50 protein-coding genes, 1 tRNA gene and 1 rRNA gene are annotated in these 56,496 nt (G+C 59.0%); 23 read left to right on the forward strand and 29 right to left on the reverse strand.

Annotated features, from left to right (window positions below; genetic code table 11):
- The 5 genes from NOM67_RS15590 to NOM67_RS15610 all read right to left on the reverse strand — a co-directional run.
- Positions 1-64 (reverse strand): 16S ribosomal RNA (locus NOM67_RS15590); the annotation flags it as partial.
- Positions 65-506: 442 nt separating this feature from the next.
- Positions 507-2,438: a bifunctional diguanylate cyclase/phosphodiesterase gene (locus tag NOM67_RS15595; protein ID WP_255938508.1), complete on the reverse strand. Its 1,932-nt coding sequence runs from the start codon at positions 2,436-2,438 to the stop codon at positions 507-509.
- 24 nt (positions 2,439-2,462) lie between these two features.
- Complete coding sequence (locus tag NOM67_RS15600; RefSeq protein WP_041209177.1) at positions 2,463-2,966, reverse strand: molybdopterin-binding oxidoreductase; 504 nt, start codon at positions 2,964-2,966, stop codon at positions 2,463-2,465.
- A gap of 104 nt (positions 2,967-3,070) precedes the next feature.
- A complete protein-coding gene (gene groL / locus NOM67_RS15605) occupies positions 3,071-4,705 on the reverse strand; it encodes a chaperonin GroEL (RefSeq protein ID WP_005341224.1) in 1,635 nt (544 codons plus the stop codon).
- 45 nt (positions 4,706-4,750) lie between these two features.
- The gene (locus NOM67_RS15610; RefSeq protein ID WP_005309514.1) at positions 4,751-5,044 is read right to left on the reverse strand and encodes a co-chaperone GroES; all 294 of its coding nucleotides are present in this window, start codon (positions 5,042-5,044) and stop codon (positions 4,751-4,753) included.
- Positions 5,045-5,301: 257 nt separating this feature from the next.
- On the opposite strand from NOM67_RS15610, the gene NOM67_RS15615 reads away from it, so the two are divergent.
- Positions 5,302-6,636, forward strand: a complete 1,335-nt coding sequence (locus tag NOM67_RS15615; protein ID WP_255938792.1) for an MATE family efflux transporter — start codon at positions 5,302-5,304, stop codon at positions 6,634-6,636.
- Positions 6,637-6,670: 34 nt separating this feature from the next.
- On the opposite strand, the gene NOM67_RS15620 is transcribed toward NOM67_RS15615, so the two are convergent.
- Positions 6,671-7,135: an FxsA family protein gene (locus NOM67_RS15620; protein WP_041209158.1), complete on the reverse strand. Its 465-nt coding sequence runs from the start codon at positions 7,133-7,135 to the stop codon at positions 6,671-6,673.
- Between the two features lie 443 nt (positions 7,136-7,578).
- On the opposite strand from NOM67_RS15620, the gene aspA reads away from it, so the two are divergent.
- Both aspA and NOM67_RS15630 read left to right on the forward strand, forming a co-directional pair.
- Complete coding sequence (gene aspA, locus NOM67_RS15625) at positions 7,579-9,021, forward strand: aspartate ammonia-lyase (RefSeq protein WP_033113944.1); 1,443 nt, start codon at positions 7,579-7,581, stop codon at positions 9,019-9,021.
- Between the two features lie 129 nt (positions 9,022-9,150).
- Entirely contained in the window at positions 9,151-10,470 is a 1,320-nt protein-coding gene (locus tag NOM67_RS15630; protein ID WP_041209157.1) for an anaerobic C4-dicarboxylate transporter, read from the forward strand.
- A gap of 529 nt (positions 10,471-10,999) precedes the next feature.
- On the opposite strand, the gene tsaD is transcribed toward NOM67_RS15630, so the two are convergent.
- The gene (tsaD, locus tag NOM67_RS15635) at positions 11,000-12,013 is read right to left on the reverse strand and encodes a tRNA (adenosine(37)-N6)-threonylcarbamoyltransferase complex transferase subunit TsaD (protein WP_033113942.1); all 1,014 of its coding nucleotides are present in this window, start codon (positions 12,011-12,013) and stop codon (positions 11,000-11,002) included.
- Positions 12,014-12,193: 180 nt separating this feature from the next.
- On the opposite strand from tsaD, the gene rpsU reads away from it, so the two are divergent.
- The 5 genes from rpsU (at position 12,194) to NOM67_RS15660 (ending at position 17,084) form a co-directional block, all read left to right on the forward strand.
- On the forward strand, positions 12,194-12,409 hold the full coding sequence (gene rpsU / locus NOM67_RS15640) for a 30S ribosomal protein S21 (RefSeq protein WP_005309452.1): 216 nt from the start codon (positions 12,194-12,196) through the stop codon (positions 12,407-12,409).
- A gap of 15 nt (positions 12,410-12,424) precedes the next feature.
- The gene (locus NOM67_RS15645) at positions 12,425-12,868 is read left to right on the forward strand and encodes a GatB/YqeY domain-containing protein (protein ID WP_005341238.1); all 444 of its coding nucleotides are present in this window, start codon (positions 12,425-12,427) and stop codon (positions 12,866-12,868) included.
- Between the two features lie 88 nt (positions 12,869-12,956).
- On the forward strand, positions 12,957-14,744 hold the full coding sequence (gene dnaG / locus NOM67_RS15650; protein ID WP_071913655.1) for a DNA primase: 1,788 nt from the start codon (positions 12,957-12,959) through the stop codon (positions 14,742-14,744).
- A gap of 183 nt (positions 14,745-14,927) precedes the next feature.
- The gene (rpoD, locus tag NOM67_RS15655) at positions 14,928-16,823 is read left to right on the forward strand and encodes an RNA polymerase sigma factor RpoD (RefSeq protein ID WP_263975067.1); all 1,896 of its coding nucleotides are present in this window, start codon (positions 14,928-14,930) and stop codon (positions 16,821-16,823) included.
- A gap of 184 nt (positions 16,824-17,007) precedes the next feature.
- Positions 17,008-17,084, forward strand: a tRNA-Ile gene (locus NOM67_RS15660).
- A gap of 166 nt (positions 17,085-17,250) precedes the next feature.
- Here the strand turns inward: NOM67_RS15660 and NOM67_RS15665 are convergent.
- The 4 genes from NOM67_RS15665 to purH all read right to left on the reverse strand — a co-directional run bounded on the left by NOM67_RS15665 (position 17,251) and on the right by purH (position 21,402).
- Positions 17,251-17,805 (reverse strand): cytochrome b/b6 domain-containing protein, encoded by a 555-nt coding sequence (locus tag NOM67_RS15665; RefSeq protein ID WP_156853864.1) that lies wholly within the window; start codon positions 17,803-17,805, stop codon positions 17,251-17,253.
- Positions 17,786-18,160 carry a cytochrome b562 gene (locus tag NOM67_RS15670; RefSeq protein ID WP_041209147.1) on the reverse strand — a complete coding sequence of 125 codons (375 nt, stop codon included), beginning with the start codon at positions 18,158-18,160 and terminating at the stop codon, positions 17,786-17,788. The genes NOM67_RS15665 and NOM67_RS15670 overlap by 20 nt, the downstream gene beginning before the upstream one ends.
- A 247-nt stretch (positions 18,161-18,407) precedes the next feature.
- The gene (purD, locus tag NOM67_RS15675) at positions 18,408-19,700 is read right to left on the reverse strand and encodes a phosphoribosylamine--glycine ligase (RefSeq protein WP_185227768.1); all 1,293 of its coding nucleotides are present in this window, start codon (positions 19,698-19,700) and stop codon (positions 18,408-18,410) included.
- A gap of 109 nt (positions 19,701-19,809) precedes the next feature.
- Positions 19,810-21,402 carry a bifunctional phosphoribosylaminoimidazolecarboxamide formyltransferase/IMP cyclohydrolase gene (gene purH, locus NOM67_RS15680; RefSeq protein ID WP_255938598.1) on the reverse strand — a complete coding sequence of 531 codons (1,593 nt, stop codon included), beginning with the start codon at positions 21,400-21,402 and terminating at the stop codon, positions 19,810-19,812.
- 421 nt (positions 21,403-21,823) lie between these two features.
- On the opposite strand from purH, the gene zntR reads away from it, so the two are divergent.
- Together zntR and NOM67_RS15690 are read left to right on the forward strand one after the other, a co-directional pair.
- Positions 21,824-22,276: a Zn(2+)-responsive transcriptional regulator gene (zntR, locus tag NOM67_RS15685; RefSeq protein WP_041209144.1), complete on the forward strand. Its 453-nt coding sequence runs from the start codon at positions 21,824-21,826 to the stop codon at positions 22,274-22,276.
- Positions 22,277-22,446: 170 nt separating this feature from the next.
- Positions 22,447-22,686 (forward strand): alternative ribosome-rescue factor A, encoded by a 240-nt coding sequence (locus NOM67_RS15690; protein WP_139395778.1) that lies wholly within the window; start codon positions 22,447-22,449, stop codon positions 22,684-22,686.
- Positions 22,687-22,803: 117 nt separating this feature from the next.
- On the opposite strand, the gene hemW is transcribed toward NOM67_RS15690, so the two are convergent.
- Entirely contained in the window at positions 22,804-23,949 is a 1,146-nt protein-coding gene (gene hemW, locus NOM67_RS15695) for a radical SAM family heme chaperone HemW (RefSeq protein ID WP_255938607.1), read from the reverse strand.
- A 74-nt stretch (positions 23,950-24,023) separates the two neighbouring features.
- Entirely contained in the window at positions 24,024-24,617 is a 594-nt protein-coding gene (gene rdgB / locus NOM67_RS15700; RefSeq protein ID WP_033112987.1) for an RdgB/HAM1 family non-canonical purine NTP pyrophosphatase, read from the reverse strand.
- Positions 24,618-24,852: 235 nt separating this feature from the next.
- Between rdgB and NOM67_RS15705 the strand changes: the two genes are divergently transcribed.
- From NOM67_RS15705 to NOM67_RS15715, 3 genes are all read left to right on the forward strand, one after another.
- On the forward strand, positions 24,853-26,016 hold the full coding sequence (locus tag NOM67_RS15705) for a multidrug effflux MFS transporter (protein WP_162516865.1): 1,164 nt from the start codon (positions 24,853-24,855) through the stop codon (positions 26,014-26,016).
- 135 nt (positions 26,017-26,151) lie between these two features.
- A complete protein-coding gene (locus NOM67_RS15710; protein WP_203977500.1) occupies positions 26,152-27,213 on the forward strand; it encodes an oxidoreductase in 1,062 nt (353 codons plus the stop codon).
- A gap of 308 nt (positions 27,214-27,521) precedes the next feature.
- Positions 27,522-27,770: a hypothetical protein gene (locus tag NOM67_RS15715; RefSeq protein WP_042030661.1), complete on the forward strand. Its 249-nt coding sequence runs from the start codon at positions 27,522-27,524 to the stop codon at positions 27,768-27,770.
- Positions 27,771-27,823: 53 nt separating this feature from the next.
- Here NOM67_RS15715 and rimJ read toward each other — a convergent pair whose 3' ends face one another.
- Together rimJ and NOM67_RS15725 are read right to left on the reverse strand one after the other, a co-directional pair.
- Positions 27,824-28,375 carry a ribosomal protein S5-alanine N-acetyltransferase gene (rimJ, locus tag NOM67_RS15720; RefSeq protein WP_255938608.1) on the reverse strand — a complete coding sequence of 184 codons (552 nt, stop codon included), beginning with the start codon at positions 28,373-28,375 and terminating at the stop codon, positions 27,824-27,826.
- Positions 28,375-28,929, reverse strand: coding sequence for a GNAT family N-acetyltransferase (locus NOM67_RS15725; RefSeq protein ID WP_033112982.1), 555 nt, complete (start codon positions 28,927-28,929; stop codon positions 28,375-28,377). Before NOM67_RS15725 ends, rimJ begins: the two co-directional genes overlap by 1 nt.
- A gap of 351 nt (positions 28,930-29,280) precedes the next feature.
- On the opposite strand from NOM67_RS15725, the gene NOM67_RS15730 reads away from it, so the two are divergent.
- The gene (locus NOM67_RS15730) at positions 29,281-31,053 is read left to right on the forward strand and encodes a M4 family metallopeptidase (RefSeq protein WP_255938609.1); all 1,773 of its coding nucleotides are present in this window, start codon (positions 29,281-29,283) and stop codon (positions 31,051-31,053) included.
- A 30-nt stretch (positions 31,054-31,083) separates the two neighbouring features.
- On the opposite strand, the gene NOM67_RS15735 is transcribed toward NOM67_RS15730, so the two are convergent.
- Positions 31,084-31,977 (reverse strand): LysR family transcriptional regulator, encoded by an 894-nt coding sequence (locus NOM67_RS15735; RefSeq protein ID WP_033112980.1) that lies wholly within the window; start codon positions 31,975-31,977, stop codon positions 31,084-31,086.
- 92 nt (positions 31,978-32,069) lie between these two features.
- Here NOM67_RS15735 and mdtH point away from each other — a divergent pair, with 92 nt between their 5' ends.
- The 3 genes from mdtH to NOM67_RS15750 all read left to right on the forward strand — a co-directional run bounded on the left by mdtH (position 32,070) and on the right by NOM67_RS15750 (position 34,779).
- Positions 32,070-33,266: a multidrug efflux MFS transporter MdtH gene (mdtH, locus tag NOM67_RS15740; protein WP_043851147.1), complete on the forward strand. Its 1,197-nt coding sequence runs from the start codon at positions 32,070-32,072 to the stop codon at positions 33,264-33,266.
- A gap of 128 nt (positions 33,267-33,394) precedes the next feature.
- Positions 33,395-34,321 carry a bifunctional helix-turn-helix transcriptional regulator/GNAT family N-acetyltransferase gene (locus NOM67_RS15745; RefSeq protein ID WP_255938612.1) on the forward strand — a complete coding sequence of 309 codons (927 nt, stop codon included), beginning with the start codon at positions 33,395-33,397 and terminating at the stop codon, positions 34,319-34,321.
- Positions 34,318-34,779 carry an acyltransferase gene (locus tag NOM67_RS15750; RefSeq protein WP_255938615.1) on the forward strand — a complete coding sequence of 154 codons (462 nt, stop codon included), beginning with the start codon at positions 34,318-34,320 and terminating at the stop codon, positions 34,777-34,779. Before NOM67_RS15745 ends, NOM67_RS15750 begins: the two co-directional genes overlap by 4 nt.
- Before the next feature lie 94 nt (positions 34,780-34,873).
- Here the strand turns inward: NOM67_RS15750 and prfC are convergent, their stop codons facing one another.
- The 4 genes from prfC to NOM67_RS15770 all read right to left on the reverse strand — a co-directional run bounded on the left by prfC (position 34,874) and on the right by NOM67_RS15770 (position 41,856).
- Positions 34,874-36,460 (reverse strand): peptide chain release factor 3, encoded by a 1,587-nt coding sequence (prfC, locus tag NOM67_RS15755; RefSeq protein ID WP_043851149.1) that lies wholly within the window; start codon positions 36,458-36,460, stop codon positions 34,874-34,876.
- Between the two features lie 283 nt (positions 36,461-36,743).
- Positions 36,744-38,618 (reverse strand): diguanylate cyclase, encoded by a 1,875-nt coding sequence (locus NOM67_RS15760; protein WP_255938618.1) that lies wholly within the window; start codon positions 38,616-38,618, stop codon positions 36,744-36,746.
- 159 nt (positions 38,619-38,777) lie between these two features.
- Positions 38,778-40,232, reverse strand: a complete 1,455-nt coding sequence (viaA, locus tag NOM67_RS15765; protein WP_255938621.1) for an ATPase RavA stimulator ViaA — start codon at positions 40,230-40,232, stop codon at positions 38,778-38,780.
- Between the two features lie 10 nt (positions 40,233-40,242).
- Positions 40,243-41,856, reverse strand: a complete 1,614-nt coding sequence (locus NOM67_RS15770) for an ATPase RavA domain-containing protein (RefSeq protein WP_255938624.1) — start codon at positions 41,854-41,856, stop codon at positions 40,243-40,245.
- Positions 41,857-42,091: 235 nt separating this feature from the next.
- Here NOM67_RS15770 and NOM67_RS15775 point away from each other — a divergent pair, with 235 nt between their 5' ends.
- The 3 genes from NOM67_RS15775 (at position 42,092) to NOM67_RS15785 (ending at position 45,120) form a co-directional block, all read left to right on the forward strand.
- The gene (locus NOM67_RS15775; protein ID WP_255938627.1) at positions 42,092-42,523 is read left to right on the forward strand and encodes a DNA polymerase III subunit psi; all 432 of its coding nucleotides are present in this window, start codon (positions 42,092-42,094) and stop codon (positions 42,521-42,523) included.
- 52 nt (positions 42,524-42,575) lie between these two features.
- Positions 42,576-43,025 (forward strand): ribosomal protein S18-alanine N-acetyltransferase, encoded by a 450-nt coding sequence (gene rimI / locus NOM67_RS15780; protein ID WP_071913622.1) that lies wholly within the window; start codon positions 42,576-42,578, stop codon positions 43,023-43,025.
- A 304-nt stretch (positions 43,026-43,329) separates the two neighbouring features.
- A complete protein-coding gene (locus NOM67_RS15785; protein WP_185227776.1) occupies positions 43,330-45,120 on the forward strand; it encodes a long-chain fatty acid--CoA ligase in 1,791 nt (596 codons plus the stop codon).
- A gap of 63 nt (positions 45,121-45,183) precedes the next feature.
- Here the strand turns inward: NOM67_RS15785 and gshA are convergent, their stop codons facing one another.
- The 4 genes from gshA to NOM67_RS15805 all read right to left on the reverse strand — a co-directional run bounded on the left by gshA (position 45,184) and on the right by NOM67_RS15805 (position 51,092).
- On the reverse strand, positions 45,184-46,782 hold the full coding sequence (gene gshA, locus NOM67_RS15790) for a glutamate--cysteine ligase (protein ID WP_255938630.1): 1,599 nt from the start codon (positions 46,780-46,782) through the stop codon (positions 45,184-45,186).
- Positions 46,783-46,843: 61 nt separating this feature from the next.
- Positions 46,844-49,657, reverse strand: a complete 2,814-nt coding sequence (locus NOM67_RS15795) for a pitrilysin family protein (RefSeq protein WP_255938631.1) — start codon at positions 49,655-49,657, stop codon at positions 46,844-46,846.
- A 26-nt stretch (positions 49,658-49,683) separates the two neighbouring features.
- Positions 49,684-50,121, reverse strand: coding sequence for a YqaA family protein (locus tag NOM67_RS15800; protein WP_033112967.1), 438 nt, complete (start codon positions 50,119-50,121; stop codon positions 49,684-49,686).
- Positions 50,118-51,092 (reverse strand): NADP-dependent oxidoreductase, encoded by a 975-nt coding sequence (locus NOM67_RS15805; protein ID WP_255938632.1) that lies wholly within the window; start codon positions 51,090-51,092, stop codon positions 50,118-50,120. Before NOM67_RS15805 ends, NOM67_RS15800 begins: the two co-directional genes overlap by 4 nt.
- 56 nt (positions 51,093-51,148) lie before the next feature.
- On the opposite strand from NOM67_RS15805, the gene NOM67_RS15810 reads away from it, so the two are divergent.
- Complete coding sequence (locus NOM67_RS15810) at positions 51,149-51,316, forward strand: hypothetical protein (RefSeq protein WP_162516863.1); 168 nt, start codon at positions 51,149-51,151, stop codon at positions 51,314-51,316.
- A gap of 49 nt (positions 51,317-51,365) precedes the next feature.
- On the opposite strand, the gene NOM67_RS15815 is transcribed toward NOM67_RS15810, so the two are convergent.
- The gene (locus NOM67_RS15815; RefSeq protein ID WP_255938633.1) at positions 51,366-52,367 is read right to left on the reverse strand and encodes a Preprotein translocase subunit SecY; all 1,002 of its coding nucleotides are present in this window, start codon (positions 52,365-52,367) and stop codon (positions 51,366-51,368) included.
- 257 nt (positions 52,368-52,624) lie between these two features.
- Here NOM67_RS15815 and NOM67_RS15820 point away from each other — a divergent pair, with 257 nt between their 5' ends.
- Positions 52,625-52,921, forward strand: a complete 297-nt coding sequence (locus NOM67_RS15820) for a hypothetical protein (RefSeq protein WP_255938634.1) — start codon at positions 52,625-52,627, stop codon at positions 52,919-52,921.
- Positions 52,922-52,961: 40 nt separating this feature from the next.
- Here NOM67_RS15820 and NOM67_RS15825 read toward each other — a convergent pair whose 3' ends face one another.
- The 4 genes from NOM67_RS15825 to rpsF all read right to left on the reverse strand — a co-directional run bounded on the left by NOM67_RS15825 (position 52,962) and on the right by rpsF (position 54,950).
- On the reverse strand, positions 52,962-53,702 hold the full coding sequence (locus NOM67_RS15825) for a ferredoxin--NADP reductase (RefSeq protein WP_156853883.1): 741 nt from the start codon (positions 53,700-53,702) through the stop codon (positions 52,962-52,964).
- A gap of 101 nt (positions 53,703-53,803) precedes the next feature.
- Positions 53,804-54,250 (reverse strand): 50S ribosomal protein L9, encoded by a 447-nt coding sequence (rplI, locus tag NOM67_RS15830; protein ID WP_005340490.1) that lies wholly within the window; start codon positions 54,248-54,250, stop codon positions 53,804-53,806.
- 52 nt (positions 54,251-54,302) lie between these two features.
- Positions 54,303-54,533: a 30S ribosomal protein S18 gene (gene rpsR, locus NOM67_RS15835; protein WP_005308890.1), complete on the reverse strand. Its 231-nt coding sequence runs from the start codon at positions 54,531-54,533 to the stop codon at positions 54,303-54,305.
- 30 nt (positions 54,534-54,563) lie between these two features.
- Positions 54,564-54,950, reverse strand: coding sequence for a 30S ribosomal protein S6 (gene rpsF / locus NOM67_RS15840; protein WP_005308887.1), 387 nt, complete (start codon positions 54,948-54,950; stop codon positions 54,564-54,566).
- A gap of 237 nt (positions 54,951-55,187) precedes the next feature.
- On the opposite strand from rpsF, the gene NOM67_RS15845 reads away from it, so the two are divergent.
- A complete protein-coding gene (locus tag NOM67_RS15845; protein WP_198038004.1) occupies positions 55,188-56,411 on the forward strand; it encodes an Nramp family divalent metal transporter in 1,224 nt (407 codons plus the stop codon).
- Positions 56,412-56,496 lie beyond the last annotated feature (85 nt).

A 56,496-nucleotide genomic window follows, 5' to 3' on the forward strand; every position in this document is an offset into this window, starting at 1 on the left:
CGACTTGCATGTGTTAGGCCTGCCGCCAGCGTTCAATCTGAGCCATGATCAAACTCTTCAATTTAAGTTTGGTTGCCTGTTAAGGCGGCTCAATGAATTGCTGAATTAACTGCTGCAACTAAAAGTTGCTTTGGTCACTTCATCAGACATTGAAAATCAAAAATTGTTTTTGATGCTCGATGCTGTGAGTGCCCACACAGATTGCTTGATTCAAATTGTTAAAGAGCGACGCAGCTTTTGCTGCTGCGGGAGTGGCATTCTACTCAACCGCTTTCTCGAGTCAAGCCTTATTTGCAAAGGCTTTTCGAGGTTATCGACTTGGCTTTCTGCGTTGCCGCTTGCCGTGTCGATGGAGGCGCATTATAGGGAGTGAATTCGTTCTGGCAAGGGGGGATTACGTATTTTTTTGAGAAATGCAAACAAGCGTTCAGATAACAAACATAGTGCGCATCTTTTGAACCAAATCACATCTTCGAGAGACCTTTAACTGGCACATATTCAATCTATTAGCTGATGCATGCGATGTCGGATGGTTGCCGAGCCAGCCAAAGTTCTTCCATTTCCAGCAGGGTTTGATAAATTTTTTCTGCCTGTTCCGGTCGGCTGAAGAGATATCCCTGGCCATAGAGGTGGATATCGGTCAGGGAGCGCAAGACATCCAGCTGAGCTTGTGTCTCTATCCCTTCGCACACCAAAATCTTGCCAAGCATGGAACCCATCCGGCAGATGTTGGCGACCAGCTCCGATGCTTCAAGCGAAGTTTCTATCCCCTGGATGAAAGAGCGGTCGATCTTCACTTTGCTTACCGGCAACTTCTGCAAATAGCTGAGCGATGAGTAGCCAGTGCCAAAATCATCCAACGCCAATAACACTCCCTGCTGATTCAAATCCTGCATCAATTGCAGCGAATTCTTCACCTCCCTCATTGTGGTGTCTTCCGTGACTTCCAGAACCAGACTTCGTGCTGGCAGATGATGTTCCATCAATGCCTTGGCAACCAGTTTCAACAAATTGCGCTGGTACATACCCGGAGAAATGTTCACGCACATTTGCAAGTCGACGAGACCAAGCTGGTGCCACTGATAGAGCTGCTCACAAGCGGTATTCAGTACCCAGCTGCCCACCCGCTCGGCAAGCTGAAACTCTTCAGCCACCATGATGACTTCATTGGGAGGGATAAACCCAAGCTCGGGATGGCGCCAACGCAGCAATGCCTCCACCGCTTCACAGCGACCTGTCTCAAGATTGACGATGGGTTGGTAATAGAGCTCCAGCGCATTATGTTCCAACGCCATGACCATATCTGAAGCAAGATGTTTACGACGAGCAGTCTCATTGAGCAGCGAATTATCATAAATGACATAGGGAACATGCGTTTTGCGGCTATGGAACAGGGCCTGCTCTACCCGACTCAACAGCTCTTGGGTTTTATCACTATCAACGGGATAAAAGGCTATGCCGATACCGACTTCAAGACGGAAAGGGTAATTATCAAAGACCATATCCTGTTTGAGTGAATGCAATAGGCGCGCGACCAGCTCCCTGATTTGCCGCAGATCACTGCTACCACGCTGGATAATTGCAAACTGATCCCCACCAAGGCGTCCACAAGACTCGCCTTCTTCGCACAGAGCCTTGACCCTCTTCGCCAATTCATTGAGCAGATAATCCCCGGTGTCGTAACCAAACTTGCTGTTGATATCCCTGAAGTCATTGATATCGATCAGCACCAGGCCAAATGGCATCTCTTGCGCTGCATAGGACTCCATCATCTCCAGCAAGGCCACCCGGTTGGGCAATCCGGTCAGAGGATCTCGCCGCACAGCTCTGAAATGACGCCGCCCTTCATATATAAGCAGCGCACTGAGCAAGAGTACCGAGATAACCAGACCAGATACCATCATCAGCAGAGCATTACGCAGTTGGGCAAAATGGCGATCGTTCTCTGAATAGATGTTGATATTTTTCTGCATGACAGACGCAAGAGAATAGGAGAGCGGTTCCTGCAGAGGTGCAAGGCGCATCATTATTTGCTGGTAATCCGGAGATCCAACTTTCAAGCTGGTGATATCAGGTTCCATATTGCGGATATTGCTTTCGATCAGCTGCACCAGACGCAGGGTCTTCTGCTTGTCCTCCATGCTCTTGCGCAATTGGCCGCTAAGCAGGATTGGGGTTCGACTCCAGAGAATGTCATAACGCAGCATCAGGGCGTCGTGGTCGATGCCACCGTAGTGGTAAACCTCGACACTATTCAGAAACCGCCCCAACTCTAGCTGCAATTGCATCAATGCCCAGGAGACATCATAGGTGTACTTCTCCATGACTCGGGTCGCATTCTGGATCTGAACCAGAGAATAGAGAGTACTTCCCGTAAACAACAGGATGAAAAAATAAAGAGTGGCGACAAGTGGCCAGGCTTTGGTCTTTTCCTTCACCCCATACTCCTGAGCAATAAACGATTAATGCTGGATATCAACCGAGCTGAGCTGCCAGATCATCATGTCGGTATATTCGGAGCGTTTCAATTCCGGATGTTGATCAAGTGGCAACATAAACCAGAGCGGCCCCTTGTCGCGCACCTTCATGACGACACCATCGTCCTCCCAGGCAAGGATGGGCTCATAGCGTTTGACCTTGTCCCAGTTGATACGGATCTGGTAGCTATTGAGCGCAGTCAGGGTAATGGAATTGCCATCATCAGCACCTACAGCTGCCAGGACATCAGCCAGTTTGGGCCCACGATACTTGTGGGGCTTATCAACCCAGGGATTACCGGTCACGATCTCGTGTTGTGGCAGTGCCTGCAACATGGCAAGGTCAAACTGCGCAACGCCATCAACGGTCTCTGCCGCTTTAACATTGCCTGTCACCTTGAGAATCACGGGCCCTGCAGGCGTCCCCAATGCCAGTACGGAAAAGCTTGCCAGGGAAAAAAGCAAAGAAATCAAACCCAGTTTTTTCATACCCATCTCCAAATAACATCCTTATCAACAACTCTCAGTTTAGCCGGATAAAAAAAAACGGCCCGCCAAAGCGAGCCGTTTCTCAAACAGAGCCGGGATGATGATTACATCATGCCCATGCCGCCCATGCCACCCATATCAGGCATGGCCGGAGCATCTTTCTTCGGCAGCTCGGTGACCATGCACTCGGTGGTGATCATCAGACCGGCGATGGAAGAAGCGAACTGCAGTGCAGAACGGGTTACCTTGGTCGGGTCCAGGATACCCATGGTCAGCATGTCGCCATACTGCTCGGTGTAAGCGTTGTAACCGAAGTTGCCTTCACCATTCTTCACCGCATTGGCAATGACGGAAGCTTCTTCACCGGCGTTGATGACGATTTGACGCAGCGGGGCTTCCATGGCGCGCAGGGCAACCTTGATACCGACGTTCTGGTCTTCGTTGTCACCGCGCAGGCCAGCCAGTTTGGCTGCAACGCGAACCAGCGCAACACCACCACCGGCAACCACGCCTTCTTCAACAGCAGCACGGGTAGCATGCAGAGCATCTTCTACGCGAGCTTTCTTCTCTTTCATCTCGACTTCGGTAGCAGCACCGACCTTGATCACGGCAACACCGCCAGCCAGCTTGGCTACGCGCTCTTGCAGCTTCTCACGGTCGTAGTCGGAGGAGGTCTCTTCGATCTGCTGACGGATCTGGGCAACACGGCCTTCGATCACGCCTGCATCACCCACGCCATCGATGATGGTGGTGTTCTCTTTGGTGATGACGATGCGCTTGGCACGACCCAGATCTTCCAGAGTCGCTTTTTCCAGCTCCATGCCAACTTCTTCGGAGATGACGGTACCGCCAGTCAGTACGGCGATATCCTGCAGCATGGCCTTGCGACGGTCACCGAAGCCCGGCGCCTTGACGGCAGCCACTTTCACGATGCCACGCATGGTGTTGACCACCAGAGTCGCCAGGGCTTCGCCCTCTACGTCTTCGGCAACGATCAGCAGCGGTTTGCCAGCTTTGGCGACACCTTCCAGCACCGGCAGCATCTCGCGGATGTTGGAGACTTTCTTGTCAACCAGCAGGATGAACGGGTCGTCCAGCTCGACAGAACCGGTTTCCTGTTTGTTGATGAAGTACGGAGAGAGGTAGCCGCGGTCGAACTGCATACCTTCAACAACAGCCAGCTCATCTTCCAGACCCTGACCATCTTCAACAGTGATGACGCCATCGCGACCCACTTTGTCCATGGCTTCGGCAATCAGCTTGCCCACTTTCTCGTCGGAGTTGGCGGAAATGGTGCCAACCTGAGCGATGGCATTGCTGTCAGCACACGGCTGGGACAGCGCCTGCAGCTCGGCAACGGCAGCCACAACGGCCTTGTCGATACCGCGCTTCAGATCCATCGGGTTCATACCGGCGGCAACGGCCTTCAGACCTTCGTTGACGATAGCCTGAGCCAGAACGGTTGCAGTGGTAGTACCGTCACCCGCAGCGTCGTTCGCTTTGGAAGCCACTTCCTTGACCATCTGGGCGCCCATGTTCTGGAACTTGTCTTCCAGCTCGATCTCGCGCGCAACGGAAACACCATCTTTGGTGATGGTCGGGGCACCGAAGGACTTGTCCAGTACCACGTTGCGGCCTTTCGGGCCCAGAGTAACCTTGACGGCATCAGCCAGGATGTTCACACCTTCCAGCATCTTGATGCGGGCTTCGTTACCAAACTTAACGTCTTTAGCAGCCATTTTTGTTCAATCCTTTCAATCAATTCGGAGAAAAGTGGGGATGGATTACTCTTCGACAATCGCCAGAATGTCGGTCTCGGACAGGATCAGCACATCCTGACCATCCAGCTTCTCGGTTTTCACGCCGTAGCCTTCGTTGAAGATAACCTTGTCGCCAACCTTGACGGCCAGCGCTTTGACATCGCCATTATCCAGGATTCGACCAGTCCCCACGGCAAGCACTTCACCACGGGTGGACTTTTGAGCCGCAGTACCAGTCAGTACGATACCACCAGCGGATTTGGCTTCAGCTTCGATGCGCTTGATGATGACGCGGTCGTGCAGTGGACGAATTTTCATCGATAACTCTCCCAAAATGAGTCTCATTGTTGCTTTGAGGAATGGCCGTTCCAGGCCAAATCGGATATGTCCCTGATGTGGGGTGAGGTTGCTAACCCTTCAAGGGCAAATACAAAAAAAATTTTTTCACGTACTATAAACAACTTCGATTGTTCGCCCCTGTTCTCTTCGCGAACTTCGCTGGCAGCGCCAGCCCAGTTATCAGCCCAGCTCTTCGAGCAAGATGTAGAGACGATCCCTTGACCCGCATCAATCCCATGCTGACAGCCCCTATCCCTGTCGTACTGCGCCAGATGACGGGCCCCATGATCCTCGGCATCGTCGCCATTCTGGCCTTCAACCTGGTCGATACCTTCTTTATTGGCATGCTGGGCACCGAAGCGCTGGCGGCCATCAGCTTTACCTTTCCGGTCACCTTCGTGGTCACCTCGCTCGCCATGGGGTTGGGAGCCGGCCTCTCGGCGGTGATCGGTCATGCATTGGGACAGGGCAAGCATGAAGAGGCGGCCCACCTCGCCACCGATAGCCTGTTTCTGGCGGTGATTCTGGTCACCCTGCTCTCGGCAGGGGGCGCCCTCACCATCAAACCGCTATTTACCCTGCTGGGCGCCAGTGCCGAACTTATCTCTCTTATCCACGACTACATGCTGATCTGGTATCTCACCGTGCCCATGCTGGTGCTGCCCATGGTGGGCAACTCCGCCATCCGCGCCACCGGCGATACCAAGACGCCCAGCCTCGTCATGACAGTTGCCGGTCTGGTCAACGGCATGCTGGATCCGCTGCTTATCTTCGGCATCGGCCCCTTCCCCGAGTGGGGGATCCGGGGTGCCGCCATCGCCACCTCCATCTCATGGCTGATGGCCATGCTGGTGAGCCTCTACATCCTGCGTCATCGGGAAGGGTTGCTGCTGTGGCGCCTCTCGCCGCGCGCCCGGCTGCTCTACCACTGGCGGGCACTGCTCCATGTCGCCATCCCCGCCTCTTTTACCAACATGCTCAATCCGTTGGCCAATGCGGTGTTGATGACGATTTTTGCCGGTCTGGGAACAGAAGTGGTGGCCGCTTACGGCGCCGCATCGCGGGTTGAGGCACTGCTGCTGATCGTGATGATGGCGCTCGCCTCCGTGCTGGCCCCCTTCATCTCGCAAAACTGTGGTGCCGGCAATCCGGCCCGGGCCAAAGCCGCGCTTCAGAGCAGCATGCGCTTTGCCCTGCTGTTCCAGCTGGCCATCTATGGCCTGACCTGGCTACTGGCGCCACTCATCGCCAACCTGTTCAGCGATCATCCACAGGTCATTCGCCTGATTGTTCTCTATCTGCATCTGGTACCGATCGGATATGGCTTTCAGGGGATGGTGATGCTGCTGGCCTCGGCGCTCAATGGCGTGCGGGCATCGAGCATCTCGTTCTTGTTCAACGGCTTGCGGCTGTTTGGCTTTTTACTGCCGGGAGCCTGGCTAGGCGCCAGATGGGGGGGAGAACAGGGGATATATCTGGGTATCTTGCTGGCCAATCTGGCGGCGGGCACCCTCGCATGGTGGTATGCCCGACACCGCTTCGAGGCGTTGTGCCATCAGGGCAAGCCCTGAGCGGTCACTCGCCTCTGGTTATTCGTCTCGTCGATTACTCTTTGCGCTCAAACTCGCCTTCGATGGTGGTGCCACCCTGCTTCGGATGATCGTCGAGAGATTGCTCAAACGGCGATTGAGTACGCTGGAAACCGCCCATCTGCATCCGGAACTGGTTGCTGCCGATCAGCTTGTCGGCCAGCTTGTTGCGCAGCCAGGGCTGCAGCAGCAGGATCCCGAAAAAGTCGGTGACAAAACCCGGGATGATCAGCAGCAGACCGGCCAGTGCCAGCATCATGCCACCCATCACTTCGCGGCCCGGCATCTCGCCCTGCTGCATCTTTTGCTGGGCACTGAACAGGGTCTTGAGCCCTTCACTGCGCACCAGAGAAGAGCCCAGAATGGCGGTCAGGATGAGCAAGCCGACGGTCGGCAGCGCTCCAATCACAGAACCGACCTCGATCATCACGGTGAGCTCCAGTACCACCAGACCCACCAACAGCAGAAACAGCTTGCCCATATAAGCTCCACAACCAGTCAAATGTGAGAAAAAGTGGTCCCGCGAACCGGGAGCTGCACACGATGTTCAGACGCGCGAGTCACCACTTCCTACCCCCAATAAATGGGGGCCAACCCGCCCATTTCAAGCCACCCAAATGACTCCCTCATCAACCAGACGCTAAAAAATCAGCAAAAAATTACAAATTTTTATAAAAATCATGCTGATAAATCATGTACAACATATGTGTACATTCATCAAAGGAATTTGAAGATGTCACCAGATTAGTGATCCAGCTCTAATAACCGATACCTCAATTGGAGTAGTATGTTGATTAGTTATTAGGGAGGTCACACTCCCAATCGCCCCACTCGGTGTGTGGTGCTTCAGGATGAGCTGTGCGCAAGGAACTCGCGACCACTCGGTGAGGATTTTTCCATTTATCTGATTTCTGAGGCATTACAATGAGCGACATCAAGAACGTCCGCATTGAAGAAGACTTGCTGGGCACTAAAGAAGTTTCCAATGATCTCTACTACGGTGTGCACACCCTGCGCGCTGTCGAGAACTTCAAGATCAGCTCTCAGAAGATTTCTGACGTTCCGGAATTCGTACGTGGCATGGTGCTGACCAAGAAGGCCGCTGCGCTGGCCAACGGCGAGCTCGGTACCATCCGTCCTGAAATTGCAGACAAGATCGTGGAAGCCTGCGACCTGATGCTGAACACCGGCAAGTGCTTCGACCAGTTCCCGGTCGACGTTTACCAGGGCGGTGCTGGTACCTCCGTCAACATGAACACCAACGAAGTGCTGGCCAACATCGCACTGGAGATCATGGGTCTGGAGAAAGGTCGTTACGACGTCATCAACCCGAACGATCACGTCAACAAGTGCCAGTCCACCAACGATGCCTACCCCACCGGTTTCCGCGTTGCTGTTGTGAACAGCACCGACGTGACCCTGCATGCCCTGGAAGCGCTGATCGCCGCTTTCGACGTCAAGGCTAACGAGTTCAAGAAGATCCTGAAGATGGGCCGTACCCAGCTGCAGGACGCCGTGCCGATGACCCTGGGTCAGGAGTTCCACGCCTTCGCCGTCACCCTGCGCGAAGAGATCAAATCCATCAAGCGTTGCCAGGAGCTGCTGCTGGAAGTGAACCTGGGCGCTACCGCCATCGGTACCGGTCTGAACACCCCGCCCGAGTACTCTGCACTGGCCATCAAGCGTCTGGCCGAGATCACCGGCCGTGCCTATGTACCGGCTGAAGATCTGATCGAAGCGACCTCCGACTGCGGCGCCTACGTCATGCTGCACGGCGCCATCAAGCGTCTGGCCATGAAGCTCTCCAAGATCTGTAACGACCTGCGTCTGCTCTCCTCCGGCCCGCGCACTGCCCTGAAAGAGATCAACCTGCCGGAAATGCAGGCGGGTTCCTCCATCATGCCGGCCAAGGTCAACCCGGTTATCCCGGAAGTGGTCAACCAGTCCTGCTTCAAGGTATTCGGTAACGACATCACCATCACCTTCGCCGCCGAAGCCGGTCAGCTGCAGCTGAACGTCATGGAGCCAGTGATTGGTCAGGCAATGTTCGAATCCCTGAGCCTGATGGAAAAAGCCTGTATCTCCCTACGCGAGAAGTGCGTGGAAGGTATCACCGCCAACCCGGAAATCTGCATGAACCACGTGCTGAACTCCATCGGTATCGTGACCTACCTGAACCCCTTCATCGGTCACCACGAAGGGGACATCGTTGGCAAGATCTGCGCCCAGACCGGCAAGAACGTACGCGAAGTCGTACTGGAGCGCGGCCTGCTGAGCGCCGAGCAGCTGGACGAGATCCTCTCCATCGAGAACCTGATGAACCCGCAATACAAGGCCAAGCGTTTCACTCGCGAAACCACCGTATAAGCGACGCATGGGCCGGGATCTTCCCGGCCCATTTAAAGTCAGTTCCCGATTGGTCTTTATCCCCAGCCCGATCGGGAATTGGCTTTTTGCCAAATAAAAACCAAAAAACTAAAAAATGGAGTTATCGCTATGATTGGAATCGAGTTACTTGTCGTGCTCGCCGCTATCTATCTGGGCGCCCGGATAGGCAGCATCGGCATCGGCTTTGCCGGTGGTCTGGGGGTTCTGGTCCTGACCTGGGGCCTCGGGGTGCAGATCCCGAGCGATCAGCTGGTCACCTACATCCCCTGGGATGTAATCATGATCATTGCGTCCGTCATTTGCGCCATCGCCTGTATGCAACTGGCTGGCGGGATGGACTATCTGGTCTCCCTGGCTGAAAAAGCGCTGCGCAAGAACCCCAAATACATCACCTTCGCCGCCCCGGTCGTCACCTATCTGATGACCATGCTGGCCGGTACCGGTCACACCGCCTTCTCCACCCTGCCGGTTATCGCAGAAGTGGCCAAAGAGCAGGGGATCCGTCCGTCCCGTCCGCTCTCCATCGCGGTTGTCGCCTCCCAGATCGCCATCACAGCCTCCCCGATCTCTGCCGCTGTGGTTGCCTTCTCCGGCATGCTCGAGCCGTTCGGTGTTGACTACCTGACCCTGCTGGCCATCTGCATCCCCTCCACCTTCCTGGCCTGTATCCTGGGTGCCTTCATCGCCAACATGATGGGCAAGCCGCTGGAGCAGGACGAAGTCTATCTGGAGCGTAAAGCCAAGGGCCAGATCAAGCTGCGCGGCACCAGCCAGCTGGAAATCAAACCCTACGCCAAGCTGTCCGTCTGGATCTTCATCGCCGCCATCGTGGCCGTGATGGCCTATGCCACCGCGATCTCCGGTAAAGTTGGCCTCATCACCAACCCGCCGATCCCCCGCGATGGCGCCATCATGGGCATCATGCTGGCCGCTGCCACCATCATGACTCTGGTGTGCAAACTGGACGCTACTCAAGTGACCAACATGCCGACCTTCAAGTCCGGTATGTCCGCCTGTATCTGCGTACTGGGTGTGGCCTGGCTGGGTAACGTCTTCGTAAAAGGCAACATGGACACCATCCAGCTGATCGCTGGCGACCTGCTGAACCAGTACTCCTGGCTGCTGGCCGTGGTACTGTTCTTCGCCGCCATGCTGCTCTACTCACAGGGTGCAACCACCAAGGCCCTGATGCCTGCCGCTCTGGCTCTGGGTGTCAGCCCGCTGACCGCCATCGCCTCTTTCGCGGCCGTGAGCGCCCTGTTCGTACTGCCGACCTACCCGACCCTGCTGGCCGCGGTAGAGATGGACGACACCGGCTCAACCCGCATCGGCAAAGCCGTGTTCAACCACCCCTTCTTTATCCCCGGCACCGCCACCATCGCGATTGCCGTGGCGCTGGGCTTCTTCTTCGGCGGCATCATGCTGTAATCGCATCGCCTGTCGATCGCCAATCAAAAATCCCCGCCAGCTGGCGGGGATTTTTTTGCGCCTCTCTCAGACACTGGCTGCTGATAGAGAACCCGTGGCGCAGGATTCCGCATCAACCCCTATCAAACGCAGCAGATGGCCATGCATGGCTTCGCCTAGCACAGTAACATCCTTTTCCTCAGCTCTTTATCAGGCGCGTTCTGGCGGCACTCTGTGGGCGCAGGCATCTATCAGGATCGGACGATGGCGAGCTGGCGGTAATAAAGGACGAAAACAGAGCCACAGGCAGGAGCTGGCAAAGGCATAAGGAAAAATGAGGTCATTTAGCCAAATATAGCGCGGCATGGATGCCAACAGTGGGCTTGAGGGGGTGACCGCAGACGCAGCGGAGGGATCTTCCGATCCACAAGGAGCAATCAGGCAGGCCGTGGCGCAGCAATAAAAATGCCCCGGACAGGCTCCCGTCTTCACAGAGAGCATGCCCGGGGCATGTTACATCACTGGCCCGGCAGAAGCCGGATCCTCAGGATCAGACCGGATCCAGGGTATCCAGCGGCCAGCGCGGCACGGCCTTGACCGCAAGCGGCTCGAACACGCCCGCCTTCAAGCGCTGCATGCCGGCATAGGCGATCATGGCGCCGTTATCGGTGCAATATTCGGTGCGCGGATAGAACACTTCGCCCTTGAGGCTCTCCATCAGCTCGGCCAGCTGGGCGCGCAGGTGGCGGTTGGCACTGACTCCACCCGCCACCACCAGACGCTTGAGACCGGTCTCTTTCAAGGCACGACGGCACTTGATGGCCAGGGTATCGACCACCGCGTCTTCAAACGCACGGGCAATATCGGCACGGGTCTGCTCATCATCACCGTTGGCAGCAATGGTATTGGCGGCAAAGGTCTTGAGGCCGGAGAAGCTCATGTCGAGCCCGGGGCGATCAGTCATGGGACGGGGGAAGTGGAAGCGTCCGGTGGTGCCCTTCTCGGCCAAACGGGAGAGCAGCGGGCCACCCGGATAGTCCAGCCCCATCAGCTTGGCGGTCTTGTCGAACGCCTCGCCGGCGGCATCGTCGATGGATTCGCCCAGCAGCTGGTAGCTGCCGATGCCATCAACCCGCACCAGCATGGAGTGGCCGCCGGAGACCAGCAGCGCCACGAAGGGAAACTCGGGGGCCTTCTCTTCCAGCATGGGCGCCAGCAGGTGACCTTCCATATGGTGGACGGCGATGGCCGGCTTGTTCCACGCCATCGCCAGCGAACGGCCAATGGTGGCCCCCACCAGAATGGCGCCAACCAGACCCGGACCCGCGGTATAGGCGATGCCATCGATGTCATCCTTGCCCAGCCCCGCCTCCCGCAATGCGGCCTGGATCAACGGGATCGTCTTGCGAACGTGATCCCGGCTGGCGAGCTCGGGGACAACGCCACCGTAGTCCGCATGCAGCTTGACCTGGCTATATAACTGGTGGGAAAGGATCCCTTTTTGATCGTCGAAGATCGCGATCCCGGTTTCGTCACAGGATGTCTCTATGCCCAATACACGCATTGCTAAAAATTTTCACTGCTAAAATGAGACGGCTATGGTAACCTTCGCGGGTTTTTTAAACCAGAGCGATCTCTGCGGGTTTACTTTCATTCCCTGTCCAGAGTATAATTTCGCACCATTTTAAGTCATGCTGATCGATTGAAGGTCAGCTAACAATTTTATCACTGAGGTGAAAGGCACATGCCAGTAATCAAAGTCCGTGAAAATGAGCCGTTTGACGTTGCTCTGCGTCGCTTCAAGCGTTCTTGCGAAAAAGCCGGTATCCTGTCCGAAGTTCGTAGCCGTGAGTTCTACGAGAAGCCGACTACCATTCGTAAGCGCGCCAAAGCGTCTGCCGTTAAGCGTCACGCCAAGAAGCTGTCTCGCGAAAACGCACGTCGTATCCGCCTGTACTAATCAAGGGATCATGCCGTGTCTCTGAAGGATCAACTCAAGGATCAGCAAAAGCTCGCCATGCTTGCCAAAGACAAGCCGCGGTTGGGCGCTATCCGGTTGTTGATGGCAGAAATCAAGCAGCGTGAAGTCGATACCCGTGTCGAGCTCAATGATGAGGATATCCTCGCTGTCGTGACCAAGATGGTCAAACAGCGCCGCGATTCCATCAGCCAATTTGAAGCTGCCGGTCGCCAGGATCTCGCCGACAAAGAGTCCGCCGAGATCGTTGTGCTGCAGGAGTTCCTGCCTCAACAACTGACCGCAGACGAAATTGCCGCCCTGATCGAGCAAGCCATCGCCGAGAGCGGTGCTGCCGTCATGGCTGACATGGGTAAAGTCATGGCTGTCTTGAAGCCAAAAATTCAGGGTCGTGCCGATGTCGGCGCCGTCAGTGCTCAGGTGAAAACCCGCTTGGCGTAACAGGCAAACTCTTGTTTGGTCGAAGAAGCCGTGCTTCCTTGTGAATGCGCGGCTTTTTTATTTTCTATCGCAGTGAAACAGGACGGTTATGGCAGGCAGGATCCCCCAATCCTTTATCGACGATCTGCTCGCACGCACAGACATAGTCGAGCTGATCGACTCGCGAGTGCGGCTGAAAAAAGCCGGTAAGAACTACCAGGCTTGCTGCCCTTTTCATAACGAAAAAAGCCCCTCTTTTACCGTCAGCCAAGAGAAGCAGTTCTATCACTGTTTCGGCTGTGGCGCCCACGGCAACGCCATCGGCTTTGTCATGGAGTATGACGGCCTCGAATTCCCCGACGCCATCGAAGAACTCGCCAGCCAGCAGGGCATGCAGGTGCCCCGCGAGCAGAGCAGCGGCGGATCTGGCCATAGCCAGCCAGCCGTCAGCAAGGATCTGTTCGAGCTGATGAACCAGATCGCCCGCTTCTACGAGAGCAATCTCAAGAGTGCTCCCCATGCGGTGGAGTACCTCAAGGGACGCGGGCTGACCGGTGAAGTGGTCAAACGCTTCAACATCGGTTATGCCCCAAGCGATTGGGATCAGGTGCGTCGCCGCTTTGGCGCCAGCCGGGATCACGAACAGCTGCTTATCTCGGGTGGCATGCTGATCACTCGTGAGAGTGGTGGGGGCAGCTACGATCGTTTCCGCGATCGCATCATGTTCCCGATCCGTGACAAGCGCGGCCGGGTCATCGGCTTCGGCGGGCGGGTACTGGGTGACGGCACCCCCAAATACCTCAACTCGCCGGAAACCCCGATTTTCCATAAAGGGCGGGAGCTGTTCGGCCTCTATGAGGTCAAGCAGGCACACAAGGATCCGCGCCGGATCCTGGTGGTTGAGGGCTACATGGATGTGGTGGCGCTCGGACAGTACGACATCGACTATGCGGTGGCGGCACTGGGTACCGCGACCACCAGTGATCACATCCATACCCTGTTTCGTACCACCGCCGAGGTGGTCTGCTGCTACGACGGCGACAACGCCGGTCGTGAAGCCGCGTGGCGGGCGCTGGATAACGCCCTCCCCCATCTGCAGGATGGCCGCGAACTCAAATTCGTGTTCCTGCCTGATGGTGAGGATCCCGACTCGCTGGTACGCCAGATCGGCAAGGAGGGCTTTGAAGCCCTGCTCGATGAAGCCCAGCCGTTCGCCGACTTCATGTTCGAGCGTCTCGGTCGCGACGCGGCGCTCTCCGGTGAAGCGGGCAAGTTTGAAGTGGCCAACAAGGCCGCAGAACTTATCCGCCGTGTACCGGAAGGGTTCACCCGTGAGGGGCTGATCACCCGCCTCTCCAGCATGATGCGCTGGGGCGAAAACAAGCAGCGAATTGCCGAGCTCTTTGCCCGCAACAGCCAACCCAAGGCCGAGGTCAACAAGCCCAAGGCAGCCAAACTGACCCCGCTGCGCCGGGCACTGGCCCTGATGGTTCAATACCCGGCCGTGACGGCAGAGCTACCGGCAATGCCGGAGCTGGCGGGTTTGCGCTTGCAAGGGATTACCTTCCTGCTGCAGCTGCATCAGCAGATCCTGGCACAGCCCGGTATCACTACCGGCATCCTGCTGGAGCACTGGCGCGGCACCAAAGAGGGGGAAATCCTCGCCCAGCTGGCGATGCACGACCTGTTCGAGGAGATCAAACTCGATCAGGAGCCGGATATTCTTGGAGAGTTGCAGGATACCTTCGTCGGTTTCATCAACCTGTTTCTGAAACAACGGATCGAAGAATTGCAGGCCAAAGTGGCTCAGGAAGGACTAAGCTCCGAAGAAACCCAAGAGTTGATGATGCTGATCAGAGAGGTGCAAATTGAGAAAAGAAATGAGAGTGGGGCTTGATATTTGAGTGATTAGTCCCAATATGGATAGCGTTGCCCGAATCGACGGGATGAAAAGCAAAAATTTTATAACCGCCTGGCCCCGACAATACTGCGGGCAGGGGTTTCTCATGACCGACGCCGCAACCAGACATAGCATGTCTGGCGGTTTTCTATTAGAATTGGCTATTTGCGCAGCAGCGCACTGTACGCGCAACCTAGCAGCACCAACCGGATGAGTTCTATGGAGCAAACCCCGCAGTCTCAGCTTAAACTCCTCGTTGCCAAAGGTAAAGAACAGGGCTACCTGACCTATGCCGAGGTGAACGATCACCTCCCGCAAGATATTGTCGATTCAGACCAGATCGAAGACATCATTCAGATGATCAACGATATGGGCATTCAAGTGGTTGAAAACGCTCCGGATGCCGATGACTTGATCATGGCTGAAGGGGGTACCGCCGATGAGGACGCTGCCGAAGCAGCGGCCCAGGCTCTGGCATCTGTTGAATCCGAGATTGGTCGCACGACCGATCCCGTCCGCATGTACATGCGGGAAATGGGTACTGTCGAACTGCTGACCCGCGAAGGCGAAATCGACATCGCCAAGCGGATCGAAGACGGTATCAACCAGGTACAAAGCTCCGTAGCCGAGTACCCGGAAGCCATCACTTACCTGCTCGAACAGTACGACAAGTACGAAGCCGAGCAGCTGCGTCTCTCCGACATCATCTCCGGTTTTATCGATCCGAACGATACCGAAGATATGGCGCCGACCGCCACGCACATCGGTTCCGAACTCAGCGAGGATGACCTGGCTGACGAAGACGAAGATGAAGACGAAGATGAAGACGAAGACGGCGACAACTCTGACGATGACGGTGACGGTGGTCCGGATCCGGAAGTCGCTCGCGAGAAGTTCGCCGAACTGCGCGCCCAGTATGAAGTGACCCGCCTCTCCATTCAGAAGAATGGTCGCGCGCACGATGATACCCAGGCCGCCATCGCCCAGCTGGCCGATGTGTTCCGTCAATTCCGCCTGATGCCCAAGCAGTTCGATCGCCTGGTCAACAACATGCGCGAAATGATGGAGCGCGTCCGCGTGCAGGAACGCATCATCATGAAACTCTGCGTTGAGCAGGCCAAGATGCCGAAGAAAACCTTCGTCGCGGCCTTCACCAACAACGAGTGCGAAACTGCCTGGTTTGAATACCAGAAACAGGCTGGCAAAGCCTGGTCTCCCCGTCTGATGGAGATGGATGAAGAGGTGCAGCGCGCCATCGGCAAACTGCAGCAGATCGAAGAAGAGACCGGTCTGTCGATTGCCCAGATCAAGGATATCAACCGTCGCATGAGCATCGGTGAGGCCAAGGCCCGCCGTGCGAAGAAAGAGATGGTTGAAGCCAACTTGCGTCTGGTTATCTCCATCGCCAAGAAGTACACCAACCGCGGTCTGCAGTTCCTGGATCTGATCCAGGAAGGCAACATCGGTCTGATGAAGGCGGTAGACAAGTTTGAATACCGTCGTGGCTACAAGTTCTCGACCTATGCAACCTGGTGGATCCGTCAGGCCATTACCCGCTCCATCGCGGATCAGGCCCGTACCATCCGTATCCCGGTACACATGATCGAGACCATCAACAAGCTCAACCGTATCTCCCGTCAAATGCTGCAGGAGATGGGTCGTGAACCGAACCCGGAAGAGCTGGCCATGCGCATGGGTATGCCGGAAGACAAGATCCGCAAGGTACTGAAAATCGCCAAAGAGCCTATCTCCATGGAGACGCCCATCGGTGATGATGAAGATTCCCACTTGGGCGACTTCATCGAAGATACCACCCTGGCTCTGCCGGCCGATGCCGCAACCAGCGAAAGCCTGCGCAACGCTACCCGCGAAGTACTGGCCGGTCTGACTGCTCGCGAAGCCAAGGTGCTGCGGATGCGTTTCGGTATCGACATGAATACTGACCACACCCTCGAGGAAGTGGGCAAGCAGTTCGACGTTACCCGTGAGCGTATTCGTCAGATTGAAGCCAAGGCACTGCGCAAATTGCGCCACCCGAGCCGCTCGGAAGTGCTGCGCAGCTTCCTGGACGAATAATCCGGGTAGTGCCAACCAGCTTGCCAAAGCCCCGCCATGCGGGGCTTTGTTTTGTCTGGAATTTACCCTTGCTACCCGCTTTGCGTCCTCTATCAAGCTGGACAATTAGTCGCCAAGTGGTTGATATGCCTATAGACTGCCCTTTCCTCTTCCCCTATAATCCACGCCGCTAAACGCACAATTTGGCCCCTTAGCTCAGTTGGTCAGAGCAGTCGACTCATAATCGATTGGTCGTGGGTTCAAGTCCCCCAGGGGCCACCAAATTGAAAAAAGGCCGCTCATCATGAGCGGCCTTTTTGCATCTGCGGATAGGGCAATGTCCAGTGATGAGATCGATAAGGTCATAAGAAAAGACCCGCCATTGGCGGGTCTGGGCAGGGTCCGGATCAGGCACCTCGAGCGAGGGCAAGGAGCCTAATGCTGAGCCTCAGGTCTGCTCGTCGCGACACTGGTTCGAGGCGTGACGGGGAAGCGAGGGCAGCATTCGGATCACCAGACTGCTGCGCTGACGCCACGAGGTGAACCCTATGGCCAGCAGATGCAGTGCGATCATGCCCTGCAGTGCCCAGGTGCACCAGACGTGCCAGTCATCAGCCCCCAGATCAAAACCCATCTCGGTATTCTGGAACCAGCCGGTACCGGCAGTTGCCAGCACCAGCAACCAGAGCGCCCATACCGCCAACTTGCCGCTGCCATGATGGCCTGGCGCCGGTGGCAACCGTTCACGCATCTCGTGCATCTGCTGGCGAAAATCCTCACCTTTGGGGATGAGGGCGCCCAAGCGGGCGTAGCCACGGGCAAAGGTGAGCCCCCAGAGCAAACGCACGGAGACCAGCGCGATAGCCGTATAACCGAGCCACTCGTGCCAATCCTCTCCCGCCTCATTGAGCCAGAGATTGCCGATACAGATGGCCGCCACACCCCAATGGGTCAGGCGAACCACTGCATCCCAGCGAAAGGGATCACCCTTTTTGCTTGGCATACTTGTGATACTCCTTCTTCAGGTCGTTGACCTTGGCCAGGTGCTCGCGCGCCTTGGCTTCGTCACCGGCCTTGAGTGCAGCCAGGCTGGCATCCAGCTCGGTCTGTACCTCATTCATGCCCTCGAGGAACTTCTCCTTCTTGGCGGCAGGCATGTTCTTCTGCTTGGCGATGTCGAGCTGAGCCTTCATCTCGTTGATGTGCTTCTCCATGGTAGCCGCATCATCAGCCTTGACCGCCTGCTTGTAGTTGAAGCCAATCTTCTTCATCGGCTGTTCCAGATCGCCAGCCATGGCAGGTAACGCGATCAGACCGAACATCAGGGGCAGCAGCAGGGGGCGAACAGTTTTCAACATGGGATTTCCTTATATAACAACATGCTCAAATTATTAGGGTCACCTATGAATCCAAACAGGAATTCATCACCAGCATAATGCCATGACTCATGGTGAAGCGTTTGTGAAAAATGATGTTTTTTGTGGCAAATGGTGACAAGAGTGCCTCGCTTGTTAACCACGGCAACATGAATGCATCGACAATAAGGCACTTTCCGGCATAAAAAACCCCGCCATTGGCGGGGCTTGTTACTGCGGGTATCGGCCATCAACCAGCCTGCTGTTCACGTTCGATGGCGCGCCAGCCGATGTCATTGCGATAGAAGACACCGTCCCACTGGATCCGGGCAGCCAGCTGATAGGCACGCTGCTGCGCTTCGGCCACTGTGTGGCCCAGCGCGGTGGCGCACAGCACCCGGCCACCGGCGGTCACTACGGTATCGCCATCAAGGCGGGTTCCCGCGTGGAATACCTTCTCGCCGCTCGCCTCTTCCACCGGCAGACCGCTGATGGCCTTGCCCTGCTGGTAGTCGCCGGGATAACCGCCAGCTGCCAGCACCACACCAATGGCCACGCGGGGGTCATAATTCGCTTCTACCTGATCCAGCTTGCCGGCACAGGCGGCCAGACAGAGTTCCACCAGATCGGAGCGCATCCGCAGCATGATGGGCTGGGTCTCGGGATCGCCGAAACGGCAGTTGAATTCGATCACCTTGGGATTGCCCTGACCGTCGATCATCAGGCCGGCGTAGAGGAAACCGGTGTAGACGTTGCCCTCGGCCGCCATGCCGCGCACGGTCGGCATAATCACCTGCTCCATCACCTTGCGGTGCACTTCATCAGTCACCACAGGCGCCGGCGAATAGGCGCCCATACCGCCGGTATTGAGGCCGGTATCGCCATCCCCTACCCGCTTGTGATCCTGACTGGTCGCCATCGGCAGCACATGCTCGCCATCGACCATGACGATGAAGCTCGCCTCTTCCCCTTCCAGGAACTCCTCGATCACTACCCGGGCACCGGCGTCGCCAAAGGCATTGCCGGAGAGCATGTCGCGCACGGCCTCTTCGGCCTCGGTCAGGGTCATCGCCACGATAACCCCCTTGCCAGCGGCCAGACCATCGGCCTTGATGACGATGGGCGCGCCCTTCTCGCGCAGATAGGCCAGCGCTGGCTCCACCTCGGTGAAGTTCTGGTACTCGGCAGTCGGGATGGCATGACGGGCCAGAAAATCCTTGGCGAAGGCCTTGGAGCCCTCCAGCTGGGCAGAAGCCGCGGTCGGACCGAAGATGGCCAGTCCCTCGGCACGGAAGGCATCGACCACCCCTTTCACCAGCGGCGCTTCCGGGCCAACGATGGTCAGACCGATGCGCTGCTCCTTGGCAAACGCCAGCAGAGCCGGGATATCGGTCGCAGCGATGGCCACGTTCTCGATGCTCCCTTCGTGCGCGGTGCCGGCATTGCCGGGGGCGACGAAGACCCGGGTCACCAGAGGGGATTGCTTGGCCTTCCAGGCCAGGGCGTGTTCGCGGCCACCATTGCCAATGATCAGTACTTTCATCGTATCGCTCGCTTCTATGTGGGTCACAGGCTTCCGCCAGAGGGAAGCCGGTCGCAATAGTCAGTGGAAAAGAGACAACAAAAGGGCCGCCCGTGGCGGCCCTGATCCATCAGTGACGGAAGTGGCGCATGTTGGTGAATACCATGCACATGCCGTGCTCGTCGGCGGCGTCGATCACCTCTTGATCGCGCATCGAGCCACCCGGCTGGATCACGCAGGAGATACCGGCAGCGGCGGCCGCATCGATGCCGTCGCGGAACGGGAAGAAGGCATCGGATGCCATGACGGAGCCCGCCACGGTCAGCCCTTCATCTGCCGCCTTGATACCGGCAATCTTGGCCGAATAGACGCGGCTCATCTGGCCGGCGCCAACACCGATGGTCTGGCCATCTTTGGCGTAGACGATGGCATTGGATTTGACGAACTTGGCCACTTTCCAGCAGAACAGCAGATCCTGCAGCTCGGCCTCGGTTGGCTGACGCTTGCTGACTACGGTCAGGTCGCCCAGCGTCACCATGCCGAGATCCCGCTCCTGCACCAGCAGGCCGCCGTTGACGCGCTTGAGGTCAAACCCTTGCGCCGGGGCCGTCCACTGACCGCATTCAAGCAGACGCACGTTCTGCTTGGCAGCGACCGCTTCGCGGGCCTCCTGACTGACAGTCGGGGCGATGATCACCTCGACGAACTGACGCTCGACGATGGCTTTGGCAGTGGCGCCATCCAGTTCGCGGTTGAAGGCGATGATACCGCCAAAGGCAGAAGTGGGGTCGGTCTGGTAGGCGCGATCGTAGGCACTCAGCAGGTCGTCACCAATGGCAACGCCGCAGGGGTTGGCATGTTTGACGATGACGCAGGCCGGCTCGTCGAACTCCTTCACGCACTCCAGCGCAGCATCGGTGTCGGCGATGTTGTTGTAGGAGAGCGCCTTGCCCTGCAGCTGGACAGCGCTGGAGACGGAACCCGGCGCGGCATGCTCCTCGGCATAGAAAGCAGCAGCCTGATGGCTGTTCTCGCCGTAGCGCATGTCCTGCTTCTTGATGAACTGGCTATTGAAGGTGCGCGGGAAGCGGGACTCCTCGTCACCCTCCTTGTTGTCACCATAAGAGGGCACCATGGTACCGAAGTAGTTGGCGATCATGCCGTCGTAGGCAGCGGTGTGCTCGAAGGCGGCGATGGCCAGATCGAAACGGGTGGCCAGTTTCAGGCTGTTGCCGTTGGCATCCATCTCGCGAATAACGCGATCGTAGTCGGCAGCTTTGACCACGATCGCGACATCTTTGTGGTTTTTAGCCGCAGAGCGAACCATGGTCGGGCCGCCGATGTCGATGTTTTCGACCGCATCGGCCAAAGTGCAGCCCGCTTTGGCAACGGTAGCAGCAAAGGGATAGAGGTTGACGACAACCATGTCGATGGGGGAGATAGCGTGCTGAGCCATGATGGCGTCATCCTGATCCCGACGGCCGAGAATGCCACCATGAACCTTGGGATGCAGGGTTTTGACCCGGCCATCCATCATTTCAGGGAAACCCGTGTAGTCGGAGACCTCGGTCACCGGCAGACCCGCCTCGCCGAGCAACTTGGCAGTACCGCCAGTAGAGAGCAGGGCGACGCCGCGTTCGTTGAGTGCCTTGGCAAATTCCAGAATGCCGGTTTTGTCAGACACACTCAGCAGTGCACGGCGAATGGGTCGAGCTTGTTCCATCACACTATCGTCCTCAACATAACGGGGACCGTTCCATGGGAGGCGAGGCTCAACACAGAGAGTCCCCAAATAAATGGAAGTGGGGGGATTTCGCAAACCACTCTCGCCACAGGCCTGACAACGGCAAAAGTGCTTTAAGAAATGCCCGCTTGGTGCGGCGCTCTCTTATGGGCGCGTATTCTACACAAAAAATGTGACGGGTGGTGGATTTTTTAAATAGCAAAACCCTTGTGTGGCGCGGCGTTAAACGTTTGCCACTTGATTTTTGCCAAACGTTTGCCATTTAAGGGTTTTATGGCAAAAGAGCGGCCAAACCAACTTTTGTCTGCCCCTTTTATGCCCTTGGCTGGCAATCGTCCGGCAAAGGGGTGATAGTGGGTTCCGGTTTTGTTGAGTCGCATATCCAACGGGAGAAAAGGGCATGTACCGGATCGGTGAACTGGCCAAGGCGTGCGGGGTCAAGGCAGATACCCTGCGTTTTTACGAGAAGAACGGGCTCATCTCGCCGGGGATCCGTAACGAATCTGGCTACCGCCTCTACAGCGAACAGGACAAGCGGCGGCTGGAGTTCATCATTCGCGCCAAGTCGGTGGGATTCTCGCTGGCCGATATCGGCGAGCTGCTCGACCTCGATACCAACAAGGCCAAGGTCACCTGTCAGGAGGTAAAAGCGGTAGCTGACACCAAGCTGGCCCAGGTGGAGCAGAAGATCATCGAACTGACCCGCTTTCGCGACAACCTGCGCGAGCTCTCCAACATCTGCTGTGGCGGGCCGCGCTCGGCGGAGCACTGCGCCATTCTGGAAACACTGGAGTCGGGAGCACCCGCTCATCACGAGCATCATAACCACGATGAGCATGACCACGTTGGCTGACGGCACCAGCCCGCTCATTGCTCCAGCGGCGATTTGGTGACAAAATCGCCGCGTTTTTAACCGGTGCCAGTGCATCCGGTTGACGGGCGCTAGCCTGAACAGGCGCCCGTCGCGAAAACCGCCATCCAGACACAAGAGTCAACACAGCAAGAGCAAGAAGAGGAGCCATCATGGCCAAGATTCGGGTCGACCAACCCGCCCTCCCCCGTGAGGAGCATGCGCAAGGGGGCAACTATGCCCATCAGCGCGGCGAGATAAAGGATAACCATCTGCACGCCCTGCTCTCCGATCCCCTGTTTCGCAGCCGGGTCGAGCGCAACAAGAAGGGCAAGGGGAGTTACCAGCGCAAGGCCAAATTTGGCAAGCGGTGGGAGCCCGGCCAACATCAGATGATCCGCGTCTGCTGCTGAGCGGGTTTCTACCGACCATAAACAATCAGGGCGCCAATGGCGCCCTGATTGTTTTGACAGAAGAAGCGATTTGGCAACGCCAACTCACCGCCTCAAAAGCGTGCCTCAACAGGACGCTTACTCATCCATAAACAGTTCGAGCAGCACGTTGAGATAGCGATGACCGAGGGAGGTAAGCTGCCAGCTATCCCCCAGATCGTCGATCAGCTCCTTGCTCTGGGCAATGGTCAGCACCGTCTCCACCCGCTCCAGTGGCAAGCCGGTATAGGCCTCGAACTCCGCCTTGGGGGCCGGTTCAAACAGGCGGAAGCGGTTCATAAAGTATTCGAGCGGCAGATCGTCTGCCGTCACCTGCCACTGCTCGTCCAGATAGGAGCGGCTCTTGTCCAGATACCCTTTCGGATGCTTCACCTTGGCAGTGCGCAGGATCTGCTGATCCGCGAGATCAGTCACTTTGCCGTGGGCACCGCAACCAATCCCCAGGTAGTCGCCAAAGCGCCAGTAGTTGAGGTTGTGACTGCACTGATAGCCCTCTTTGGCGTAAGCCGAGATCTCGTACTGGCGATAACCACTGGCGGTGAGCATGGCGTGGCCCTGTTCGTAGATGTCCCACAGGGTGTCATCTTCCGGCAGTTTGGGAGGTTTGGAGGCAAACGCCGTGTTCGGCTCTATGGTGAGCTGATACCAGGAGAGGTGCGGCGGGGCGCAGTCGATAGCCTGCTGCAGATCATAAATAGCGTCATCCAGACTCTGATCCGGCAGACCGTGCATCAGATCCAGATTAAAGGTGGGCAACTTGATGGAGTGGGCCAGTGCAGCGGCTTTGCGCGCCTCTTCCGGGCCGTGGATACGCCCAAGCCGGGTCAGCTTCTCCTGCTGGAAGCTCTGCACCCCGATGGAGATGCGGTTGATGCCAGCGAGCTGGAAACCGGAAAACTTGTCCGCTTCCACCGTGCCCGGGTTGGCCTCCATGGTGATCTCGCAATCTGCAGTGAGCGGAATGCGGGCCCGTACCCCGTCCAGCAGGGTTTGCATCGCCTCGACCGTCAGCAGGCTGGGGGTACCGCCACCGATAAAAATCGAGGAGAGCGGCCGCCCTTGTGCCCACTTCAGATCCTGATCCAGATCCTCCAGCAGGGCGGCGACATATTCGAGGTGAGGCAACTCCCCTTTCTGGGCATGGGAGTTGAAGTCACAGTAAGGGCACTTCTGGACGCACCAGGGCACATGAATATAGAGAGAGAGCGGCGGCAGTTGCAGCATGGACGTTCCAATAAAACGGGGGCTCAAGGCCCCCATTGTAGATGACAATATGCGATGGGCGGTGGAGGCTTAACTCAGTGAGCCGCCAGCGCCGCTTTCAGTTTGGCCAGCGCCTGGGCACGGTGGCTCAGCTGGTTCTTCAGCTCGGCCGGCATCTGGGCCGCAGTGCAGTCGTGGTCCGGCACGAAGAAGACGGGGTCATAGCCAAAACCATGCTGACCGCGCTGCTCATCGATGATCATCCCTTCCCAGCTTGCCTGACAGATGATGGGGGTAGGATCGTCGGCGTGGCGCATATAGACCAGCACACACCAGAAACGGGCGCTCTTGAGATAATCGGGCGCACCTTTGAGCTCAGCCAGCAACTTCTCGATATTGGCCTTGTCACCGGCCCCCTGACCGGCAAAGCGGGCGGAGTAGACCCCGGGACGGCCCTGCAGCAGATCCACTTCCAGACCGGAGTCATCGGCCACGGCGGGCAGGCCGGTAATGCGGGCGGCGTGGCGCGCCTTGATGATGGCGTTTTCAACGAAGGTGGTGCCGGTCTCGTCGGCATCGGAGACAGCAAACTCGCTCTGCGGGATCACCTGGATCTTCATGTCGGCCAGCATGGCGGCCAACTCCTTCACCTTTTTCTGGTTACCTGTTGCCAGGACAAGCTTGTTCATCGAGCACCTCCGCAAAAATAATCAGCGCATTCTATGCGGCGCAAGCGTTTAGTAAAAGCGCCAATTACAGCAGCAGCCATGGCTTGAGCGGGAGTTAACCCCCTTTCAATAGAGCGCTTTTTGATACATGTTTCCACAGAGGAATAACCAAAGTGATTAAATACCATTTCTATTCATTACTTTGAGCCAGTAGACTCGCGCACCAATTCAATTCCGGCTAATAGAGAGGTGACAGATGCCATTGATTCTTTTACTTGTACTGCTGGTGCTGTTCAGCCCGTTGGCCATCGACATCTACCTGCCCGCCATTCCGCAGATGGCCGAACAGCTCGGGGCGAAAGTGACCCTGATGCAGGGCACCATCACCTGGTTCCTGTTCAGCATGGGGCTGGGACAACTGCTGGTCGGGCCGCTGGCCGACCGCTATGGCCGCAAACCGGTAGCTCTGGGCGGCGTACTGCTCTACGGTCTGAGTGCGCTGGGCGCAGGGTTCGCCGCCAGCCTCGGTGAACTGATGCTGGCTCGGGTGCTACAGGGCTTTGGCGCCTGCGCCACCTCGGTCGCCGCCTTCTCGGTGGTGCGTGACAGCTATGGCCCGAAAAAGAGCGGCCAGATGATCTCCTATCTCAATGGCGCCATCTGCTTTATCCCGGCCCTCGCCCCCCTGCTCGGTGGCTGGCTCACCGCCAAGGCGGGCTGGTCGGCCAACTTCTGGTTTATGGCCGGTTATGCGCTCATCGTCGGCAGCTGGCTGCTGTGGCGGATGCCGGAGACCCGCCCTGAGGAGACCCGCAGCGAAGGGGCCCTCATCAGCTGGTCGCGCTACAGCCCGGTACTACGCTCCCCCAGCTTCCTGTTCAACGCGGCGCTGTGCATGCTGGCGATGGCGGTGATCCTCGCCTATGTCACCGCTGCGCCGGTACAGCTGATGGTGAAGCTGGGACTGGATATGAGCGGCTTTAGCTACTGGTTTACCGCCAACGCCGCGCTCAACATTCTGGCCTGTTTCATGGCCCCGCGCTTTATCGCCAAGGTGGGGCCAAGACGCACCCTGCGTATCGGCCTGCTGGTGTTGATGCTCTCGGCCATCGCCCTGACGCTGGCGATGCACATAGAACATCCGCTGGCGATGATGGGGCCGGTATTCCTCTCCAGCATCGGCTTTGCCATGATCCTGGGTTCGGCCGCCGGGATGGCGCTGGCACCGTTCGGCCACTGCGCCGGTACCGCTGCCGCCCTGCTCGGCCTGTTCCAGATGAGCGGCTCCGGTGCACTGGTTGGCCTGACCGGCGCCCTGATGCACGACCCGCTCAGCCAGCTGGCATTGCATATGTGGCTACTGCTGCCACCGCTGGTGATGCTGATGACCCGACGCGGCCGCCGCTTGTGTTTGCAATAAATCCTGTGCTCTGATGGGCACACTCAGGGGGCCATCGGCCCCCTTCTCGTTTGTATCGCCTTTACAGCATATGGCCATCCGGCAGAGAGCCGGCGATGGCAACCCCACTCACTCGATGTCAGCGGAGAACTCCCGATGAGCCACACTCTCAACGCAGCCCTGGTGGGCTATGGCTTTGCAGGCAAGACCTTCCACGCCCCCTTCCTCTCCACCACGCCCGGCTTGTCCCTGAGCTGGGTGGTGAGCAGCGATGCTGCCAAGGTGCAGGCCGATCTGCCCGGCTGCCGGGTTGGTTCACTGGAAGAAGTGCTGAGCGATGAGACCATCGATCTGGTGGTGATCGCTACCCCCAACGATACCCACGCTCCTCTGGCCCGTCAGGCGCTGCTGGCTGGCAAACACGTCGTCATCGACAAGCCCTTTGCGCTGGATCTGGCCGAAGCGGCAGAGCTGGTCGAGCTGGCCCGCAAGCAGCAGCGACTGCTCAGCATCTTCCACAACCGCCGTTGGGACGGGGATTTCCTTACCGTGCGCCGTTTGATTGCCGAGGGGACGCTGGGGCAGATCGCCCAGTTCGAATCCCATTTCGATCGCTATCGCCCCGAGGTGCGTCAACGCTGGCGCGAAGCGGGTGGCCCGGGTTCCGGACTCTGGTTCGATCTCGGCCCCCATGTGCTGGATCAGGCGCTACAACTGTTCGGCCAACCGGACTGGCTACAGGCAGACCTTGCCGGGCAGCGCCCCGGTGCCCTGGCTGATGACTACTTCCATGTAGTGCTGGGCTATGGTGAGCGGTCTGGCGAAATGCGAGTGATCCTGCATGGTAGCTGTCTGGTATCGGCCACCATGCCCCGCTTTGTCATTCACGGCAGTCAGGGCTCGTTCGTCAAATTCGGTATGGATGTGCAGGAAGATCAGCTCAAGCTGGGCAAGCGGCCACCAGCTGCGGATTGGGGGCTGGATAGCGAACCCGGTCAGCTCAGTCGTATCGTGGATGGCCAATTGCAGCAACAGAGCCTGACCGGCGAAGCGGGCGATTACGGCGCCTACTACCGCGGCGTCTGTGCCGCCATCAGAGGTGAGGGAGATAACCCGGTACCCGCCACAGAAGCGTTGGCGGTGATGGCACTGCTGGACCTTGCCCGCGAGAGCAACCGCTTGAGGCAACGGCTGAGCTGTCAGAAGCTGTCTGACTAACGCGGTGCAGCTTGCCGCTCTGGCAGTTATGGATACCGTTTAAACTGCCAATCAACATCAATAACTTGGTGGTTTATTGTGCATCAACCACAAATAAGCGGCATCTTGTATTGATATCAGTCGTTGCAGTGGAGCTTTTTATCCACTGCACGAAAAAATGTCATTGTGATATCCGTTTTCATCGGTAACCAATGGGGCTATATTGCGCCCGCCTCCCTGAGTCCCGGCCTCTTGTCTTATTCCGGGTCACGGTGGGCGCAGTGATGGTTGTTTCGACCATCTCTCCATCTTTTTTTGAGGGAATGCACATGAACAAAGTACTGGTAGCCGGTATCCTGGGTCTGATGTTGACTGCTTGCGGTCAGAAAGAAGAAAAAGCTGCCGCGCCTGCTGCTGCTCCGGCCGCCGAAGTTGCTGCAACTGTAGAAAAAGCCGCTAGCGAAGCCACCTCTACCGTAGAGAAAGCCACCTCCGAAGCGACTGCAACCGTTGAAAAAGCTGCTGACGAAGCTGCTACCAAGGTTGAAGCTGCAGTGAGCGATGCCAAGGCCAACTAAGCCTGCACCTCATTGAAAGACGGGCCCCATGGGCCCGTTTTTTTATCTGCCGCTCAAGGCGCCGGATTAATCAGCGAGGTGAGGATGTGATCCTCCCAGCGGCCATTGATCATCAGATACTCCCGCGCATACCCCTCCCGCTCGAATCCGAGTCGCTCCAGCAAGGCGCCGCTACGCAGGTTGGCGGGCATATAGCAGGCCATGATGCGATGCAGTCCCTGCTCGCGAAACAGATAGTCGATGGCGGCAGTCAGGATCTCCTGCATCAGCCCCTGCCCCTCATGCTGCCGGTCGATGGCATAGCCGAGGTGACACGCCTTGAAGATCCCCATCATGATGTTGCTGAAGTTGCAGGTGGCGATCACCCGCTCACCCGCCGGATCGAGCGCCACCAGATTGACCCCGGTGCCGCTGAAAAACTGGCTGTAGCTATTCTGCAGCCGGTTATGCCAGTAAGAAAGGGTGTAGAAATGGTCGTCGCGCAGCGGCTCCCACGGGGTAAGGTGGTCGCGATTGCGCCGGTAAAAGTCGAGGATCATAGGGGCCTGATCGGGGGTCAGCAGCGTCAGGTGGGCTCGCGGGGTTTTGATATGGGGGAGCGCCATCAGGAGTCTCTCTGCCCAAGCCATTCGTCGCGCAGCAGGCTGTAGTGAACATGATCCACCACCCGGGAACCCAGTCGCTCCGCACGCCGGGTAATCCCCTCCTGCTGCATCCCGAGCCGCTCACAGACGGCTCTGCTGGGCTCATTGTCGGTCGCGGCAGTGATCTCCACCTTCTCCATCCCCATCTCTTCAAAGGCGTGATGGATCAGCGCATGACAGGCCCGGGTAATGATGCCGTTGCCCTGCCAGCGCTCTGCCAGCCAGTAGCCGATGACCACCTTGCCCAGATCGTGATCGATGCTGTTGTAGCCAATGACCCCAACCACCTCCCCCTGATACTCGATGGCGGTGGTCAGCCCCTCGCCACGGGCAAACTTCTCGATGGCATGACGGATAAAAGTTGCGCTGTCGGCTGGACGCAAAATGAAAGGGGGCCAGGGCAGCCATTGGGAGAGGTACTCCCGGTTGTCATTGCAGAGGGCAAACAGCTCGCTCGCCATGTCTGGCTGCAAGAAGAGCAGCGCCAGCTCGTCATCCAACTGCCATGAAAACATGGGATTCTCCTTTTAAATCAGTCGCCAAAACATGGGGCTGCCCCAATGTAGCCAATCGCAACTTGGCACGCCAGCCACTTTTGTCACCCCCTCATTACCTCTCTTGGTACGAAGAGGCGACAGCCCCGAACTATTTCTCTCCCTCCAAAGAGGAGGGTGGCTCTCTGAAACCGGATAACTCTCTTTGAACGGCTCCTTTTGATGCCCAAAACGGGCCATTCAGCAGATCCTGCTACCCCTCTGTGCTGCGCTGTCACATCTGACAGGAGGCACTTTTTTCCCCCCGAACTAGCTTGAAAACGCCCGACCTGGGGTCGGTTCAACAACATCATCGATTTAAGGAAAGAAGAGATGAATAAAGTATTTCTGGCCGTGGCACTGGCCTGTTGGGGAGGAGCCGCCATGGCGGCACAAGAAGTCGAGATCAACGTTAACGCAAGCAGCGCCAGAGCAATGTCTGGGCTCAATGCCGGCTCCGGCACACTGCAGCTGGAAGATGGCGAGTTTCGTCAGGTGCGGGTAGTCAAACTGCCCAACGGACAACAGCGGATCCGCTACGAGCAGACCTGGAACGGCATTCCGGTAATGGGCCAGGTCGTGGTGGCAGACAAGAGCCTGAGCGGCCAGCTGCAGCAGGCCACCGGGCGCATGTTGCGCCAGATTGATCAGGATGTGGCGAGCCCGGTCGCAACCCTCTCGCCACAGGATGCCGCCAGCAAGGCCAAGGCGGGCAGCAAGGGGAGCAACGAGCAGATCAAGCTTTACGTGATGCAGGACGAGAACGGTCTGGCCAGACTGGTCTATCAGGTCTCCTTCGTTGCGGAAGGTGCCAAGCCGAGCCGCCCCTTCGTCATCCTCGATGCCCAGAGCGGCGAGGAGCTCAAACGCTGGGAGGGGATCAACCACAAGGACGCCACCGGCCCCGGGGGCAACATCAAGACCGGCAAATACTTCTATGGCACCGACTTTGGCCCGCTCATCGTCGATGACAGCTGCCGGATGACCAGCCCCAACGTCGATACCATCAACCTCAACCACGCCACCTCTGGCGGCACCATCCACCAGTTCACCTGCCCGGAGAACCGGGTCAAGGAGATCAACGGCGCCTACTCGCCGCTCAACGACGCTCACTACTTCGGCAACGTGGTATTCGACATGTACCGCAACTGGTACAACACGGCGCCATTGACCTTCAAGCTGAAGATGCGGGTTCACTACAGCAAGAATTACGAGAACGCCTTCTGGGATGGCAGCCAGATGACCTTCGGGGACGGGGCCACCACCTTCTACCCGCTGGTAAGCCTCGACGTGGCAGCCCACGAGGTGAGTCACGGCTTTACCGAACAGAACTCGGGGCTGGTCTACTCAGGACAATCCGGAGGGATCAACGAGGCCTTCTCCGACATGGCGGGGGAAGCGGCCGAGTTCTACATGAAGGGGAGCAACGACTGGCTGGTCGGGGCGCAGATCTTCAAGGGCAACGGTTCCCTGCGCTACTTCGAGGATCCGACCCGGGATGGCAAATCCATCGGCCATGCCAGCGACTACTACGACGGCATCGACGTGCACCACAGTTCAGGGGTCTATAACCGCGCCTTCTACCTGCTGGCCAACAGCAGCGGCTGGAACACCCGCAAGGCGTTCGAGGTGTTCGTGCTGGCCAACCGCCTCTACTGGGGCGCCAACACCGACTATCAGCAAGGGGCTTGCGGCGTTAGCCGGGCCACTGCCGATCTGGGCTACAACAAGGCCGATGTGGCGCGGGCCTTCCAGACCGTCGGGGTCGATGCCAGCTGCGGTACGACACCGCCAAGCGACAACGAGCTGAAAAATGGCGTGCCGCTGAGCAATCTCTCCGCCAGCAAGGGGGGCAAACTCAACTACACCCTGACCGTACCGGCGGGCACCAAGTCACTGCAGATCAACAGCAGCGGCGGCACCGGTGATGCCGACCTCTACGTCCGCTTTGGCTCTGCCCCCACCAGCAGCAGCTACGACTGCCGTCCATACAAGGGCGGTAACAACGAAAGCTGCTCCTTCACCAATCCCAAGGCAGGTACCTGGTACGTCCAGCTTTCCGGCTTTGCTGCATTCAGTGGCGTGACCCTCAAGGCCAGCTACTGATCCTCCGGCGCGGGGGCAACCCCGCGCCCTTTACTCCTTGCGCCACCGTTTGGCCAGTGACCGGGCCATGGCCAGTACCGTCTCTCTGGCGGGATTGGGCCGCTTGCCACCGCGCCAGGCCATCATGACGTCCCAGTGATCCTGCGGCAAATTGACCACATCGAGTCTGATCAGTCGCCCCATCTCCAGATCCCGCGCAATCGCCAGCTCCGGCATCAAAGTGATGAAGCCGTGCTCCAGCGCCAGTTCCCGCGCCGCACTGGCCGGTTGTATGCCGTGAATGGGGCTGGCAACACGGCGGATCCGCCGCAACTGTTGGATGAAGGCATCACACCCCGGCCCCCACACCTGGGGAGCCAACCGCTGATCGGCGATATCCTCCAGCGTGAGGCCGTGGCAGCCGGCCAGGGGATGGAGCGGTGAGGCGATGGCGATGATGGGAGAGCAGCAGAGCAGCTCCATCTGCAGGCCGGAGACCGGCGGACGCTTGAGCACAAAGCCGATATCCGCCTCCCCAGTCAGCAGCGCCTGCATGATGTCGCCCGAGTGATCCGTGGTACAGCGGATCTCGAACGGCTCGTCCACCAGCTCCATCAACAGCGAGCCAAACACCACCGAGGTGAGCGAAGGGAGGCTGGAGAGACGGATACAGGGCAGTGCCGGTGCTCCCTGTAGTGCCAACCGTCCTTCACTCAGGGTGGCCAGCGCCGAGCGGGCGGCAGGGAGAAACTCCTCGCAGGCACGGGTCGGCGTCACACCGCGCCGATGACGCTGAAACAGTGGGGCACCGAGGCTCACCTCCAGCTGGGCAATCCGCTGGCTCACCAGTGGTTGTGACCAGCCGCGGATGGCTGCGGCCTGACTAAAACTGCCCAGCTCGGCCACATCCAGCAGCAGTTGCAGATCGTCCAGATCCATAGACATAAATAATCCTGATATGAAATATAGGTAGTTGTCGTCTACCACTATATCTAAACCCTCTCCAGAATGAAGTTATCTGTGAATGAGAGGGCGTTATGGTCGATAGGGCGAGGTTTTGGGGACGCTGGTTTCTGGCGCTGGATACCACACTGGTGATCCTGGGTTTCTTTGTAGTGATGCCGATGATCAGCCTGCGCTTCGTCGACCAGCTCGGCTGGGCCGCCGGTCTGGTAGGGCTAGCTCTCGGGCTGCGCCAGCTGACCCAGCAGGGGTTGGGAATTTTCGGCGGTTCGCTGGCCGACCGTTTCGGCGCCCGCCCGCTCATCGTCACCGGCATGCTGCTGCGGGCCATCGGCTTCGCTACGCTGGCCTGGGCCGACAGCGGCGCCATGCTGATCTTCTCCTGCTTCCTCTCCGGACTGGGCGGTTGCCTGTTTGACCCGCCCCGGGCTGCGCTGGTGATCAAATTCACCCGTCCCCATGAACGGGGGCGCTTCATCTCCCTGCTGATGATGCTGGAGAGCGCAGGTGCCGTCACCGGCGCCCTGCTCGGCAGCTGGCTCCTGCGCTTTGACTTCACCTACGTCTGCCTGCTGGGAGCCGGACTCTTCACGCTGGCAGCACTCTGCAACTGGACCCTGCTGCCCGCCTATCGCCTCTCCATCAAGCCGACGCCGATGCGTCAGGGATTGGGCAAGGTGCTGGCGGATCGCGCCTTCTGCCGGCTGGTGCTGATCTTAAGCGGCTACTACATGCTCTGGGTGCAGGTAATGCTGATCTTCCCCATTCTGGTCAAACAGCTATCCGGCAGCACCACCGCCGTGGGGTGGATGTACAGCCTGGAAACGGCGCTGTCACTGGCGCTGCTCTACCCCATCGCCCGTTTCAGCGAACGGCGCTATCGCCTCGAGAATCGCCTGCTGGCAGGCATCCTGATGATGACGGTGGGGATAGGTCTGGTCGCTTTCGTCAGCACCCTCTCCGGCCTCTTCGTGCTGCTGGCCTGCTTCTATCTCGGGATCATCATCTGCGAACCGGCCCGGGAGACCCTGATGACACGGCTGGCCAATCCGGCAGCCCGGGGCAGCTACATGGGTTTTAGCCGGCTCGGCCTCGCCGTCGGCGGCATGACCGGTTACGTGGGGGGCGGCTCGCTCTACGATTACGCCATGCAGCAGGGACAACCCGCTCTCCCATGGCTGGTGTTGGGTACGGTGGGCGTGGCCACCATGCTGCTGCTTGCCCACTGCTTCTCCCGCCGTCCGGAACTGGCCGCCAGAGCCGCAGCCTGACAATCGCTACCCTGCGGCAGCCCCGGGGGCTGCCACTATTGCTAGTCCGCCGGGACGATAAAAAAGTTGCGCATTACAACTTTTTGACTATTTTAGTTGTCAGGTACAACTAAACAGGAAATCCCGACATGGATCCCCGTCCCCTGCGCGCCCTGTCGCGCGATCTGGTTCGTGAACTTGGCATGCTCTCCCAGCACTGTGGCCAGCTTGCACTCACTCCCATCGAAGCACACCTGCTGATCGAGCTGGAGAGCGCACCGGCCACCAACCAGCAACTGGCCGAGAAACTGCGCATCGACAAATCCAATGCCAGCCGACCGCTGGCCCGCCTGGCCGAGCGCGACCTTATCAGCTGGCATCCCCACCCCTCCGATGGCCGCAGCAAGGAGGCCCGCCTCACAGCCGAAGGTCAGGCGACGCTGCTGACGCTGCATCGGGAGATGGATCACGCCATGGAGGAGATGCTGGCGCAGCTGAGCCAATCCGAGCGCGAACAGCTGTGGAGCGGCATGCTGCTCTACCGCAGCGCCCTCTCCCGCGCTCGCCGCCAGCAGGGCTACCATATTCGCCCTATCACAGAAGCAGACAATCCCCACATCGCGACCGTTATCCGCACCGTCTCGGCGGAGTACGGGCTCACCGCCGACAAGGGATATGGCGTCTCGGATCCCAATCTGGACAGGCTCTATCAAACCTATCAGGAGGAGGCGAGCCGCTACTGGGTCATCGAGGGGCCGGATGGTTCCATTCTCGGTGGCGGTGGCATAGCGCCGCTGGCTGGCGAGGAGAATGTGTGCGAATTGCAGAAGATGTACTTCCTGCCTGCCCTGCGTGGTCTTGGTCTGGGCAAGCGGCTGGTATTGCAGGCGCTGGACGAGGCGTGCGCCCTTGGCTATCGGCGCTGCTATCTGGAGACCACCGAAGTACTGCGCGAGGCGACCAGCCTCTACGAATCCCTCGGGTTTGAGCATCTGCCCGGCCCCCTTGGCTGCACCGGCCACGGGGATTGCGAAATCTGCATGCTGCTCGATCTGGAACAGAGAGGCGCATTATGAATGAGCCGACACGGCACACCGTTGGCATTTGCGATGTCAGTTTCGGCGAGCGGGTGAAACTGGTTGAGCCCGTCAATCTCTACGGCTGTACTCTGGCCGACGATGTCTTTATCGGCCCCTTCGTGGAAGTGCAGGCCAACGTCACCATTGGCCGAGCAACCAGAGTCCAGTCGCACACCTTTATCTGCGAGCACGTCACCATAGGTGAAGGGTGCTTTATCGGTCATGGGGTGATGTTTGCCAACGATCTCTTCAAGCAGGGCTCTCCCGATCCGGACTCGGCCCACTGGGGCCGAACCGTCATTGAGGATGAGGTCTGCATCGGTTCCAATGCCACCATTTTGCCGGTCCGCATCTGCCGGGGCGTCGTCATTGGTGCCGGAGCCGTCGTCACCCGGGATATAGAGATCCCCGGCACCTATGCCGGCAATCCGGCCCGTTTGCTGCGCACCTTTTGAGAGCCCACGCCAGACGACGCCTTGGAACATCAATAAAAAGACCCCGCCGAAGCGGGGTCTTTTTTATCGTGTCTGCCGATAAGGCAAGCCCTTATCAGTGCTCGCGAGTCTGACGGAACTCCACGTCCGGATGGCGCTCCTGAGCCAGGCGCAGGTTGACCATGGTCGGCGCGATGTAGGTGAGGTTGTCACCGCCATCGAGAGCCAGGTTGACCTCGTTCTTGCGCTTGAACTCTTCGAACTTCTTGACGTCAGTCCCTTCCACCCAGCGGGCGGTGGAGACGTTGACCGCCTCGTAGATAGCCTCGACGTTGTACTCGCTCTTCAGACGAGAAACCACCACGTCAAACTGCAGCACACCGACTGCGCCGACGATGAGATCGTTACTGATAAGCGGACGGAACACCTGTACCGCGCCCTCTTCGGAGAGCTGGACCAGCCCCTTGAGCAGCTGCTTCTGCTTGAGCGGATCGCGCAGGCGGATGCGGCGGAACAGTTCCGGTGCAAAGTTCGGGATACCGGTGAACTTGAGATCTTCACCCTGAGTGAAGGTGTCGCCGATCTGGATGGTGCCGTGGTTGTGCAGACCGATGATGTCGCCGGCGAAGGCGTCTTCCGCCTGCTCACGGTCACCAGCCATAAAGGTCACGGCGTCGGAGATGTTCACATCCTTGCCGATGCGCACGTGGCGCATCTTCATGCCCTTGCTGTAGGTGCCTGATACGATACGCATAAAGGCGATACGGTCGCGGTGTTTCGGATCCATGTTTGCCTGGATCTTGAACACGAAGCCGGAGAACTTCTCCTCGGTCGCTACCACTTCACGGCTCTCGGCCTTGCGCGGCATGGGTGCCGGCGCCCAGTCGGTCAGGCCATCCAGCATGTGATCAACACCGAAGTTACCCAGTGCGGTACCGAAGAAGACCGGGGTCATCTCGCCAGCGATAAAGGCGTCGTGATCGAACTCGGGAGAGGCGCCCTGCACCAGCTCCAGCTCGTCACGCAGCTGCTGGGCCAGATCTTCGCCGACGGCGGCATCCAGATCCGGGTTGTTCAGCCCCTTGACCACCCGCTTCTCCTGGATGGTGTGGCCCTGACCGGTCTGATACAGATAGGTCTCATCCTTGTAGAGGTGGTAAACACCCTTGAAGGATTTGCCACAGCCGATGGGCCAGGTGATGGGGGCGCACATGATCTTCAGCTCGCGCTCCACCTCGTCCATCACTTCCATCGGATCGCGCACTTCGCGGTCCAGCTTGTTCATGAAGGTGAGGATGGGGGTATCACGCAGACGGGTCACTTCCATCAGCTTGCGAGTTCGGTCTTCAACACCCTTGGCGGCGTCGATGACCATCAGGCAGCAGTCGACCGCCGTCAGGGTACGGTAAGTATCTTCGGAGAAGTCCTCGTGACCCGGGGTGTCGAGCAGGTTGACCAGACAGTCGGCATAGGGGAACTGCATCACCGAGGTGGTGATGGAGATACCACGCTGCTTCTCCATCTCCATCCAGTCGGATTTGGCATGCTGGCCCGAGCCACGGCCCTTGACAGTACCGGCGCGCTGAATGGCCTGTCCGAACAGCAGGACTTTTTCAGTGATGGTGGTTTTACCCGCATCCGGGTGCGAAATGATCGCAAAAGTGCGTCTCTTGGAGACTTCACTCAGAAATTCAGCTGACATAATTCAACGTTCTTCTATTGGGCGGCGGCCTTGGCCACCGTGGGAGTAATTCCGGGATGTCGCATTGACTCACGGTCCGGCATGGATACGCAACGGGCCACTCGGGCAGACATAGGGTCTGTCGGTGGTGAGAGGAAGAGGGTTGCGTTACATGGGTCTTCTCGCCTGAGTCAAAGCAAAATTGCGCGACATTATACCCGCACGGGTGAAAAATACCCAGTCCGGCTTGGGGAATTCAGCAGCCGGATAATCCGCTCAGAGGATGGATGAGAATGCGGGCGAACTACTCTGCCCGCATCACCAGATTGCGTCCTGCCTGCTTGGCCCGATACATGGCGCCATCAGCACGCTTGATCAGGTCACTCAATGTCTCGTCGAGGGAGCTCAACTCGGCACAACCGATACTGACATGGATGGCATGCCCTTCCGGTACGCCATCAACCTTCAGCAAAGAGACGTGATAACGGATCCGCTCCGCCACCTCGACAGCCTCATCAAGACCCGTGTCAGGCAGCAGCACCAGAAACTCCTCGCCACCGTTGCGTCCTATCCGATCGAGCGAGCGCAGCTGCCCTTCGGCACTGCTGGCGACCGCCACCAGCACGCTGTCGCCAACATGATGGCCCAGCTGGTCATTGACCTGTTTGAAGTGATCGATATCGAGCAGCAGCACGCTAAATGGCTTGCCACTGCTTCGCGACTGCTGAAAGGACTCCTCCCCCAGCTTCTGGATCTGGCGGCGGTTATGGATGCCGGTCAGTTCGTCGGTCATCGCCAGATGGTGCATCTTGCGGGAGCGGCGATGCAGATAGAAGACAGCGATCCCCATCAGCACCAGCAGCAGCGAGACCACCAGATACTGCCAGTAGCGACGCTCGCGCAGTTGCTGGAGTTCGGCCTCCTGCAACAGCTGTTTGGTCTTGAGGGTCTGGTGGGCCAACTCCTTGCGTGCCATGTCGAACTCGAAGCGCATCTGCAGAGTCCGCTGTTCCATCAGCACCTTCTCGACCGCCGTGCGGGTTTTGACATAGAGCTTCAGATTGGCCAGCGCCTCTTTAATCTGCCCCTTCGACTCGAAGATCCGCGAACGCACCTCGTAGAGCCGGGTCAAAAAGCGCTGATTGTTCTCTTTGACGAAGATGGGCTCGGCTCTGGCAAGGCTGGCAAGCGCCTCGGATAGCTTGCCCTGCGTCTCCAGCACCATCCCCATCACCAGTTGCCAGTGCCCCTGGGTGACGCTGTCTATATCGCTACTACGGAGCAGAATCGCCTCGGCCTGCTGCAGCTTGGCCATGGCCTGATCGCCCTTGCCCTGATAGTGGAGGATGGTGGCCAGCTCAATCTGGCTCCAGGCTAGAAAGCCATCCTGCTGCTGTTTCCGGTAGAACTGCTCCGCCTGTTCCAGCAGCGGACGCGCCCGCGCATACTCCCCCGTCTCGCTGTAAAGCACCCCCTGCTGGGAGATGATACTGATCTGGCGCTCCTCCTCCCCCTCTTTTTCGTACTCCTTCTCCAGCTCCTTGAAGTAGCTCTCGGCCCGCTCATAGAGCCCCATCCTGCGATAGGCATTGGCAATGTGACCCAGCGTCTCCCTCGCCTTGCCATCCAGCCCCAGAGCTTCATAACCGCGGTGAGCCTCCATCAGCTCTTGCAGCCCTTCCGCCAGCTTGCCCTGATAGGCATACATGTCACCGCGCTGACTGAGGATGTCCGCCTCCTGCAACCTGTCACCCAGATTGCGCGCCAGTTGCAGTGCCTGTTCGTAATCGGCCTTGGCCTGCTTCATATTGCCCAGCAACTGCTGATGAAAGCCGCGGCAGGTGAGCAGCCCAGCTTCAGTGAGGCCATCCTTGCGCTCACGGGCTCGCTGCAGAGCCTTGTCGGCAAACTCCACCACCCGGCGATATTCGCCATCCCGCTCGGCTGGCATGGCCCAGCACTGCAGGCGCACGATGCGCCCCTGCACATCCGGTGGATAGGCATCATAGTTTGCTGCAAGCACGGCAACACGCAGCCGAAAAACACGCTCGCTGTGACTCCCCTCCTCCAGCTGTTGCAGCTCTCGGGAGAGTTTTGGCTCGGCAAGCGGCTCTCTGGCAGCCCATACAGAGCTACTGCAAAGCGCGGTCAGCAAGAGCAGGGCGAGGAAACGTATCATGCGGGGTCACTTCTCCAGTCAGAGAACACAGCCATTGTGCAGCACATCATAACTGCTCATCCCACAACGTACAGCAACCACTGACAGGAACCAAACAACGCGCCATATCAATCAGCTAAAGGCAGCCTCAAGTGGATTATGACTTGGCAAGACGTCGGCTCAGTGCTGTTGCCAGCGTCGTAGCAAGCGGCCGCGCAGGCCACAATCGAGCAACCAGCTGTTGTCGAACACCCGCAGCAGCGCCTGCTTGGCGTGACGGGACAAGGCCACCGCATGAAAACGGGTCTGGCGCTGACGATAGCGGTTCATCTGATCGAGCAGGGCGTGGGGCAGGCTCTGGGCGATAAAGTCGGAGATGACCAGCACGTCCGCCTTGGCAAAGGCGGGATCATCGAGCTTGGCCAGTGCCTTCTCGAGGCAGGGCACCAGATCGGTACCGCCGTGAAAACTCATGGAGAGGAAGCGCTCCGCCTTCTCCAGTCCGGTATCGGCGGTGATCTCGAGGGTCGCCACCTCGGTGGAGAAGAGCATCAGATAGCAACCGCGCTTCTCGTCCATCGCCACCCGCAGCAGGGCCAGAAACAGCGCCTTGGCGCACTCTTCCGGATATCCGCCCATGGAACCGGAGGTATCGACGCAGACGATAAAGGGGCCGCGCGGCTGAAGCTGCTTACCCCCCTGCTCCGGGGTGCGCAGCATGATGCGCTGGCGCGGCAGGGTACCCCGCGACTGATAGCTGAGCAGGCGCCGCTCCAGATAGCGACGGTAGAACTCCAGCTCCAGTTCGGGTAAGCCCAGCATCACCGCCTCGCTTGGCAGCAGCCGCATCAGGTCGCTCGCCTGATGAATGCCCACCAGATCGTCCGGCACATCGTCGCTGGGTGCCGGTTCCAGCTCCAGCACCTCGACCGGCGGCACCGGCTGCTCTTGCGCCCGCCGATCCCGCTCGCTGCGCCCGAGCAGACCGGCAATCTCCGCCAGCAGCGGCTCACGCTGCAACATGCGGGCATACTGCTTGACCAGCACCAGGCTGCGCTTGTGCCAGCTCCCCTGCGCCAGATCCCACAGACCACCGGCGGAGATCTTGTTGGGGTCGAGGGCATCGGCCAGGGTACGGCTCGCCAGCAGCTGATCCTCAATCTCCTGACGCTGCTTCTCCCGCTCCGCCTCGGCGATCTGCTGCTGTAGCTGCAGCAGGCTACCCACCAGACTGGCGCGCCACTTGTCGATAAAGAGCTGGCACAACCCCTCGGTGGGGTGAGCCATCAGCTGGCGCACCAAGGATCGCGCCTCACCGGCAAAGGGGCTGTACTGCTCCAGCGACTCCAGCAGGCTTGGCAGACGACCAACCAGCTCGGTCATCGGCAGTTGCCGATGGGCCTGATAGAGCAGGTACTCCTGCTCCAGCGCCACCGGCACCGGTTTATGACGGATCTCCTCCCCCAGCTGCTCGCCCCAACTTTGCAGGCGCTTTTTCAACAACTTGCCCTGTAGCGGGGAGCGCTTGATGAACTCGGAAATCTTGGGCGAGGCTGCCAGCAGCGCCACCACCTCTCCCGCTAGCTCCCCCTCACCCATCAGCAGTCCCAGATCCAGCATGCCGATCTCAAGCATAATCTGCCCCTTAGCCGTCCAGTCGCGGCAACCGCTCGCGCCACTGCGCCAATTCGCTACGCAGCAGCTCGAGATCCCGTCCCAGCACGAAGAAGCTGTCTTCCACCTGCTGCAGCCAGCGCGAGGCGATAAAGAGGTGCTGCTGATGACGTTCAAACAGGCTGCGCTGCTGCTTGAGATCCTGCTGCACCTTGCCGGTCTGGCTCTGCAACTCGTCGAGCGCCTGCAACCAGGGCTCCAGCACCACCTCGGGGATGGCGCTGCGTTCCACCAGTACCAGCGGGATCTGCTGACGCTGGATATCGAGCACCTGCAGCCGCAGCTCGTCGTCGAGCACCAGTTCGTAGTGCCCCTCTTTCGGGTTGCCGAGCGGATGGCCGACCAGCGCCTCGCCGGTGGGGCGCCAGTGAGAAAGGAGGGTACGATCAAACATCAGGGTATCGGTCAGCCGCTCGGGATCACTACCATCCAGAGGTGCTGGCGTAAGCAGATGGAAGTGCACCTGCTTGCCAAAGGGCCTGGCATTGGCGAGCGGGATCTCGATCCCTCGGGCGCGGCGGCCAAACCACTGCTTGCGCTGCCGAGCCTTGCAGCAGAGGCGCTGGGCCACGCTCTGTTTGAGCTGCTTGAACTGGTCGCGCAGGGCCAGCAGCTGGCGGGTCATCGCCAGCTGCTGATAGCCATAGAGGCGGGAGAACTCGGTCATCATCTCCAGCAGGGCAGTGCGGGACTCTTCGTCATGCCAGAGGCAATCCTTGAACAGCAACAAATCGAGAGGGGCCACCTCGTCGCGCCCATTGAAGAAGGCACTCGCCTTGATCAGCCGTACCGCCTTCTTCCAGCGCCGATCCGACACATAGCAGCGGTACGCCAGCTGGCTGTCGAGCTGCTGACGCAGTTGATAGATAAGCTCGAAGCAGGCATCCGGCAACCGCACCTGTTCAATCTCGCCCTGCCACTGCTCGTACTCGTCGCCGCGGATCTGCAACGAAGCGGGCAGGTTGTGGTGCGAGTGACCATCGCTGGCTAGCATCGCCTGAAAGTTGGACTTCTCCTGCACCCGATCCATCCAGATCCGCACCAGCATCCGGTCATAGAGCGCTTCCAGCCCACTGTCGGGGGCTGGCAGCTCGTTGGAGGCGGTTACCAGCAGCCGCATCGGAATGGGGTGCTGGCTGTCGCCGTTGCGAAACTGCCGCTCGTTGATGGCGGTGAGCAGGGTGTTGAGGATGGCGGGGCCCGCCTTCCAGATCTCGTCGAGGAATACCACCTCGGCCTCGGGCAGGTAGCCGGCGGTGAGGCGCAGATATTTGCCATCCTCCTTCAGCGCCTGAATGGAGAGGGGGCCGAACACCTCCTCCGGCGTACTGAAGCGGGTCATCAGGTATTCGAAGTGGCGCGCCTCAAAAAACGCCAGCTTGAGGCGGCGGGCAATCAGACTCTTGGCGATGCCGGGGGGGCCCAGCAGAAACACGCTCTCGCCACTTAGTGCAGCAAGCAAACCGAGACGCAGGGCATCCTGCCGTTCATAGAGCCCCTCCCCCAAGGCGGCCAGCAGGCGAGGCAGGCGCTCCTGAATGGGAATGGCACGCGCAGAGTTCGTGGCTTGAGCTAAAGGCGACATAGAGACAATTCCAGGCTGGGATGATGATAAGCCCAAGGGGTGAGGGTCACCTGTTCGTCCTTGGGGTTTCTCTTGTTATGATATTTATCCGGTCTTATTTCGCCAGAATACCCGACTCTGACAGGAAAAAAACCGGATAACCCCCGCAGAGGGCCGCAAAGGGTGCAGAGCAACCCGTTCGCGTGTACCCTGCCGGCACGATTTTCCCCAATGCAGCCAAGAGAGTGACTCACCCATGATAGACCCCGTACGTCAAAGCATGCTGGCCCGCATGGGCATTCAGAGCTGGCAGCTGCGTCGTCCGGCCATGCTGGGTGTCGCCCCTGCCGAAGAGGCAGAAGTAGCCAGTACGGAATCGCCGCAAGAGGCTATCCCACAGGCTCCTCGCCCTGCCGGCAAGCTCTGGCTGCTGGCTCAGGCGCTGCCCGTTGCGACACTGCTGGAGGATATCTGTCAGCTGCTCGCCATCAGAACCGATGAGGTCATGCTGCTGAGCACGCCCCCGGAGGCGCACTGGCTGCAACAAGAGCCGTCACCGCTGCTCTGGCTGACCGAGGCCGATTCCCGCTGGCCCGATGCCCTCGTCTGCCCGCTCGCCCCCGGCAGTGCCGAAAAGCGGGCACTGTGGCAACAGTTGCAGCCACATCTCGCAGCCCGGACAGCCTGACCCAATCCCATGCCCGTCGCTGCGGGCTTTGACGTTATCCCACGGAGCTACCATGCCTGAGTTTCGCCCCCTGCTCGAAGCCGACTTCGACCTCGTCTATCCCATCGAACAGGCCGCCCACAAGGAGCCCTGGAGTCAGGCCAACCTGCTCTCCTGCTTTGGCCCCCGCTACCTCAACACCCTGATGCTGGTCGATGGCAAGCCCGCGGGCTTCTATATCTCGGATCTGGTGGCGGGCGACAGCTCGCTGATGAACATCTGCGTCCACCCCGCTTTTCAGGGCAAGGGGCTGGGCCGGGCGCTGTTGCAGCACTACCTCGCGCACAGCAAGCAGAGCGGGGCGCAGGCCTGGTTCCTCGAGGTGCGCGCCGGTAACCAGACCGCCATCAATCTTTACGAGAGCGCCGGTTTTGCCGAGTATTGCCGCCGCGCCGACTACTATGGTACCGGCCAGGATCGGGAAGACGCCGTGTTGATGTCGCGCCTGTTCGACTTCGGCTGATCCCGGCAATAAAGCCCCACCAACATAGTGACTGAACGAGGAGGGAACCAAGCCCTCCTCTCACCTCCCCCATTTCCCGCTCCCCTTCGCTTGCCCACTCCCCTTGCCTTCCGAGCTTCTGCCTCTGGCGTCGGTTCCGGTCTCAACCAGGCCGCTCGCACTGTGCAGAAGATGGGCTATTTGCCCTCTTTGTGATCCAGAACAAACGGCGAACACTTGTAAGCTGTAATATTGGAGTTTAAACTCTAGCCCGCTTTTTAGTGCCCTCGTGGGCGTACAACTGTAACGAAAGGATGTTTGATTGATGCCGAAGCTTCATCTGGTTCAATTGATGCGCGAGCGTATTGCCCGGCTTGGCAACAAGGCAGCCCTGCGCGTTCAGCAGGATGGTCAATGGCGTGCCATCGGCTGGCGCACTCTGGGTCAGGCCATGGACTACTGTGCCCAGGCCCTGATCCGCGCCGGACACCAGCCCACCGAAATGGTCGGCATCTATTCGCGCAACATGCCGGAGTGGACCCAGGCAGATCTCGGCATCCTCGCCGCACGCGGCGTCAGCGTCCCCATCTACCCCACCAGTACCCTCGATCAGCTGCGCTATATCGTGCGCGATGCCAACATCGGCCTGCTGTTTGTCGGCGAGCAGCCCCAGTTTGATCAGGCACTGCAACTGATTGAAAGCGGCGAGATCCGCCAGATCGTCGCCCTCGACGGCAGCGTCAACCTGCGCGGCTGCGCGCAAGCGAGCCACTTTCAGGAGTTTCTGGTCTCCGGCAACCATCAGCCCAGCGAGCAGGAGCTGCGGGTACGGGAGAGCCAGTACAGGATGGACGATCTGCTGACCCTGATCTACACCTCCGGCACCACCGGCGAGCCCAAAGGGGTGATGCTCGATTTCGCCAACATCGCCGCCTGCTTCGAGATGCACAACAGCCGCCTCGATCTGAACGAGCAGGATGTGTCGCTCTGCATGCTGCCGCTCAGCCACGTGTTCGAGCGCGCCTGGAGCTACTACGTGCTCTATTGCGGTGCCGAGAACGTCTACATCCGCGATCCGCAGAAGGTGATGGATGTGATTGGCGACGTGCAGCCGACCGTGATGTGCGCCGTGCCGCGCCTCTACGAGAAGGCCTACGCCATGATCCAGGCCCGGGTAGCCCAGGCTCCGCGCCTGCGTCAGGCCCTGTTTGGCTGGGCCACCCGGGTCGGCAAGCAGATGGTCGCCACCCGTCAGGCTGGCAAGTCTGCCTCCCCCCTGCTCTACGGCCAGCTCTGGCTTGCCGAGCGGCTGGTGTTTCGCAAACTGCGCGCCCGCTTTGGCGGTCGCACCCGCTTCCTGCCGGTAGCCGGTGCCCGTCTGGCTGACGATGTGAACCTCTTCTTCCAGGCGATGGGGCTCAACCTCAAGTACGGCTACGGCATGACCGAAACCACCGCCACCGTCTGCTGCTACGAAGATCAGCAGTTCAAGCTGGGTTCCATCGGCACTGTGTTGAACGGTATCGAAGTGAAGCTGGGTGAGAACAACGAACTGCTGGTGCGCTCCCCCACCGTGATGCGCGGCTACTACAACAAGCCGGAAGCGACCGCCGAGGTGATGACCGAAGATGGCTTCCTGCGCACCGGTGATGCCGCCGAGCTCGACAGCGAAGGCAACATCTACTTCACCGAGCGTCTCAAAGAGTTGATGAAGACCTCCAACGGCAAGTACGTGGCGCCGCAACTGGTTGAGGGGACCATCGGCAAGGATCGCTTCATCGAGCAGATCGCCATCGTCGCCGATGCTCGCCATTTCGTCTCTGCGCTGATCGTGCCCTGCTTCGAGTCGCTGGAGGAGTACGCCCGCTCCATCAACCTGCAGTACCAGTGCAAAACCGAGCTGCTGCGCCACTCCCGGGTAGTGGAGTTCTTCGAATCACGCATCGCCGATCTGCAAAAAGAGCTGGCCAAGTTCGAGCAGGTGAAGAAGTTCACCCTGCTGCCGAGTGCCTTCTCCATGGAGCTGGGTGAACTCACCCCCACCATGAAGCTGCGCCGCAAGATCATCGAAGCTAAATACCAGAGCGAAATCGAGGCGATGTATAACCACGTCTGATACCGCTCGGGTTTCCGGAAACAAAAAAGCCGCTCATCGAGCGGCTTTTTTGTTGGTCTGCCGTCAGGCAGTGCTCTTGCTGGTACCGAAGTAGTCGGCCAGGAAGTCATCGAACGACACGCTGTCGCTGCGCTCTCGCTCCCGCTGCTTGGCCAGCGAATCCTTCGCCTCACCGGCAAAGTAGGCCTCATCCCAATATTGCAGCTCGCCTGCCAGCAGCTCCTCGCGATAGCGGGTCGCCAGCTTGTCGCCGTAGCAGCCATTGTCCTTGCCGCTCTCCAGCAGCTCCTTGAGCATGCGGGCGGAGTAGGTGAGCTCGGGGTCGAGCAGCTTCTCGCGATGCATCGCCAGCGTCTCGCGGTAGCGGTTGCGACCGCAGCAGCGATCCAGCAGGTCGGCTACCTGAGCCAGCTCCTCGAACAGCTTGAGGCCGTACTCTTTGAGGCCAATAGCATTGCCCTGCTCATCTTCAAGCGTCAGGCCGGGGCGACGCCCCTCCAGCACCACCTTGCTCTGGTTGCGGCGATTGCGGGCAATCTCCTCCTCGCTCAGCACCGGAGAGGGGCGCAGCAGACACCAGACCAGGAACAGGTCGAAGAAGCGGATTTGATCGGCGTCGATCCCCAGCGGCGTGAAGGGGTTGACGTCAACGGTACGCAGCTCGATGTACTCGATGCCGCGCTGCTCCAGCGCATCCGACGGCTTCTCGCCGCTGCGCGGGGTGCGCTTGGGCCGGATCGGGGCATACAGCTCGTTCTCCAGCTGCAGCACGTTGTCGTTGAGCTGGCGGTACTCGCCATTCACCTTGACCCCGATCTTGGCGAATTCGGGATCATGGGTATTGATGGCGCGGCGCAGACTGCTGACATAGGCCGGCAGGTTGTCGTGGCTGATCTTGAGCCCTGCCTGGGAGCTGTTGGTATAACCCAGATCGGAGAGACGCAGCGCGGTGGCGTAAGGCAGATAGAGGGTGCCCTTGCCGGTCTTCTCGAACGGCAGGTTGCTCTTGCGCCCTTTGAGGAAGGATTCGCAGATGGCCGGCGAGGCACCAAACAGGTAGGGCACCAGCCAGCCGAAGCGGTAGACGTTGCGAATAAGCCCCATGTACTTGTCGGAGATAAAGCGCTGGCTACAGCACCCTTCGCACACCAGATCCTGCCACTCACTCCAGAAGCTGTCGGGCATGGAGAAGTTGAAGTGTACCCCGGCGATCACCTGCATCAGACTGCCGTAGCGATTCTTCAACCCCTGCCGGTAGAGAGTCTTCATTTTGCCGATGTTGGAGCTGCCGTACTGGGCCAGCCGGATGCTCTCCTCACCGCCAACGAAGCAGGGCATGGAGAGCGGCCAGATCCGCTCGTCACCCAGATGACGCATCACATGGTGATGGATGTCACCCAGTTGCTCCATCAGGCTGTCGAGGGAGTCGGTGGCCGGGGTGATGAACTCCAGCAGGCTCTCCGAGTAGTCGGTGGTGATGTTGGGATGGGTCAGGGCCGAGCCCAGCGACCGGGGATGGTCACTCTGGGCGAGTCGGCCATCCGGCGTGATGCGCAGACATTCACGCTCGATCCCGCGCCGAATCCCCTTGAGAGCAGTCAATCGCTCGGGAGATCCCAGCGCAGTCAGCAACTCGGTGAGTGACAAGCTTGTTGTAGTCATATTCACGGCTCATGTGAGGCCGCCCCATCCGGGGCGGCTCTTGATTTTTATAAAGCGTCAGTTACGGCAACTGCAGCGGATAGATGGGAAGATGAAGCTCCTTCAGGGGTTTTTCAAGCTTTTGCTTGTCTCCCACCACCACGATCACCATGTCGGCCGGATTGAGCCAGCGGGCAGCACTCGCCTTGAGCGTCTCGGCCGACACCGTCTTGATCAGGTTGTTCTGGGCCTGCACATAGTCCGGTTTCAGATCATACATCACCATCTGCAGCAGGAAGCCCGCCTTCTGGCCCAAGGTCTCGTAAGAGAGGGCATCCTGCTGGGAAACTGCGCTACGCATATAGGCCAGCTCGACCGGGGTAGGGCCGCTCTTGCGGTAGTTGTCCATCTCCTTGAGGAACTGGCGAATGGCATCCACGGTCGCATCGGTACGCACATTGGCACCGGTGGCGAAGGTGCCCACCTCGCGGTTGGCGGAGAAGCCGGAGCTGGCACCGTAGGTGTAGCCCTTGTCTTCACGCAGGTTGAGGTTGATGCGGCTGTTGAAGTTGCCACCCAGGTTGAAGTTCATCAGCCCGGCGGTGAAGTAGTCACCCGTGGTATCGAACGGCATGGCACGGCGGCCGATGCGGATCACCGACTGGGGCGCCCCCGGTTTGTCCACCAGATAGATGCCCGGCTTGGCCTGCTTGCCCTTGAGTTTGAGATCCCCCAGAGCCGGCGTCGCCCCTTTCCAGTCGCTCAGGAAGCCGAGCTGCTCTTCGATCAGCTTCTGGCTCACATCGCCCGCCACCACAACCTTGCCATTGGAGGGGTTGTAGTAGGCCTGATAGTAGTGCTTCACATCCGCCAGCGTCAGCTTGGCCACATCGGCAGGTACCCCGTCGGAGGGTTGGCCAAGGCGGTTGTTCTTGCCATAGACCAGCTCGCGGAATGCCTGTCCCGCCAGCCATTCAGGCTGCTGCTGGGCCTGTTGCATCCCCTGCAGCATTTGCGCCTTGACCCGCTCAAAGTCCGCCTCCCGCATACCGGGGCGCTCGAACACTTCGCGCACCAGCGCCAGCGTCTGTGGCAACTTGTCGGCCAGCGAGCTGATGGTGATCAGCGTGTTGTACTGGGCACTGGAGACATCGATGCTTGAGCCCAGCTTTTGCAGCTCGTCGCTGAGCTGCCCCTCGGTCAGGCGTACCGACCCCTGCCCCATCATGGCGGCGGTCAGATTGGCCAGCCCCAGCTGCCCCTTCTCCTCGGCCCGGATACCGCCCGGCAGGGCGATCATGATGGAAACCGCCGGGAGCTCGTCACTTCGGGTGCCGATGATCTCGATGTTCTTGTCGAGTTTGCCGTGCCAGATGGCGGGCACCTTGACGCTCACCGCATCGGCCGCCTTGGGCTGTACGCTGCGATCGAAACTGTCTTTTACCGGTCGCTCGGCCAGCGCCTGATCATGCTTGCTGTAGTCCGGCAGCTCGCGTTTGGCCGGAGTGAAATTCGGGGTGGCGACCTGCCACTCGGCTTTGCCTTTGGGCACCACGCTCAGCACCACCGCCGGCTTGTTGGCAATGAACTGGTCGTAGGCGGTTTTGACCTGCTCCGGCGTCACCTTGCCGATGGCGTCGAGGGTCTTGAAGACGTAGTTGGGATCCTGGGCAAAGACCTGACCCATGGCGAGCTGGCTCACCTTGCCGGAGACGCTGTCGAGCCCCCAGATAGCCGAGGCGCGATAGCTGTTGATCGCCTTCTCCAGATCCTCCGGCTTGAGGCCGCGCTGGGCGAACTCGCCAATCACCTTGTCCACCTCCGCCTTGAGGGTCTTGAGGCTGCCATCCACTGCCGGGTTGGGGTAGGCGTAGACGGTCAGGGTGCAGGCCAGCTCTTCACAGTAGTGCGAGGCGCCCGCATCGATCGCCTTGCCGGTCTTGACCAGCGACTGGTAGAGCATGGAGCTGGCGCTGCCGCCGAGCACGTCGGCAAACATATCGAGTGCCGGCTCCTGCGGGTCACCAAGGGACACGGTCGGATAGCTGATATAGAGCAGCGGCAGGTGCACCTTGTCCTGCAGCGTCACGTAGCGGGTCTCGGGCAGGGTAACCGGTTTTGGCGTCGGCTCGGCCACTTCCGGGCCACGCGGGATGGAGCCAAAGTACTTCTCGATCCAGTCGAGGGCCTGCTTGGTATCAAAATCGCCGCCCAGAGTCAGAGTCGCGTTGTTGGGGCCATACCAGCGCAGGAAGAACTGCTTGAGGTCGTTGACGTCAACCCGGTCGAGATCCTCCACATAGCCGATGGGCTGCCAGGAGTAGGGGTGAGTGCGCGGATAGAGCGCCTCACCCACCTTCTCGCTCACCAGACCGTAGGGCTGGTTGTCGATACGCTGGGCCCGCTCGTTCTTGACGGTGGCGCGCTGGATCTCGAACTTCTTCTGGCTCACCGCATCGAGCAGGAAGCCCATCCGGTCGGCCTCCAGCCACAGTACCTTCTCCAGCTGGTTGGCCGGCACGGTTTCGTAGTAGTTGGTGCGGTCCTTGTTGGTGGTGCCGTTCATGTCACCACCGGCTTCGTTGATGATCCGCATATGCTCCTGATCACCGACGTGCCTGGAGCCCTGGAACATCATGTGCTCGAAGAAGTGGGCAAAACCGGACTTGCCGACCGTCTCGCGTGACGACCCGACGTGATAGGTGACGTCGAGATGCACCAGCGGATCGGATTTGTCGGGCGCCAGAATGACGGTCAGGCCGTTGTCCAGCTTGTACATCTGATAAGGGATGGCGAGCTTGCCCTCCTCCTTGACCTGCTCGGAGACCAGAGTCGGAGCCGCCAGCACGGGCAGGGTGAAGCCCAGCAGAATGGTTAAAGGTATGACTTTGTTCACGGTAACCTCGTGAGTGACAAAAAGGGCTAGAAGATCTGACTGGCCAGTAGAAATACCAGAGCGTAACGCAACAATTTGCCGAGCCCTATCAGGACAAGAGAGCGCCAGAAGGAGAGGCGCAGCCAGCCGGCCAGCAGACAGAGTCCATCACCGACCACCGGCGTCCAGGCAAGCAGCAGACACCAGTGGCCATGTTGTTTGAGCCAGCCGAGGGCTTTTTGTTCCCCACGGCCTTGAAAATCTTCCGGTTTTTTCTTGAAGGTGGCGAGCCAGCCAAGCCACCAGGTGGTCATGGAGCCGAGGGTGTTGCCGAGCGTCGCCCACAGCAGCAGGCTCGCCATGCTCCACTCCCCTTTTGCCGCCATGGCTCCCAGCAGCACTTCCGAGCTGCCGGGCAACAGAGTGGCTGAGGTAAAGGCGCTCAAAAAGAGCCACCCCAGCCCCATCTCCATCATCCCGCTCATGCAGGATAACCGTCGGCGGCGGGCATGCGCAGCAGCAGCTTGCCGCGTACATGGCCCCCTTCGATGCGCTGATGGGCCAGCGCCCCCTCGCTCAGGGCAAATTCACCAGCGATGGCAATCTTTACTTCGCCCTGGCGCAGCAGCATCAGCATCTGGCTCAGCTGCTTCTGATCGGGGTGCACCAGCATGCCGACCACCTCGATACCGGCAGCCGCGCCGGCATCCTTGATGAGCTGGGCAGTGATGGTAGGCACTGTCACCAGCCGGCCACCCGGCTTGACGCATGCCAGCGCAGCCTTGCCGCTCTCGCCACCCACCAGATCCAGCACCAGATCGAACTGGCCATCGGCGATCGCCTCGGCGAACCATTCGGCCTGATGGTAATCCACCATCCGGCTCGCCCCGAGACTATGGAGGAAGCTGTGGTTGTCGCCGCTCGCCGTGGCTACCACCTGGGCACCATAGGCAGCGGCAAACTGCACCGCCAGATGACCGACACCGCCAGCTCCGGCCAGAACCAGCACTCGCTGCCCCGCCTTAAGGGCACCATGTTCGAACAATCCCTGCCAGGCGGTGAGTCCCGCCAGCGGCAGCGCCGCCCCCTGCTGCAGGCTCACCCCGTCAAGCTTGACCAGCTCGTGCTCGCTCACCACCACGGATTCAGCGTAACCACCGGCAGCAAGGGGAAAACCGACCATACCGCACACCAGCTCGCCCTCGGCCAGCGAGGCTACACCGGGACCCACTCGCTCCACCACGCCCGCCACGTCGTAACCGGGCGTCCAGGGCAGCTTGTCCTTGTTCTGAGCTGCAGCCCAGCCAAGACCGGCCCGGGTCTTGGCATCGATGGGGTTGACCCCCGCAAAGCAGATGCGCACCCGCACTTCGCCATCGGCAGGCACCTTGTCGAGAGAGGGGTTGAGCTTGAGTACCGAGGGGTCGCCGAATGCGGTAATCTGTAGTTGCGTCATTGCACAAGCCATCCTGTTGATGCATCGAGGGTCAACAGAATAACAGCGAGGAGACCATGGCTCGAATGTTTCTTATTCCTCTGTTGCTGGCGCTGGGGTGGTGGGCATTCCTGCTCTACTTCCGCATCCCGCTCAAACAGGGGGCCAAGGGGTTTTACTGGATCATCGGCATCGGTGGCGGGCTGGCCGCCTTCCTCAGCCTGATGATGGTGCTGACCAACTGAATCAGATACGAAAAAGGCCACCTCATCGGTGGCCTTTTTGTCGCTGTCGTTACTGCACCGGCTGCGAGTTGAGGTAGTAGTGGCGATTGCTCCCCTGCCCCAGTACCCCCTGCGACAGCAGATGGTGGAACACCCGATCCACCTCCTCCAGCGAGAGTGACAACGCCTGCGCCACCGAGCGCTTGCTGCACTTGAGCTCACCGCTCTCCAGCGCGCCGCGCACCTGTGCCAGCACCTCGGGTGCAGGCTCGGGCGGCAGCATGGGCTCGGGCTGGGCTGCCTGAGCGAGCGCCTCCTGCTCCTCGGCACGGGCGCGTGCCTGCTGCCAGCGCCACATCCGGCGAAAACGACTCTCCTCACCGATCAGGTTGACGAAGAAGGCACCGAATACATCGAGCAGCACCGAGAGGAAACAGACCAGCAGAAACTGCACCTGGCTGATGCTCATCCCGACCCCGTCCGCCAGACTGCTCATCAGCCCCAGCATGGAGGATTGCTCGTTGACCGGCTTGGCATCGCGCTGCTGACGCAGCTCATCCTGCTGCAAGCGCAGCTTGGTGTTGGCGTGCTGCAACGAGGAGACGCCGCTGGAGATGCGCTCCAGCTCGATATATTTGCGGGCCGCCTCTTCGTTTAGCTGGATCTGCCGCTCGATGCTGGCGATCTGTTCGTCAAAACGGGCGATCTCCCGCTCATGGCGAGCCTGCTGACTCAGCACTGTATTGGTGGCACTGTTGATGCCGCCGATACTGCCACCGATGGAGATGGCCGCCAGCACGCTGTAGAACAGCAACGACCAGAAGGCACCACTCAGATCCCGGCGCGCCTTGCGCTCGCCGTACTCGTACCAGACGTAGAACTTGCCCAGCTCGAAAATGATCGCCAGACCGCCAAACAGCCACTTCATCAGCGGGTTGTCATCGATGGAGAGAAACAGCAGCAGGGAGAAGATGATGGAGGCCAGAATGGCCAGCCCGGTAAAACTGTATACCGTGGTGAGCGCAAACCATCCCTTGGGATAGCGCAGTGCGGAAGCGTCCTGTGTGGTCATGGTGAAACTGTGGTGCAGTGCAGGAAAAGTTGGCTGCCGATTATAGTCGGCAGAGCCGTTCAGAGAAGGGCAAACACCTGAATTCCTTCATATTGCAAACCAGCTGCCCAGAGTGCGACCAAAACGGACAAATTGGCAGCAGAAAAGCGCTACAATCCCCCTCCTGACTTCATCGTGTGGCGAGATGGGATGCGATTCCGCCCGGGTTCAGCCCGCAGACGTATACTCATCCGCCGTTGCAATTATCCGAGGCCATCATGAACAGAACGACCCCTTTGCTTCTCTCACTCTTGCTGCTCGCCGGCGCAGCCCATGCAGACCAAACATCCCAGGAGAGCAGCGGCTCAACCTTCTCTGTCGATGCGATGACCTTCAATCTGGACTGGGATGACAAGCAGTTTGGCTGGAGCCAGAAAGAGTGCCTCGATCTGGGGGTAAACGACTATATTCCCTCTGACTGCAAGGGGATGAGAGTCAATGTCGAGAGCGAAGAGAATCGCAATCAGCCCCCCAGCACCAACCAGATGCCCACTCCACAGGGCAATAACCAGTAATCATGAACAGGGGCCGAACCGGCCCCGCCGTTATGCTGCGTTACCAGTAGTTCTCCGCACTGATATTGCCGGGCGCCCGCCGCAGGTTCTTGGCCAACCCCAGTGCCAGCAAGGTTTGCTGGGTCTCTTTCACCATCTCCGGATTGCCACAGATAAGCACCTGACTCAGCTCGGGTGAAAACTCCAACCCTACCCGCTGCTGCAACTGGCCATTGGCAATCGCTGCCGGGATCCTGCCAGCCATTGCATCGGGCCACGGCTCGCGGCTGACAAAGGGCACATAGCGAAAACGCTCGCCATGTTGCTCGGCAAAGCTGGCGATCAAATCCTGATAGCTCAGCTCTTCGCCTTTGCGCACTCCGTGTACCAGCACCAGATTGTCGAAGCGGTTGAAAGCCTCGCCCTCGGCCAGCATGGAGAGGAAGGGGCCGATGGCGGTGCCGGTCGAGAGCAGCCAGAGATCGCGTCCGGCCGGTACCTCATCCAATGTCAGAAAGCCGGTGGCCAGAGACTGCACCAGCAGGGTATCGCCCGCTTGCAGCGAGCCGAGGGAAGGGGTCAGCTCACCGCTCGGGATCTCGACCAGATAGAACTCGTGGTATGGCGCAGAGGGAGGATTGACGAAGGAGTAGGCGCGCTGAATGCGCCGCTCGCCCTGCTCAAGGGCCAGTTTGGTGAATTGACCTGCCTTGTAGGGGGCCAGATCGGCCACTACCCGCAGGGAGAACAGAGTGGGTGTCCATTCGATGCGTTCGATGACGCGACCTTCGACCCAGGCCATAGAGATCTCCTCCAGAGGAACAGAGCTTCACTCTACCCCCGGGCCTGAAAATAAAAAACCCGCGCAAGTGCGCGGGTTTTTTCTGCAAAAGCGAATCGCTATTACAGGGCAACAACCTGGATCTGTACGGTTGCTTTAACGTCAGCGTGCAGCTGAACAGCAACTTCGTAGTCACCGGTGTTACGCAGAACGTTGCCCATGCGGACTTCGCTCTTGGCAACGGCTACGCCGGCAGCAGTGATGGCTTCAGCCACGTCACGGGTACCGATGGAACCGAACAGCTTGCCTTCGTCGCCAGACTTGGAAGCGATAACCACGGTAGCCAGTTCGGCCAGCTTGGCAGCACGCTCTTCAGCAGCAGCTTTGTTGGCAGCCAGTTTGGCTTCCAGCTCAGCGCGACGAGCACCGAAAGCTTCGATGTTGGCCTTGGTGGCCATAACAGCTTTGCCTTGCGGGATCAGGTAGTTACGGGCATAACCAGATTTCACGGAAACTTGGTCACCCAGACCGCCCAGTTTGGCGATTTTGTCGAGCAGGATAACTTGCATTACCTTTCCTCTATAAATTTCGTTGAGTTAGGCTTAAGTGCCGGACCGATTCTTACTTGTTGTGCAGATCGGTGTACGGCAGCAGAGCCAGGTAACGAGCACGCTTGATGGCGCGTGCCAGCTGACGCTGATACTTGGCGCGGGTACCGGTGATACGGCTCGGTACGATCTTGCCAGATTCAGTGATGTAGTTTTTCAGAGTAACGATATCTTTGTAGTCGATCTCGGTAACGTTCTCGGCGGTGAAGCGGCAGAACTTACGACGACGGAAATAACGTGCCATGGCCTTTATCCTCTAGTCAGTGATCCAGAATTACTCTTCGGAAGCAGCTTCAGTAGCTTCTTCGCGGCGCTCGTCGTCACGACGGGTGAAGCGCTCTTCTTTGGCCTTGGCCATCGGAGAAACTTCAGTCACGGCGTGCTTGGTGCGCATGATCATGTTGCGGATAACGGCATCGTTGAAGCGGAAGTTGGTTTCCAGCTCATCGATAACGGCTTGCTCTGCTTCTACGTTCATCAGAACGTAGTGGGCTTTGTGCAGTTTGTCGATCGGGTAAGCCAGCTGACGACGGCCCCAATCTTCCAGGCGATGAATGGTACCACCGGAAGTGGTGATGGCGCCGGTGTAACGCTCGATCATGCCGGGAACTTGCTCGCTCTGGTCCGGATGAACCATGAAGACGATTTCGTAATGACGCATTTTAGCTCCTTACGGATTAATTCAGCCTCCGCCCAGGTGCAGCCAGACCTCGGAGGCAAGGAACATAATGGTGTTTAGTCGCTGCTTTTCTAGGGCGGCGTATTGTACGAAATCGCATCCCTCACTGCAACTGACGACCTCAAAAGTTTTTCCCGATGGATATGATACAAAAGACCAATTGATAATAATTATCATTTAGATCTATTCTCTCTCCATATCCTGATGGAGGGTAATGCCATGCAACCCGCACTGACTACAACGATTCCAAGCCGCAAATTCAAACTGACCCTGCTCGGGCCCGCCTTTATCGCTGCCATTGGCTACATAGATCCGGGCAACTTCGCCACCAATATTCAAGCCGGCTCTACCTTTGGTTACCAGCTGCTCTGGGTGGTGGTGTGGGCCAACCTGATGGCCATGGTGGTGCAGACCCTCTCGGCCAAGCTTGGCATCGTCACCGGCAAGAATCTGGCTGAGCATATCCGCGACCGACTGCCGAAACCGGCGGTCTGGGCATATTGGGTACAGGCCGAGATCATCGCCATGGCCACCGATCTCGCCGAATTTATCGGCGCCGCCGTCGGCTTCAAGCTGCTGCTTGGCGTGACCCTTCTGGAGGGAGCCTGTATCACCGCCGTGGTCACCTGGGGGATCCTGATGCTGCAATCCCGCGGCCAGAAACCGCTGGAGTTCGTGGTGGGCGGTCTGCTGCTGTTTGTTGCGGCGGCCTACATCGTCGAGCTGATCTTCTCCCGCCCCCATCTGCCGAGTCTGCTGGAGGGTGCCCTCTTCCCCGGTCTACCCAACAGTGATGCCGTCTATCTGGCCGCCGGTGTGCTCGGTGCCACCGTGATGCCACACGTCATCTATCTGCACTCGGCGCTGACCCAGCACACGCAGGATCAGGGCTCGGTCAGCCAGCGGCTGCATACCACCCGGGTCGATGTGGCCATCGCCATGACCATCGCCGGCTTCGTCAATCTGGCAATGATGGCAATGGCGGCGGCCGCCTTTCATAGCTCGGGCCACCAGCAGGTAGCGGAGCTGGAGTCAGCCTACCAGACCCTCACCCCGCTGCTGGGTCAGGCGGCGGCCACCCTGTTTGGCCTCTCGCTGGTCGCCTCCGGCATCAGCTCTACCGTGGTGGGGACGCTGGCCGGGCAAGTAGTGATGCAGGGTTTTGTCCGCTTTACCATCCCGCTCTGGCTGCGCCGCGCCATCACCATGACCCCCGCCTTCGTGGTGATCGCCATGGGCTTCAACACGACAGAGATATTGGTGTTGAGTCAGGTAATCCTGAGTTTTGGCATCGCGCTGGCACTGATCCCGCTGCTGATGCTGACCGGTGATCGGGCACTGATGGGAAAACATCGCAACCATCCGGTCACCCAGGCAATAGGCCGTCTTATCGTTGCACTGGTGATCGGGCTCAATGCCTACCTGCTGGTTGCCATGATCTAGCAACCAGTCACCAAACAGGAGGCTCATTAACACTGGTTAATGAGCCTCCTCGCACTTTGGCGTATGCTGCCGCTTTCTCTTCTCA

The sequence above is a fragment of the Aeromonas sp. SG16 genome (genome assembly GCF_024436135.1).
GTDB lineage: Bacteria > Pseudomonadota > Gammaproteobacteria > Enterobacterales > Aeromonadaceae > Aeromonas > Aeromonas jandaei.

Excerpts from the sequence above, each read along its gene's own strand:
- NOM67_RS15710 (WP_203977500.1), top strand. The coding sequence starts at position 26,152 with ATGAGCCACACTCTCAACGCAGCCCTGGTGGGCTATGGCTTTGCAGGC.
- NOM67_RS15805 (WP_255938632.1), bottom strand. The coding sequence starts at position 51,092 with ATGACGCAACTACAGATTACCGCATTCGGCGACCCCTCGGTACTCAAG.
- zntR (WP_041209144.1), top strand. The coding sequence starts at position 21,824 with ATGTACCGGATCGGTGAACTGGCCAAGGCGTGCGGGGTCAAGGCAGAT.
- NOM67_RS15615 (WP_255938792.1), top strand. The coding sequence starts at position 5,302 with ATGCTGACAGCCCCTATCCCTGTCGTACTGCGCCAGATGACGGGCCCC.
- aspA (WP_033113944.1), top strand. The coding sequence starts at position 7,579 with ATGAGCGACATCAAGAACGTCCGCATTGAAGAAGACTTGCTGGGCACT.
- NOM67_RS15725 (WP_033112982.1), bottom strand. The coding sequence starts at position 28,929 with ATGTTTTCATGGCAGTTGGATGACGAGCTGGCGCTGCTCTTCTTGCAG.
- NOM67_RS15600 (WP_041209177.1), bottom strand. The coding sequence starts at position 2,966 with ATGAAAAAACTGGGTTTGATTTCTTTGCTTTTTTCCCTGGCAAGCTTT.
- rimJ (WP_255938608.1), bottom strand. The coding sequence starts at position 28,375 with ATGGCGCTCCCCCATATCAAAACCCCGCGAGCCCACCTGACGCTGCTG.
- NOM67_RS15690 (WP_139395778.1), top strand. The coding sequence starts at position 22,447 with ATGGCCAAGATTCGGGTCGACCAACCCGCCCTCCCCCGTGAGGAGCAT.
- purD (WP_185227768.1), bottom strand. The coding sequence starts at position 19,700 with ATGAAAGTACTGATCATTGGCAATGGTGGCCGCGAACACGCCCTGGCC.
- purH (WP_255938598.1), bottom strand. The coding sequence starts at position 21,402 with ATGGAACAAGCTCGACCCATTCGCCGTGCACTGCTGAGTGTGTCTGAC.
- prfC (WP_043851149.1), bottom strand. The coding sequence starts at position 36,460 with ATGTCAGCTGAATTTCTGAGTGAAGTCTCCAAGAGACGCACTTTTGCG.
- rpsU (WP_005309452.1), top strand. The coding sequence starts at position 12,194 with ATGCCAGTAATCAAAGTCCGTGAAAATGAGCCGTTTGACGTTGCTCTG.
- NOM67_RS15845 (WP_198038004.1), top strand. The coding sequence starts at position 55,188 with ATGCAACCCGCACTGACTACAACGATTCCAAGCCGCAAATTCAAACTG.
- rpsF (WP_005308887.1), bottom strand. The coding sequence starts at position 54,950 with ATGCGTCATTACGAAATCGTCTTCATGGTTCATCCGGACCAGAGCGAG.
- NOM67_RS15820 (WP_255938634.1), top strand. The coding sequence starts at position 52,625 with ATGAACAGAACGACCCCTTTGCTTCTCTCACTCTTGCTGCTCGCCGGC.
- NOM67_RS15735 (WP_033112980.1), bottom strand. The coding sequence starts at position 31,977 with ATGTCTATGGATCTGGACGATCTGCAACTGCTGCTGGATGTGGCCGAG.
- NOM67_RS15760 (WP_255938618.1), bottom strand. The coding sequence starts at position 38,618 with ATGATACGTTTCCTCGCCCTGCTCTTGCTGACCGCGCTTTGCAGTAGC.
- NOM67_RS15630 (WP_041209157.1), top strand. The coding sequence starts at position 9,151 with ATGATTGGAATCGAGTTACTTGTCGTGCTCGCCGCTATCTATCTGGGC.
- rplI (WP_005340490.1), bottom strand. The coding sequence starts at position 54,250 with ATGCAAGTTATCCTGCTCGACAAAATCGCCAAACTGGGCGGTCTGGGT.
- groL (WP_005341224.1), bottom strand. The coding sequence starts at position 4,705 with ATGGCTGCTAAAGACGTTAAGTTTGGTAACGAAGCCCGCATCAAGATG.
- rdgB (WP_033112987.1), bottom strand. The coding sequence starts at position 24,617 with ATGAACAAGCTTGTCCTGGCAACAGGTAACCAGAAAAAGGTGAAGGAG.
- NOM67_RS15665 (WP_156853864.1), bottom strand. The coding sequence starts at position 17,805 with ATGCCAAGCAAAAAGGGTGATCCCTTTCGCTGGGATGCAGTGGTTCGC.
- hemW (WP_255938607.1), bottom strand. The coding sequence starts at position 23,949 with ATGCTGCAACTGCCGCCGCTCTCTCTCTATATTCATGTGCCCTGGTGC.
- NOM67_RS15705 (WP_162516865.1), top strand. The coding sequence starts at position 24,853 with ATGCCATTGATTCTTTTACTTGTACTGCTGGTGCTGTTCAGCCCGTTG.
- NOM67_RS15750 (WP_255938615.1), top strand. The coding sequence starts at position 34,318 with ATGAATGAGCCGACACGGCACACCGTTGGCATTTGCGATGTCAGTTTC.
- NOM67_RS15810 (WP_162516863.1), top strand. The coding sequence starts at position 51,149 with ATGGCTCGAATGTTTCTTATTCCTCTGTTGCTGGCGCTGGGGTGGTGG.
- NOM67_RS15825 (WP_156853883.1), bottom strand. The coding sequence starts at position 53,702 with ATGGCCTGGGTCGAAGGTCGCGTCATCGAACGCATCGAATGGACACCC.
- viaA (WP_255938621.1), bottom strand. The coding sequence starts at position 40,232 with ATGCTTGAGATCGGCATGCTGGATCTGGGACTGCTGATGGGTGAGGGG.
- NOM67_RS15730 (WP_255938609.1), top strand. The coding sequence starts at position 29,281 with ATGAATAAAGTATTTCTGGCCGTGGCACTGGCCTGTTGGGGAGGAGCC.
- gshA (WP_255938630.1), bottom strand. The coding sequence starts at position 46,782 with ATGACTACAACAAGCTTGTCACTCACCGAGTTGCTGACTGCGCTGGGA.
- NOM67_RS15775 (WP_255938627.1), top strand. The coding sequence starts at position 42,092 with ATGATAGACCCCGTACGTCAAAGCATGCTGGCCCGCATGGGCATTCAG.
- NOM67_RS15670 (WP_041209147.1), bottom strand. The coding sequence starts at position 18,160 with ATGTTGAAAACTGTTCGCCCCCTGCTGCTGCCCCTGATGTTCGGTCTG.
- NOM67_RS15715 (WP_042030661.1), top strand. The coding sequence starts at position 27,522 with ATGAACAAAGTACTGGTAGCCGGTATCCTGGGTCTGATGTTGACTGCT.
- NOM67_RS15610 (WP_005309514.1), bottom strand. The coding sequence starts at position 5,044 with ATGAAAATTCGTCCACTGCACGACCGCGTCATCATCAAGCGCATCGAA.
- NOM67_RS15800 (WP_033112967.1), bottom strand. The coding sequence starts at position 50,121 with ATGAGCGGGATGATGGAGATGGGGCTGGGGTGGCTCTTTTTGAGCGCC.
- tsaD (WP_033113942.1), bottom strand. The coding sequence starts at position 12,013 with ATGCGTGTATTGGGCATAGAGACATCCTGTGACGAAACCGGGATCGCG.
- rpsR (WP_005308890.1), bottom strand. The coding sequence starts at position 54,533 with ATGGCACGTTATTTCCGTCGTCGTAAGTTCTGCCGCTTCACCGCCGAG.
- NOM67_RS15815 (WP_255938633.1), bottom strand. The coding sequence starts at position 52,367 with ATGACCACACAGGACGCTTCCGCACTGCGCTATCCCAAGGGATGGTTT.
- NOM67_RS15620 (WP_041209158.1), bottom strand. The coding sequence starts at position 7,135 with ATGGGCAAGCTGTTTCTGCTGTTGGTGGGTCTGGTGGTACTGGAGCTC.
- NOM67_RS15745 (WP_255938612.1), top strand. The coding sequence starts at position 33,395 with ATGGATCCCCGTCCCCTGCGCGCCCTGTCGCGCGATCTGGTTCGTGAA.
- rimI (WP_071913622.1), top strand. The coding sequence starts at position 42,576 with ATGCCTGAGTTTCGCCCCCTGCTCGAAGCCGACTTCGACCTCGTCTAT.
- NOM67_RS15785 (WP_185227776.1), top strand. The coding sequence starts at position 43,330 with ATGCCGAAGCTTCATCTGGTTCAATTGATGCGCGAGCGTATTGCCCGG.
- dnaG (WP_071913655.1), top strand. The coding sequence starts at position 12,957 with ATGGCAGGCAGGATCCCCCAATCCTTTATCGACGATCTGCTCGCACGC.
- mdtH (WP_043851147.1), top strand. The coding sequence starts at position 32,070 with ATGGTCGATAGGGCGAGGTTTTGGGGACGCTGGTTTCTGGCGCTGGAT.
- NOM67_RS15770 (WP_255938624.1), bottom strand. The coding sequence starts at position 41,856 with ATGTCGCCTTTAGCTCAAGCCACGAACTCTGCGCGTGCCATTCCCATT.